Origin of the sequence: Arboricoccus pini, from assembly GCF_900187945.1 — a bacterium.
Classification (GTDB): domain Bacteria; phylum Pseudomonadota; class Alphaproteobacteria; order Geminicoccales; family Geminicoccaceae; genus Arboricoccus; species Arboricoccus pini.
Genome location: NZ_FYEH01000017.1, coordinates 1 through 57,671 on the forward strand (window position 1 = coordinate 1; position 57,671 = coordinate 57,671).

48 protein-coding genes (1 of these 48 running past the window's edge) are annotated in these 57,671 nt (G+C 62.8%); 14 read left to right on the forward strand and 34 right to left on the reverse strand.

What is annotated here, in order from left to right:
- Positions 1-294 (reverse strand): hypothetical protein (locus CFB17_RS16875; protein ID WP_133063945.1); only part of this gene is annotated, 294 nt, incomplete at its 3' end.
- Positions 295-866: 572 nt separating this feature from the next.
- Here CFB17_RS16875 and CFB17_RS16880 point away from each other — a divergent pair.
- Positions 867-2,522 carry a calcium-binding protein gene (locus tag CFB17_RS16880; protein WP_243389926.1) on the forward strand — a complete coding sequence of 552 codons (1,656 nt, stop codon included), beginning with the start codon at positions 867-869 and terminating at the stop codon, positions 2,520-2,522.
- A gap of 177 nt (positions 2,523-2,699) precedes the next feature.
- Positions 2,700-3,215 (forward strand): GNAT family N-acetyltransferase, encoded by a 516-nt coding sequence (locus CFB17_RS16885; protein ID WP_088562755.1) that lies wholly within the window; start codon positions 2,700-2,702, stop codon positions 3,213-3,215.
- A 3-nt stretch (positions 3,216-3,218) separates the two neighbouring features.
- Here the strand turns inward: CFB17_RS16885 and CFB17_RS16890 are convergent, their stop codons facing one another.
- Entirely contained in the window at positions 3,219-4,328 is a 1,110-nt protein-coding gene (locus CFB17_RS16890) for a DSD1 family PLP-dependent enzyme (protein WP_088562756.1), read from the reverse strand.
- Between the two features lie 123 nt (positions 4,329-4,451).
- Positions 4,452-5,363 (reverse strand): LysR family transcriptional regulator, encoded by a 912-nt coding sequence (locus CFB17_RS16895; RefSeq protein WP_088562757.1) that lies wholly within the window; start codon positions 5,361-5,363, stop codon positions 4,452-4,454.
- 173 nt (positions 5,364-5,536) lie between these two features.
- Here CFB17_RS16895 and CFB17_RS19325 point away from each other — a divergent pair, with 173 nt between their 5' ends.
- Both CFB17_RS19325 and CFB17_RS16900 read left to right on the forward strand, forming a co-directional pair.
- Positions 5,537-5,713, forward strand: coding sequence for a hypothetical protein (locus CFB17_RS19325; RefSeq protein ID WP_165769674.1), 177 nt, complete (start codon positions 5,537-5,539; stop codon positions 5,711-5,713).
- Between the two features lie 57 nt (positions 5,714-5,770).
- Positions 5,771-6,934, forward strand: coding sequence for a mandelate racemase/muconate lactonizing enzyme family protein (locus CFB17_RS16900; protein ID WP_088562758.1), 1,164 nt, complete (start codon positions 5,771-5,773; stop codon positions 6,932-6,934).
- Between the two features lie 84 nt (positions 6,935-7,018).
- Here CFB17_RS16900 and CFB17_RS16905 read toward each other — a convergent pair whose 3' ends face one another.
- A complete protein-coding gene (locus CFB17_RS16905; RefSeq protein WP_088562759.1) occupies positions 7,019-7,885 on the reverse strand; it encodes a LysR family transcriptional regulator in 867 nt (288 codons plus the stop codon).
- On the opposite strand from CFB17_RS16905, the gene CFB17_RS16910 reads away from it, so the two are divergent.
- Positions 7,859-9,361, forward strand: a complete 1,503-nt coding sequence (locus CFB17_RS16910) for an MFS transporter (RefSeq protein ID WP_207762155.1) — start codon at positions 7,859-7,861, stop codon at positions 9,359-9,361. The genes CFB17_RS16905 and CFB17_RS16910 overlap by 27 nt on opposite strands.
- 244 nt (positions 9,362-9,605) lie before the next feature.
- On the opposite strand, the gene CFB17_RS16915 is transcribed toward CFB17_RS16910, so the two are convergent.
- The 12 genes from CFB17_RS16915 to repA form a co-directional block, all read right to left on the reverse strand.
- A complete protein-coding gene (locus CFB17_RS16915; RefSeq protein ID WP_207762156.1) occupies positions 9,606-12,641 on the reverse strand; it encodes an autotransporter family protein in 3,036 nt (1,011 codons plus the stop codon).
- Between the two features lie 542 nt (positions 12,642-13,183).
- Positions 13,184-14,809 (reverse strand): GMC family oxidoreductase, encoded by a 1,626-nt coding sequence (locus CFB17_RS16920; RefSeq protein ID WP_207762157.1) that lies wholly within the window; start codon positions 14,807-14,809, stop codon positions 13,184-13,186.
- The gene (locus CFB17_RS16925; RefSeq protein ID WP_133063946.1) at positions 14,806-15,327 is read right to left on the reverse strand and encodes a gluconate 2-dehydrogenase subunit 3 family protein; all 522 of its coding nucleotides are present in this window, start codon (positions 15,325-15,327) and stop codon (positions 14,806-14,808) included. The genes CFB17_RS16920 and CFB17_RS16925 overlap by 4 nt, the downstream gene beginning before the upstream one ends.
- Before the next feature lie 17 nt (positions 15,328-15,344).
- On the reverse strand, positions 15,345-16,793 hold the full coding sequence (locus tag CFB17_RS16930; RefSeq protein ID WP_165769675.1) for an aldehyde dehydrogenase family protein: 1,449 nt from the start codon (positions 16,791-16,793) through the stop codon (positions 15,345-15,347).
- Between the two features lie 10 nt (positions 16,794-16,803).
- Entirely contained in the window at positions 16,804-17,940 is a 1,137-nt protein-coding gene (locus CFB17_RS16935; RefSeq protein ID WP_088562824.1) for an amidohydrolase/deacetylase family metallohydrolase, read from the reverse strand.
- A 34-nt stretch (positions 17,941-17,974) separates the two neighbouring features.
- Positions 17,975-18,988, reverse strand: a complete 1,014-nt coding sequence (locus tag CFB17_RS16940) for an ABC transporter ATP-binding protein (protein ID WP_088562762.1) — start codon at positions 18,986-18,988, stop codon at positions 17,975-17,977.
- A 19-nt stretch (positions 18,989-19,007) separates the two neighbouring features.
- Positions 19,008-20,906: an ABC transporter permease gene (locus CFB17_RS16945; protein ID WP_088562763.1), complete on the reverse strand. Its 1,899-nt coding sequence runs from the start codon at positions 20,904-20,906 to the stop codon at positions 19,008-19,010.
- A gap of 25 nt (positions 20,907-20,931) precedes the next feature.
- Positions 20,932-22,233, reverse strand: coding sequence for an ABC transporter substrate-binding protein (locus CFB17_RS16950; RefSeq protein WP_088562764.1), 1,302 nt, complete (start codon positions 22,231-22,233; stop codon positions 20,932-20,934).
- Between the two features lie 251 nt (positions 22,234-22,484).
- Entirely contained in the window at positions 22,485-23,405 is a 921-nt protein-coding gene (locus CFB17_RS16955; protein ID WP_088562765.1) for a MurR/RpiR family transcriptional regulator, read from the reverse strand.
- A 527-nt stretch (positions 23,406-23,932) separates the two neighbouring features.
- Positions 23,933-24,877 (reverse strand): replication protein RepA, encoded by a 945-nt coding sequence (locus CFB17_RS16960; RefSeq protein ID WP_088562766.1) that lies wholly within the window; start codon positions 24,875-24,877, stop codon positions 23,933-23,935.
- A gap of 2,176 nt (positions 24,878-27,053) precedes the next feature.
- Complete coding sequence (locus CFB17_RS16975; RefSeq protein ID WP_088562769.1) at positions 27,054-28,073, reverse strand: ParB/RepB/Spo0J family partition protein; 1,020 nt, start codon at positions 28,071-28,073, stop codon at positions 27,054-27,056.
- Positions 28,057-29,277: a plasmid partitioning protein RepA gene (gene repA, locus CFB17_RS16980; protein WP_165769676.1), complete on the reverse strand. Its 1,221-nt coding sequence runs from the start codon at positions 29,275-29,277 to the stop codon at positions 28,057-28,059. The genes CFB17_RS16975 and repA overlap by 17 nt, the downstream gene beginning before the upstream one ends.
- A gap of 207 nt (positions 29,278-29,484) precedes the next feature.
- Here repA and CFB17_RS16985 point away from each other — a divergent pair, with 207 nt between their 5' ends.
- The 3 genes from CFB17_RS16985 (at position 29,485) to CFB17_RS16995 (ending at position 30,972) form a co-directional block, all read left to right on the forward strand.
- Positions 29,485-29,724 carry a type II toxin-antitoxin system Phd/YefM family antitoxin gene (locus CFB17_RS16985; protein WP_088562825.1) on the forward strand — a complete coding sequence of 80 codons (240 nt, stop codon included), beginning with the start codon at positions 29,485-29,487 and terminating at the stop codon, positions 29,722-29,724.
- The gene (locus CFB17_RS16990; RefSeq protein WP_088562771.1) at positions 29,721-30,167 is read left to right on the forward strand and encodes a PIN domain-containing protein; all 447 of its coding nucleotides are present in this window, start codon (positions 29,721-29,723) and stop codon (positions 30,165-30,167) included. The genes CFB17_RS16985 and CFB17_RS16990 overlap by 4 nt, the downstream gene beginning before the upstream one ends.
- Positions 30,168-30,330: 163 nt before the next feature.
- The gene (locus CFB17_RS16995) at positions 30,331-30,972 is read left to right on the forward strand and encodes a methyl-accepting chemotaxis protein (RefSeq protein ID WP_279311755.1); all 642 of its coding nucleotides are present in this window, start codon (positions 30,331-30,333) and stop codon (positions 30,970-30,972) included.
- 258 nt (positions 30,973-31,230) lie between these two features.
- Here CFB17_RS16995 and CFB17_RS17000 read toward each other — a convergent pair whose 3' ends face one another.
- From CFB17_RS17000 to CFB17_RS17045, 10 genes are all read right to left on the reverse strand, one after another.
- A complete protein-coding gene (locus CFB17_RS17000; protein WP_088562772.1) occupies positions 31,231-32,613 on the reverse strand; it encodes a dihydroorotase in 1,383 nt (460 codons plus the stop codon).
- The gene (locus CFB17_RS17005) at positions 32,610-34,046 is read right to left on the reverse strand and encodes an amidohydrolase family protein (protein ID WP_088562773.1); all 1,437 of its coding nucleotides are present in this window, start codon (positions 34,044-34,046) and stop codon (positions 32,610-32,612) included. Before CFB17_RS17005 ends, CFB17_RS17000 begins: the two co-directional genes overlap by 4 nt.
- Positions 34,043-35,044: an ornithine cyclodeaminase family protein gene (locus CFB17_RS17010; RefSeq protein ID WP_088562774.1), complete on the reverse strand. Its 1,002-nt coding sequence runs from the start codon at positions 35,042-35,044 to the stop codon at positions 34,043-34,045. Before CFB17_RS17010 ends, CFB17_RS17005 begins: the two co-directional genes overlap by 4 nt.
- Complete coding sequence (locus tag CFB17_RS17015) at positions 35,041-35,829, reverse strand: ABC transporter permease (protein WP_088562775.1); 789 nt, start codon at positions 35,827-35,829, stop codon at positions 35,041-35,043. The genes CFB17_RS17010 and CFB17_RS17015 overlap by 4 nt, the downstream gene beginning before the upstream one ends.
- Positions 35,826-36,614 carry an ABC transporter permease gene (locus CFB17_RS17020; protein ID WP_088562776.1) on the reverse strand — a complete coding sequence of 263 codons (789 nt, stop codon included), beginning with the start codon at positions 36,612-36,614 and terminating at the stop codon, positions 35,826-35,828. The genes CFB17_RS17015 and CFB17_RS17020 overlap by 4 nt, the downstream gene beginning before the upstream one ends.
- Before the next feature lie 3 nt (positions 36,615-36,617).
- Positions 36,618-37,406 carry an ABC transporter ATP-binding protein gene (locus CFB17_RS17025; protein ID WP_243389928.1) on the reverse strand — a complete coding sequence of 263 codons (789 nt, stop codon included), beginning with the start codon at positions 37,404-37,406 and terminating at the stop codon, positions 36,618-36,620.
- A gap of 45 nt (positions 37,407-37,451) precedes the next feature.
- The gene (locus tag CFB17_RS17030) at positions 37,452-38,456 is read right to left on the reverse strand and encodes an ABC transporter substrate-binding protein (RefSeq protein ID WP_165769677.1); all 1,005 of its coding nucleotides are present in this window, start codon (positions 38,454-38,456) and stop codon (positions 37,452-37,454) included.
- A 102-nt stretch (positions 38,457-38,558) separates the two neighbouring features.
- Entirely contained in the window at positions 38,559-39,242 is a 684-nt protein-coding gene (locus tag CFB17_RS17035; protein ID WP_165769678.1) for a GntR family transcriptional regulator, read from the reverse strand.
- Between the two features lie 115 nt (positions 39,243-39,357).
- The gene (locus CFB17_RS17040; RefSeq protein WP_088562780.1) at positions 39,358-40,812 is read right to left on the reverse strand and encodes an amidohydrolase family protein; all 1,455 of its coding nucleotides are present in this window, start codon (positions 40,810-40,812) and stop codon (positions 39,358-39,360) included.
- A gap of 49 nt (positions 40,813-40,861) precedes the next feature.
- Positions 40,862-41,767 carry a LysR family transcriptional regulator gene (locus CFB17_RS17045; protein ID WP_165769679.1) on the reverse strand — a complete coding sequence of 302 codons (906 nt, stop codon included), beginning with the start codon at positions 41,765-41,767 and terminating at the stop codon, positions 40,862-40,864.
- Positions 41,768-41,874: 107 nt separating this feature from the next.
- Here CFB17_RS17045 and CFB17_RS17050 point away from each other — a divergent pair, with 107 nt between their 5' ends.
- Positions 41,875-42,666 (forward strand): SDR family NAD(P)-dependent oxidoreductase, encoded by a 792-nt coding sequence (locus CFB17_RS17050; protein WP_088562782.1) that lies wholly within the window; start codon positions 41,875-41,877, stop codon positions 42,664-42,666.
- 11 nt (positions 42,667-42,677) lie between these two features.
- Positions 42,678-44,126 carry an allantoinase AllB gene (allB, locus tag CFB17_RS17055; RefSeq protein ID WP_088562783.1) on the forward strand — a complete coding sequence of 483 codons (1,449 nt, stop codon included), beginning with the start codon at positions 42,678-42,680 and terminating at the stop codon, positions 44,124-44,126.
- A 94-nt stretch (positions 44,127-44,220) separates the two neighbouring features.
- On the opposite strand, the gene CFB17_RS17060 is transcribed toward allB, so the two are convergent.
- Complete coding sequence (locus CFB17_RS17060; protein WP_088562784.1) at positions 44,221-45,153, reverse strand: LysR substrate-binding domain-containing protein; 933 nt, start codon at positions 45,151-45,153, stop codon at positions 44,221-44,223.
- A gap of 121 nt (positions 45,154-45,274) precedes the next feature.
- Here CFB17_RS17060 and CFB17_RS17065 point away from each other — a divergent pair, with 121 nt between their 5' ends.
- On the forward strand, positions 45,275-46,303 hold the full coding sequence (locus CFB17_RS17065) for a zinc-dependent alcohol dehydrogenase family protein (RefSeq protein ID WP_088562785.1): 1,029 nt from the start codon (positions 45,275-45,277) through the stop codon (positions 46,301-46,303).
- Positions 46,304-46,315: 12 nt separating this feature from the next.
- On the opposite strand, the gene CFB17_RS17070 is transcribed toward CFB17_RS17065, so the two are convergent.
- On the reverse strand, positions 46,316-47,221 hold the full coding sequence (locus CFB17_RS17070) for a LysR family transcriptional regulator (RefSeq protein ID WP_088562786.1): 906 nt from the start codon (positions 47,219-47,221) through the stop codon (positions 46,316-46,318).
- A 173-nt stretch (positions 47,222-47,394) separates the two neighbouring features.
- On the opposite strand from CFB17_RS17070, the gene CFB17_RS17075 reads away from it, so the two are divergent.
- Both CFB17_RS17075 and kdgT read left to right on the forward strand, forming a co-directional pair.
- Positions 47,395-48,375, forward strand: coding sequence for a zinc-binding dehydrogenase (locus tag CFB17_RS17075; RefSeq protein WP_407642437.1), 981 nt, complete (start codon positions 47,395-47,397; stop codon positions 48,373-48,375).
- A 553-nt stretch (positions 48,376-48,928) separates the two neighbouring features.
- Positions 48,929-49,927 carry a 2-keto-3-deoxygluconate transporter gene (gene kdgT, locus CFB17_RS17080; protein WP_088562788.1) on the forward strand — a complete coding sequence of 333 codons (999 nt, stop codon included), beginning with the start codon at positions 48,929-48,931 and terminating at the stop codon, positions 49,925-49,927.
- 454 nt (positions 49,928-50,381) lie between these two features.
- Here the strand turns inward: kdgT and CFB17_RS17090 are convergent, their stop codons facing one another.
- Positions 50,382-51,440 (reverse strand): PAS domain-containing protein, encoded by a 1,059-nt coding sequence (locus CFB17_RS17090; protein ID WP_088562790.1) that lies wholly within the window; start codon positions 51,438-51,440, stop codon positions 50,382-50,384.
- A gap of 468 nt (positions 51,441-51,908) precedes the next feature.
- On the opposite strand from CFB17_RS17090, the gene CFB17_RS17095 reads away from it, so the two are divergent.
- Positions 51,909-52,364 (forward strand): hypothetical protein, encoded by a 456-nt coding sequence (locus CFB17_RS17095; RefSeq protein WP_088562791.1) that lies wholly within the window; start codon positions 51,909-51,911, stop codon positions 52,362-52,364.
- Between the two features lie 176 nt (positions 52,365-52,540).
- Here CFB17_RS17095 and CFB17_RS17100 read toward each other — a convergent pair whose 3' ends face one another.
- The 5 genes in view from CFB17_RS17100 to CFB17_RS17120 are tightly spaced (at most 24 nt apart) and all read right to left on the reverse strand, a layout consistent with a single transcriptional unit that may run on beyond the window.
- Positions 52,541-53,920 (reverse strand): aminotransferase, encoded by a 1,380-nt coding sequence (locus CFB17_RS17100; protein ID WP_088562792.1) that lies wholly within the window; start codon positions 53,918-53,920, stop codon positions 52,541-52,543.
- 24 nt (positions 53,921-53,944) lie between these two features.
- A complete protein-coding gene (locus CFB17_RS17105; protein WP_207762159.1) occupies positions 53,945-55,006 on the reverse strand; it encodes an ABC transporter ATP-binding protein in 1,062 nt (353 codons plus the stop codon).
- A gap of 8 nt (positions 55,007-55,014) precedes the next feature.
- Positions 55,015-55,863: a carbohydrate ABC transporter permease gene (locus CFB17_RS17110; RefSeq protein ID WP_088562793.1), complete on the reverse strand. Its 849-nt coding sequence runs from the start codon at positions 55,861-55,863 to the stop codon at positions 55,015-55,017.
- Positions 55,860-56,762, reverse strand: coding sequence for a carbohydrate ABC transporter permease (locus CFB17_RS17115; protein WP_088562794.1), 903 nt, complete (start codon positions 56,760-56,762; stop codon positions 55,860-55,862). The genes CFB17_RS17110 and CFB17_RS17115 overlap by 4 nt, the downstream gene beginning before the upstream one ends.
- A 17-nt stretch (positions 56,763-56,779) precedes the next feature.
- Positions 56,780-57,671: the 3' portion of an ABC transporter substrate-binding protein gene (locus CFB17_RS17120; protein ID WP_088562795.1), read on the reverse strand. 395 nt of this gene lie beyond the right edge of the window; only the last 892 of its 1,287 coding nucleotides appear in the window; its start codon lies off the right edge, out of view; the stop codon is at positions 56,780-56,782.

Below are 57,671 nucleotides of genomic sequence, written 5' to 3' on the forward strand. Positions count from 1 at the left end.
CGTCATCAGCCTGGCCAGCCGCTCCTCGCGCGGCAGACCCGCCAACTCCTTGTAATGGCGAACGAGGGCCTGAAAGCCCTCCTCCCGCATCAGCCTTTCGAGCTCAACCGGTGCGACGCGCTCGGCCGCCGCCACTCGCGCCACCTCGCGGCCGGCCCCCAGCGCCTGCGCCGCACGCCGCCGATCCCGCCTTGCCGCGAAGGCATAGCGAGGAAAACGATGGCGAGACGCGCTGGGCTCATGCATGATCATGAAATTATAGGAATATAAGCAGGGATGCAAGCTGGCATGCATGCCTGTTGGTCAGCTGACATCAATACGACGATCAGGCTTGTCACTGACCTGTTCGAAAGCTCGCTTCATAAAACAAATCTATGAATCGATGCCATGTTCTCAGCGTATAAATCGGTGGTTGAGCCCTATCGCAGGGAGCCCCGCACACCGCCGCAACTAAGACACCCCAAAGGAACGATGCGAAAACGGTCGGCGCGTCCGCCCAGGCATAGGTTCAACAGTCGACCTCACGAATTTGTGCACCGCACAAATTTCACTTGTTTTGTCTATCACCCTTGGGTTAGGAGGGCCAAATGCGGAAGCATCGCGGTCTTGCCCATAATTGCCATGCTCCGCCCAACATCTGAATCGAGTGAGGCAAACCCGCTCAAGTCATTACAAGAAAGATTGTCAACAAAGTTTCAACTTTGGGTTGAATGACGATCTAGGTTCTGAGTGTCCCCAACATGACGACTATGAGAACGTCAGACTTTATCGATAATATTGGCATTAATACGCATCTTTCTTTTTTATGGACCGATTACGCTAACTATAAGGACGTGATCAGCGATCTGAATTACCTCGGAATCGATATGGTCCGTGACTCCGTCCCGAACGGTGATAGTGGCGCGAACTACAAATATCTCGTCGAGGACGGCATCCAGTTCGACCTTGGCATCAAAAACGACGGTGCCGACTTTCAGAATGTGATGAACCGTCTGGTCGACTTCGTCGAAACCTATCCAGACGCCGTGATCGGCATCGAAGGCCCTAACGAGGTCGATCTCTCAGGCGTCGATTTCGGCGGCAAGACGGGAGTCGAGGGCGGCATCGCGATGCAAAAGGCCCTCTATAGCTACGTCAACAGCAGCGATGTACTGAAGGACATTCCAGTCTATGATCTGACCGGCGCCAACGGCAAAGTCTATGCCGCCGACATCGAGGCAGTTCATGTCTATCCCGGTTACGGCAAGCAACCCAACGACCGGCTGACGATCGTCGCCGACAGCTTGGACAGCTATGTGGGCTCAACGCCCATAGCCTTCACCGAACTTGGCTATTACACCGCTCCGACTCTTAGCACCGGTGGTGTCGACGAAAGTACCCAGGCGAAATATCTGATCAATTCGATCTTCGACAGCGTCCGCTTCGGCATCGACCAGATCTTCCTCTACGAATTACTCGACGAGGGCGGCAGCAGCGATACGAAATATAGTCATCATTACGGGCTGTTCGACGACGACAACAACGCCAAGGCTTCGGCCGTCGCCGTCCACAACCTGACGACAATCCTAGCCGACGACGGTAGCACCGCCGAAAGCTTCAAGACGGGCACGCTCGACTATACGATCAGCGACATGCCTACGAGCGGGCATTCGCTGCTCTTCGAGAAGTCCGACGGCAGCTACGATATCGCGCTCTGGAACGAAGTCACGATCTGGAACAATTCTACTCATACTAGTGTCCAGGCCACCGCTACAGCAATCACGCTGACCTTCGACGATTATTATGACGTCAGCTATTACAACATCATCAACAGTTCCAAGGCCACCGCGACCTACGAGCACGTGAACGAACTCACCATCAGTCTCGGTGACAGCGCGCTTATTCTCGAGCTTACCAAGAGTAGCGATGCCGCCCTGAAGCTCGTCGGCACCAGCGGCGACGATACAATCACCGGCGCAGGCGGGGACGATAACCTAGCCGGCCGCGCAGGTAACGACACTATAAAGGGCGGCGCCGGCAATGATCGCCTGAGCGGCGATGGCGGCAACGACACTCTCTACGGCGGCGATGGCAATGACACACTCATGGGCGGTGCCGGCAACGATACGCTCTATGGCGAGGCGGGCAATGACACGCTGACCGGCGGTGGCGGGCAATATGACAAGCTAAGCGGCGGTGCCGGCGCCGACACCTTCATCCTGCGCGGCGACGTCACCAGCACGACGGCTACACTGTCGGGCCATCAGATCGTCGATAGGACCATCATCAGCGATCTGAACTTCACGCAGGGTGACCGCGTGCAGTTGCAGTATTTCTACGATGATCAGGGTGTGAGCCTTATCAAGGCAGCTGGCATTGGCGCCTCGATCACCTCAACGGCCGGCCTGCAGAAGCTTGTCGATTTCATTGCCAGCGAGAACTCGAACGACGTCATCCAGGCCAATGGCAACACGACCATCTTCCTGCATGATTCAAGCGGCCACGAGCACGCGATCCAGTTCACTGGCTACGATCTCGCCTAGTGGCAACCCCCGGCAAAGGTCCTGGCTTCCGGACTGGGTCATCGGCCGGCCACCACCGGCGTTTACAACCAACAGGTTCCACGCCTAAGAGGGCCGGTTGATAACGGTCCTAGAGGCCATCCCGATGGCTTCCGGCCTGCCGAGGGGACCGGGCTCTCTGGATAATGGAGCCAATCCTTGGAGCTACGCCCTCTGGTCGCCGCCGATTTCGCCGCCATCAAGACCTGGTTCGCGAACGAGGCGGCCCTCGTGCAATGGGCCGGTCCCGGCATCCGCTATCCGCTTGATGCTGTCCAAATCGATGCCATGCTCGCGGAATCGACCGGGCAGCCTCCAACCCGCCTGCTCTGGGTCGGGCTGGAGGGCCAGGCGGTGTCCGCCCATGCCCAACTCGCGATCGACTGGCGCAATGGGGTAGCAAGGCTCGCACGGGTAGCACTGGACCCGGCCAAGCGCGGCCGCGGCCTGGCCGCACCTTTTCTGGCAAAAATAAGGGATGCGGCCTTCGCGTTGGACTGCATCGAGCGGCTGGAGCTCAATGTCTACACGTTCAACGAGGCGGCGATCCGGACGTATCGTCGCCTCGGATTCGTCGAGGAAGGCGTGCGCCGCTCGGCCGTCAAGGTCGGCGACGCGCGCTGGGACACGGCCATGTTCGGACTTCTGCGCGAGGAATGGCAGCAGCAGAGCTGAAGCTCAGGCCATCGCACCTCGCGCCGCGACCGGCCAGAGGCATTCCACCCGGCCGCGGCGTACGCCTACATACCAGTCATAGCGATCGACGGTCGGATCGCAGTGGCCAGGCACCAGACGCACGCGCTGATCGAGGCTAAAGCGCCGATCGCCGCTTTCCCAGAAAAGCTGGCCGTGCTCGTCGGACGGGCCGGCATAGCGGACATCGTCGTGACCCCAGACCGCTGGCGGACCGCTATCCACGGCCACGGCCTTGTGACCCGCATCGACGACGGCCATGCCGTCGCGAGTAACACTCATCACCGAAGCCAGAACGAAAAGGGAATGCCGAAAGGGCGGAGCTGGCTGGTTGCGACCGTAATCGGCGTCCATGAAGATGTAGGAACCGGCCTGCAGCTCATTATAGACACCACTTTTTGCCTCGAGCGCGAAGGTACCGGTCCCCGCACCACCCACCGTCCGGCAGGCAAGACCCGCCTGCCGCAGCGCCTCGACCGTTTCGGCCGTCAATGCCGAGGCTGAGGCGATGGCGGCGCGACGCTCCTCCGGAGTCCGCAGATGCTGGGCCTTGCCATGATAGGCCTGGAGTCCGCCGAAGGTCAGATGTCGACTGTCGGCCACGCGGCGCGCCAGTGCCACGGCCTCGGCGCCAGGCGACGTACCGCAGCGACCGGCACCGATCTCGATCTCAACCAGGACCTCGATGCTAACGTCGGCCGCCGCCGCAGCAGCCTCGATGGCGGCGATACCGGCTGCCGAATCCGCGCAGACGCCGATCTTGCAAAAGCGTGCGAGCGCCGCCAGGCGCGCGAGCTTCCTTGGGCTGACGACCTCGTTGCTGACCAGAATATCCTCGATGCCGCCCCAGGCCAGGATCTCGGCCTCGGCGACTTTCTGCACGCATTGGCCGACTGCCCCGGCCCGGCCTTGCAAGCGCGCGATCACCGGTGATTTATGCGTCTTGGCATGCGGTCTGAGCCGCACCCCGGCTGCCTTGGTGGCCTCGGCCATCGTCGCGAGATTGGCCTCGAACGCGTCCAGGTCCAAGACCAGAGCCGGCGTGTCGATCTCGTCTTCGGCCATGCCGGGCTCGGCGGGTGGACGCTGAATCATTGCCTAATCCTCATACGGCGAGCGACTTCGCACAACCCCCAAGGTCATGCGACCGGTCAGGGGATAGAGCCGAAGGGCTGCCATGCCAAGGCCGCGATGCGCACAACTGCCAACGGCCGTCGATCAGGCCTCACGCGCGCCCATGTCCTGGGTGACCGTTTGCCAAAAGCTCCTGGCCGTCGCCGATTTCAGTTCCGGCGCGCAGAACAGGCAGATATCGACCGGTACCGCGAACTCGCTGCCACCAGCCAAAACCAGACTGCCGACTGCTAGATCTTCGGCTGCCAGCGAGCGCGGCAACCAAGCAACGCCATTGCCCTGCCGCGCCATCGTCAGGAGGGCTGCCGCCAGCGGCGAGGTGAACACCTTGTCCAGAAAAAGCCACGGGCTCGACACCCGGCCCGCCGTCTCCAAGATGCGGCCCAGGCCCGAGGCGCTGCTGTAGGCCAGATAACGCACGGGCCGGTTGGCGGTACCGGGCAAGTCCGGACCGGCCGCATCGCTTGGCGCCATGACCGGCACCAGGACGTCATGGCCGACAACGACAGAGCGAAACCGCGTCTGTTCGACGAGCGGGGGCGTGGCCTGATGGTAATGACATAGAAGGAAGTCCACCTCGCCCGCCGCCAGAATCCGCTCGCAGGCCGCCATGGTATCCGAGACGAGGTTGACGCTGCCCAGCCTGTCCAGAGGCGCCCAGGCACGGATCCAGCTCGGAAAAAAGGTGAAGGACAGAGCATGCGTCGCGGCGATGGCAAGGGCGGTTCGCTCCCGCCCTGCCACCTTCAAGGTGGCGCGGCGGGCCTGGTAGAGGTCGCGGGTAATGTCGGCGGCCTGGGCGCGCAGATATTCGCCGGCCGCGTTGAGCGCGACGCCATGTCCGGAGCGTTCCACCAGCTGCGTGCCGACCCAGGCCTCGAGCGCGCGGATTCGTCGGCTAAACGCCGGCTGCGTGACATGGCGTGCCTCGGCCGCACGGGAGAAGTTCCGTGTTTGCGCCAGCGCCAGGAAGTCCTCGAGCCAGTTCAGTTCCATCGGTAATGCCGATCCTGCATAGGAAGGACTTAACTTAGCATTGGGCAGGCATGCCGCCCACTCCTATCAGGAAGGGCGAACGGTAAGAAATCCGGTGAAGGTCGGGGTGTGGGGAATATCTCTGGCGAGGCTCATGGCTGCGACCGCTCTATGCACTGGTCCCGATCGACATCATGCTCGGCGTCATCCTGAGATCTTCCGGCCGAGCATCGCAATGGCAGGGCTATCTCTCGCCGATCATCACGTGCAACAGCATACTGCCGGCACCGATGATCTCGGCCATCGCCATAGCCCGATCCGGCGATGCGCTCGATACCGACCTTATCCTTCAGGCGAACCGTGCGGCATAGTCCCGCCTGCAGAAATGACGTCGCCAGCCCTTGAATCGTTTCACAAGAGAAGAACCCATGCGTATCCTTGACGTCCGCGAGATCACGCAGCCGATCGCCTCCCCCATCCGCAACGCCTATATCGACTTCACCAAGATGACCACGAGCCTGGTGGCCGTGGTCACGGACGTCGTCAGGGATGGCAAACCGGTCGTCGGCTATGGCTTCAACTCCAATGGCCGCTATGGCCAGGGCGGACTCATCCGCGAACGCTTCCGGGCGCGCATCCTGGAAGCCGACCCGACGAGCCTCCTGGACGAGGCACGCGACAATATCGATCCCGCCAAGGTGTGGGCCACGATGATGCAAAACGAGAAGCCGGGCGGGCACGGCGAGCGCTCGGTCGCCGTCGGCACGCTCGACATGGCGATCTGGGACGCGGTGGCCAAGATCGAGGGCAAGCCCCTCTTTCGCCTGCTGGCCGAGCGCCATGGACGCGAGGCCAACCCCAGCGTCTTCGTCTATGCGGCCGGCGGCTATTATTATCCGGGCAAGGACAACTCGGCCCTCCAGGCCGAGATGCGCGGCTATCTGGATCGCGGCTACAGCGTGGTCAAGATGAAGATCGGCGGTGCATCGATCGACGAGGATCGCAGCCGCATCGAGGCCGTCCTCAAGGAAATCGGCGGCCAGGCGCAACTGGCGGTCGACGCCAATGGCCGCTTCGACCTCGAGACCGGCATCGCCTACGCCAAGATGCTGCGCGACTATCCGCTCTTCTGGTACGAGGAGATCGGCGATCCGCTCGACTTCGCCCTTCAGGCGGCGATGACGGAATTCTACCCCGGCCCCATGGCGACCGGCGAGAATCTCTTCTCGCACCAAGACGCGCGCAATCTGCTGCGCTATGGCGGCATGCGCCCCGATCGTGACTGGCTACAGTTCGACTGCGCTCTCTCCTACGGCCTGGTCGAGTATCTCCGCACCCTTGACGTTCTCAAGCAGTTCGGCTGGTCACCCTCCCGCTGCATTCCCCATGGCGGTCACCAGATGTCCTTGATGATCGCCGCCGGCCTGGGGCTGGGCGGCAATGAAAGCTATCCGGACCTGTTCCAGCCCTATGGCGGTTTTCCGGACGGCGTGCGCGTCGAGGACGGCCGCGTGACGATGCCCGAGATTCCGGGCATCGGCTTCGAGGGTAAGTCCGACCTGATCAAGGTCATGCGCGAGCTCGCCGCCTGACGCCTCGCCAAAGATCGCCGACCGTCCTCGCAACCTAAAGTGCGCCCCGGCGATGGCCGGGGTGAGAGCGCAACGCCGCTTATTTCAGGCGCTCAGACCCGGCTCTTCGGCCAGGGTACGCGCAACAAAATCCATCACGGCGCGCACTGCTGGCGTCTTACGAAGATCTTGATGAACGGCGAGCCAGATCTCGCGCGAGAATGGCGGCGCGTCCTCTCCCACGCGGACCAGATCGGGCTCTCGATCCGCGAGAAAACACGGCAGGCCGGATATGCCGACTCCGGCACGCGTGGCGATCAAAAGCCCACTGATGTCGTTCAGTTCACACGCTATCCCGCGGTCGGCGGCAATGCCGAGGAGCCACGCCTGTTGCGGCATGTCGGCGAAGCTTTGATCGTAGGCGATGAATTGCCACCGCTCCGGCGCCACCCGATTGGCGTAGGCACGGTGGGCGTAGAGTGCAAAGTCCATCGCGCCTACCTTGCGTACGACGCTGCTCGTCTCAATCGGCCGTACCAGCCTTAAAACAATATCCGCCTCCCGGCGGCGCAACGAGACCTGTTGCGCTTGAGCAGAAAGGGAAAGACGGATGTCTGGATAGTCGGCGCGGAAACGCGGCAGGCGGTGCGCCAGCAGGTGTGTCACGAGGACCGGCGGCGCGCTCAGCGTCACCCGACCGATAAGGGGAAACTGGGCAGCCCTTGCCAACCGGACGATGTCGATTGCCCCCGCATCCATCTCCGCCGCCCGCCCCGACACCTCCTTGCCGATTGCCGTCAGTCGGCAGGATCGTGGCAGACGATCGACGAGCCTAACATCAAGCGCGGTTTCAAGCGCCGTCAGCCGACGGCTGACGGTCGCATGATCGACTTTCAGGCTTCTGGCCGCCCCGGAGAGGGTGCCAATCCGCGCCACCGCTAGAAAATGACGGACATCTTCCCAGTCGAGCATCTGTGCAAAAACTCCAGTATCACTGGGGAATATACTGGATTTTCGCGCAGATCTGGCAAGCCTATTTTGCTGCCAAGAGCAACTTCCGGGATCGCCGCCGTGCCAGCTTCCATTTCCCGACCACAATTGACGCTGATGGGTTCCGCGCTCGGTTTTGCCGTCGTTCTTCTCGATGTCAGCGTGGTCAATGTTGCTCTCGATGCATTCCGCGACGGTTTCTCCGCCAGCGTCGTCGGCCTCGAATGGATCGTAAACGCCTACACGCTGACGTTTGCAGCCCTGCTCTTGATGGCTGGCGCGCTCGGTGACCGTTTTGGCGCCCGGAAAATCTTCCTCGCGGGATTCGTTCTGTTCACCTTGGCATCCCTGGCTTGCGGCCTGGCATCCACCTTAACGGCACTCATAGGCGCGCGGATCGTCCAAGGAGCAGGTGCAGCACTGCTCGTTCCCAATTCCTTATCGCTGATACGCCACGCGTTCCCCGACCACGAGCAGCGCAGTCGCGCCTTAGGCTTGTGGAGCGCGACCGGCGGAATCGCCCTCGCAGCCGGCCCGCTTGCCGGGGGCCTCCTCGTCGCCCACTTTGGCTGGCGCAGCATCTTTCTCATTAATTTGCCGATTGGTCTGATCGGCTTGACGATGACACTTCGGTTTGCCCCTCCCTGCCCCGCTCATGCACAAAGGAAGCTCGACGTGCCGGGGCAGACGGCGGCGTTTGTCGCATTGGCCGCACTGGCAATCGCGCTGATCGAGGCTGGCAATCTCGGCTGGACGCACCCGAGAATCGTCGGCGCGTTGCTGACCGCAGTCGTTGGCACCCTGGCCTTCGTCGCCATAGAGGCGAAGCAGGCCGACCCCATGCTGCCATTGGCCTTGTTCCGGTCACGAGATTTCAAGATAGCATCCGTGAGCGGTATATTTGTGAATTTTGCCTATTACGGCCTGATCTTCGTCTTCAGCCTGTTTTTCCAATGGCAACTGAAGTTAACCCCGGAACAGACGGGCCTCGCCTTTTTGCCGATGACAGTCGTTCTCATGCTGGCGAACATCATTGCCAGTCGGCTGATCACACGCCTGGGAGCGCGTCGGTTAATGGTGGCCGGACAAGCACTCGCGGCGCTCGGGTATCTGCTTTTGATCCCGGCTCTTGTTGCAGATTCCTACGCCATGCTGATCGTACCGATGCTCATGGCAGCCAGCGGCATCGCGCTCGTGGTGCCAACCATGACCAACATTACCCTTTCGTCGGTCGATCCGTCCCGCTCGGGCATTGCTTCGGCTGTTCTCAACACCGCTCGCCAAGTCGGTGGCATGCTGGGGGTGGCGGTTTGCGGGTATCTGATTCGGGACACGGCGCCGTCCGCTTTCGCGCATGGTATCCAGCTCTCACTCCTGGCTGCCGTGGCGCTCTTGGTGTTGGGCGGCCTGCTTTCCTTCTTTGGTCTGGAACGACGGCGAAAGCTCGTCGCAGCATAAGCAGGCCGCAACCCGTTGGCGGCGCCGATCCGGCTGCTTACCGTTGCCGAAGGACTCTGCCTCCATCGCGCGATACGACCATGACCGCTTGTCGGCGCCAACCTTCCGAGTGCCCTGCCGCCACACCGTGCCGCAAGCGGCTCTGATACCTGCGGCCGGTTGGCGCGACCGCATGATGACCATCTACGATGGCGACGGACATCATGCGCGGCTCAGCGAAGGAAACGCACGGGGCAGCGTCGCGCTACCATTTGTAGCGCAGGCCCAAGGTACCGTTCAGCCCGTAGCTGTCGCCAGGATTGGCAAGGCTCGTATCGACGCCGGCCTCGGCATAGAGCGCGTAGCGGCCATCGGCCCAGCTGACAGAACCGCCGAGGCCTACACCACCCCAGAGGCGCTCATTGTCGTTGGCAAGGTTGGTGCCCGACACGTCCACCTTAACCCCGTCCAGCATCTCATAATAGAGATTCGAGATCCCATAGAGATGGACCTTGCCGGTACGGCCGTCCGGCTGCTTCCACGCGCTCTCGTAATCAGCCGCAAGGCCAAGGCGGCTGTTCAGGCTGGATGCCTGGCGCCGCTCGACCTTGGCGCCGAAGGAATCGCTGAAGCTGTCGAAATCGACGCTCGAGAAGGGAAGCTGCACCTGGGGCGTCAGCGTCCAGCTGTCGTTCAGGCGAATCCGCTTACCCGTCTCGAGGCTGAGGCCGTAGCCAAAGCCGTCGTTGCCGCTGGCCATATTGCGGCCGAGCGTGTCGGAATGCAGGTCGCTGTCGTAGCGGGTGAGCTGGCCCTGACCATCAACATAGACGCCGTCTTGCCCGTACCAGGTCAAGGTACCGCCGAAACCATAGCCCTTGACGTCGATCTTACCGTCGCCGTTGAAGGACCGGATGTCGGCCGTCAGCGTGCCGTAATGGACGTTGACGCCGCCGATCAGCTGACCAGCCGTGCCTTCCCACAAGCGGGTATCCAGACCGCCCTGAAAACGCCAGAGATCCTGGGTATACTCGCTGTCGCTGGTCGAACTGCGGGGGTCGATCCGCGAATGGCCGGCCTCGACCCGCGCCCATGCGCCCTGGCCCTCGACGAGCGGCGTGGCGGCGGTGCCGTCGCTCTGCCCGTCGCCGTCGTCCTCTGCTGCGGGCGTGCTCGTCACCCAATAGCGATTGCCCACGCGCTGTTGCAGCGTCGGCATCTTGTTGAGCGTCAAAAGAGCCTGACCATAGACCTCATACAGGGGAACACCCGGCTGATAGAGCGGCTTGCCAGACGACGAATCGCCATTGCCGCCGCTCCCAGTCGAGGTGCCTGTTTCGGTTGTGTCCGCGTCGGCCGTCAGCGAGGTGGAGCGCAGATACCAGTCGCCGTCGCCTGGTGCCGCCGGCGATCCCTGCACCAGGGAGTAGGCATAGGCGCCGGCGACGATGGCCGGCCGGCCGGTCTTGGCGTTGTAGTCGCCAAGCAGGGTGAAGCTTCCGTTCGAGGCGCCGTCCACATCGATCAGGCGAATGCCCTGGTTTGTCTCGGCGCCCGTGCCACCGACATTGGTGACCCGCACGTAGGTGCTGCCCGCGGTATCGCCCGTGACATGCAAAAGATCGGTGGGCGAGTTGTCGCCGTCCAGCCGGCTCTTCATCGCAAGCAGGCCGCCCTGCCCTTCGTAGCTGCCGGCCACGAGCCGCGTGCCCAGGGCGCCATTGCCCCATTGCACCTCGCCCGCATTGACCACGCCGCCGACGTTCTGGTCATTATCCATGAGCGCGACCAGCGCACCTGGCGAAATTGCGTAGACCGAGGCAGGGCTGAATGTCCCGGGTGCTCCGGCCTGTAGCTCGCCCGCCTCGACCCTTGTGATGCCGCTATAGGTGTTGGCGGCCGTGGTGACGAGCCGGCCTGTGTCGGCCTTGGTCAAAGCGCCTGGACCCGTCATGACGCCCTCATAGACGAGCGTCGTCCCGGCTACCGGTGCCAGGGTTCCCCCACCAGCGGCGAGGGTGGCAGCCCGGCTCGTCGTCAGGTCGACCGTGGTGCGCAGGCCGCCACCATCGAAGGTGATGCCGCCGCTGCTGGCGCCCAGTGCATTGTCGGCGGCGATGGCGATCATGCCTTCCTTGATCGTGGTCCCGCCCGAATAGCTGTTGCCGAGACCTGCAGCCGGTGCCAGCGTCAACGTGCCGCCGCCGGTCTTCTCGACGGCGCCCGAGCCCACGATTTGACCGACATAGGTGCCATCATCGGGCTGTGCGAACCGAACGAGCCCGTTATTCTGGATATTGTTCGTATTGTCCGCAGCGTTGGTCTTGGCCGGCAGGTTTTGCGCGCGCCCCTCCAGCGTCCCATCCGGGTCGACGACGACGACGACGCTAAAGTCCTCATTGTTGCCGCTCAGCGCCAGCGTGCCCTGCCGCACATCGACCGTGGTAAAGCCCTCAAGGCTACCAGTGACAGTCCAGCGGCCATCGCCCTGCTTCGTCAGGTTCGGAAAATTGGTGACATAGCCCGCGAGCGTGCCGGCCGAGCCGGCCTCGCCCTGCAAATAGAGATTATTGACCCCGCCGCCGCCGTCGACCACGCCGGTGACAAGTGAGTTTGGCTCGAAATAAAGGTCGTCATCACCATCGCCAAAATTCAAATCGCCCAGGACTTTGGCACCGGCGCGATTATAGAAGACGATGCCGGCCGCGGCATTCGTGCCGATGATGTAGCCCTTCCCGCTCGACCGCTGCAGCGTGCCGTAATTGTCCAGGATATTCTTCGTTCCAGTCTGCTCGTCCTGGAACCAGACCGCCCCGCCCGGACCGCCTTCGATAACGCCATAGTTGATGATCTTATTGCCGTAGCCATGCACGTTCACCCCTTCGTCGAACGGGTTCGATCCATTAGCGACGACTTTACCGGTCGATGTAACGACGATCGTACTATTTGAATTGGCCTCTATCGTATTGATGCCGCTGCCATAATTCCCCATGCCTGTATCCGCGGTCGTGCGAACGGTGCCGCTGACTGTCACCGAAGCACCGTCGCCCAGGCTGATCGCCGTTACATCCTTCGTATCGACAGTGGCACCATCTTGAACGATAACGGTTTTTCCGTCGTCCCCTCGACCCGTACCAATGGTCGTGGTCCATGGATTCGTCCCAGCCGAGCTGCAGGTCGTCGTCGAGCCCGACTCGACGCAGTCCGCCCGGACCGGCTGTGCGGCCAGCACGCCGATCGATGAGATCGCAAGTCCGAGGCCGCGACGAATCGAGCGGCCGCCAGCAATCAAATAAACCATCTGACGAATTCCCGTAAAATTTTATGCGAATCTGGCGGTCCACATAATTCGGGAAGTCCGGGCAGGCCACTTTGTTTGCTTTCGTTAACCGTGAAACCTGCGCGATGGCGGCCAGGGGTATGACAGAATCGTCATGCGGGCGATCCGAGTGGTTGAGAATCTGGCAAGAAGCCGGATCTCGGGCCGAACGGAGAGAGCGCCATAGGGGCAATAGTGCCGCCGGTGTGCTGGCGATGGTGGTCATTCAGCGCGCATCGCCCCCCCCCACGGCCCGGCGATCGCCATTGCGTCCTCCGCCTGCAGAACGTTAAGGGTCGGGTAAATCGGCAATCACGACTGAGGAGGTTCGTTTGACAGCGCGCAGAATGGCGCCTGGCCGCCGGCTCGCCGATTACCGACTGCGCCTGCAGGCTCGCCGGACGTCTAAGGGCGCGCTGCCGCGAGCTCGGAGCGCAACACGATCCAGTTCGGCCGTGGGTCTATCCAGCGGGGTATAAGCCCGCGCCCCGCCGGCGAACCGGCGGGGCTGGTCGGCCAGGGCGTCAGGCCGCGACAGACTTGGTCGAGCCTTTCAGCTCCTGGAAATGGTCGCGGATATAGGCGGCGGCGCGCAAGGCCAGGGCCGAGATGGTGGGGGTGGGGTTGACCACCCCGCCCGTCGCCAGAACGCTGCCATCAACGATAAAGAGATTGGGAACGTCCCAGCTCTGCTGCCACTTGTTGACGACCGAGGTCTCCGGGTCGTCGCCCATGCGACAGGTGCCGATCATGTGCCAGGCAGGCGTACGGTAGACGCCATTTTCGTCCTTGTAGTCCTGGAGGCGGTAGTCGAAGGCGCCAGCGGCCTTGGCGATGTCCTCCAGGCGATCCAGCATGTAGTTCATCATGCGGCGGTCATTCTCGCCGGGCTCATAATGCATGCGGGCGACGGGCATGCCGTTCGTGTCGGTAACAACGGGGTCGAGAAAGACCCGGTTATTGGGATTGGGCAGGTCGTCACCGATGGCGTGGATGCCGATGCCGTGGCCGAAATGACGCTCGAACCAGCGATGATGCCCCTCTCCCCAGGGCGCTCTCCTGTCGCTGATCCAGCCGGCAGCCACCTCGCCAGCCGACGAAGTGCTCGTCAGGCAGTTAAAGTTGAAGCCGTTGACAAAACCCCTCGAGATATCGGTCTCGGCGAACTCGCGGCTGATCAGCGAGGCCACATAGCCCATATGGCCGTCGATCTGTTCATCGACCCACATCTCGGAGGAGACCAGCGTGTGGTGGAGGAGGTTGCGACCGACCTGGTCCGACTGATTCGCCAGGTTGTCGGAGGCCAGAAGAAGTCGCGGCGTACCGACGCCATTCGCGGCGACGATGACGATGGTGGCCGGCTGGAACTCGACGATGCCAGTATTTCGATCCTGGTAGAGAGCACCGGTAGCTCGGCCATCCCTGCCCTTCTCGATCTTGAGGACCCGCGCGTGGGTGCGCAATTTCGTGCCGGCCGAAAGTGCCTTTGGCCAGACCGAGAGCGAATATTTGCTCATCGAGCCGCGCGGGCAGCCGTTGCAAATGCCGCAGCCATTGCAGGCCGGGCGCCCGTCATAGTCCTCCGAGATGGTACCCGCCTCGGCTGGCCACCAGTGCCAGCCCAGTTTGTCGAAGGCGCCGGCCAGCGTGGCGGCCGCCTTCGTGAAGGGCAGCGGACCCGTCGGGCAAGGCTCGCGCGGCGGCATGGCGGGATCGCCCTCAAGGCCGCTTACACCCACCAGGCGGTCCGCCGCCTCGTAGAAGGGCGCCAGCTCCTCATAGCTGATCGGCCAGTTGGGCTGCAGGCCGTGCTCATCGCCCTTCCTGAAGTCGGAGGGCCGGTAGCGCGGCCAGATGGCGCCATAGACGTTGGTGGAGCCGCCGACACCGTTCCACATCAGGACTTGCGAACTGTCCGAGACGACCTTGTAGTCATCGGGATGATGACGCTTGTTGATGTCGGCATTCCAGTTGGTACGACGCTGCCAGGTCCAGTCATTGCTGTAATGCGGGTGGTCCTCCCGCTCGACCCAGCCACCCTGCTCCAGGCAGACGACGTCGAGGCCGGCCTTGGCCAGGACGGTAGCGGCCAGCGAGCCGGTGGCACCCGCACCGATGATGAGAATGTCGCACGCTTCGTTCTGCTTCATCGCTGACGCCCCCATGTCGTCGTGACCCGGCTCTCGAGTTCCAGGCTCGAGATGTCGACATGCCGCACCTGGTCGGTCGGCACGTAATGGCCGCGCTTTTGGGCCGGAACGTCCTTGGTCCGGTCGAATCGCGGCACGGCGTAACCCGTCAGATGTGGCCGCAGCTTATAGGGATGACCCTTGGCGTTGATGGCGGCGGCGACGAACGGGCTCTCGTAATAGGCGATGAAGACGGCATCGCGCACCCAGGCGAAGAGTTCGGGCTCGCTTCTCTCCAGGGCACTGACGATGGCGTCCCGCTGCTTGTCCGCCTGCCCGGCGAACGGGGCGCCCGCCGCCCGCAACGCCTTCAGAAGACCTGGCAGCGCCGCCTCGCCCTGCTCTGCGATCAACCGCGTTGCAAGCTGCCCCTGCACGCCGACGATGGCGGCCGATGGCCAGCCATCGCCGCTGGGGATCAAGACGTCGACGAGGTCCGCCAGCATGACGGCATCGCTCGCCGCATCTACTTGTTGCATGATGATACTCCCCTCCTTCAACGGTTGCGATGAAAGGAGATCATCTTGATCTCGGTCATGGCCTCGAGCGTCAGCTTGCCGCCGAGGCGGCCAATGCCGCTCTGGGTGCCCGAACCGCCGCCGAAGGGCAGGTGGATCTCCCAATAGGTGCTGCCCGAATTGATATTGACGATGCCGGCCCGGATCGTCTCGGCGAAGCGGAAGGCCCTGTCGATGCCAGCCGTGAACACGCCGACCGAGAGTCCGTAGGCACTGTCCGTGGCGAGGTCGAGTGCTTCCTCGTCGTCGTTGAAGGCGATGATTGGAATGACCGGCCCGAACGTTTCCTCGCGGTTGAGACGCATCTCGCGCGTCACTCCGGTCATGACCGTTGGCTCGAAAAAGAGGTCGCTGCCAAGGTCGGGCCTCGGCTTGCCGCCCGTCAGCACCGTGGCGCCCTTGGCGACCCCGTCGTCGACATGCTCCTTCACCTTCAAGGCCAGCTTCTTGTTGTTGAGCGGACCCATCGTCGTCCCCTGATTGAAGGGATCGCCCAGGATCTGCGCCTTGGCCCGCTCGACCAACCGGGCTGCCAGCGGCTCGACGATGCTCTTATGCGCCAGCACCCGGCCCGTGGCGGCACAGATCTGGCCGCTATTGGAAAAGGCCCCACCGGCCGCCGCGTCCGCCGCCAGGTCGAGATCGGCATCCTCGAAGACGATGACCGGCCCGTTGCCGCCCAGCTCGAGCAGAAGAGGCTTGCCAGCCCCGCGCTCGGCGATCCGGCGCCCGGTGGCGGCGCTGCCGGTAAAGCCGATGCCCTGCGTGTCGGGATGGATAACGATTTCGTCACCCGCCTCCGGCCCCTCGCCCATGACGAGGTTGACGACGCCAGCCGGCAGGCCCGCCTCGGCGATGACGCGCATGAGTTCGACCGCCACCATCGAGGTGCTGGGTGCCGGCACCCAGACAATGGCATTGCCGGTGGCGATGCCCGGCCCCAGATACTCGACCGGAATATTGACCGGATAGTTCCAAGGCGTGATCACCGCGTAGACGCCACGCGGCTGACGGATCGTCATCACAAGCTTGGCCGGATCCTCGGCCGGAATGGTCTCGCCGCGCATCTCGCGCACCAGCGCCGCCGCCAGCCGAAACCCGTCCGCTGCCTTGGCCACCTCCCCCATAGACTGAACGAGCGGCTTGCCTTGCTCCAGCGACAAGACGCGGGCGATCCGCTCGCGCGCTGCGTCGACGCCAGCTGCGATGGTTTCGCACATGGCGGCGCGCTCAAAGGCGGAAGTCGCGGCCCAGGCGGGCTGTGCCGCCTTGGCGGCAGCGATGGCTTCCCTCGCCTCAGCCCGGCTGCTCTTCGGCAGATGGCCGATCAGGGCACCCGTCGCCGGATTGTGGGCCGGCATGGTGGCGGCCGCTTCCTTCCAGCCACCATCGATGAAATTCGCGAAAGTCTTGATTTCGTCCTGCATGCCCATCTCCTCAGGCTGGATGCCACCAGCGCCCACCCACGACCACACCCTTGGCAAAGAGCCGCTCCTTCGCCTCAACGACCTCGCCCCTGACGTCGCTGAGCGGAAAGCTGCCCGCATCCAGCGAGAGGATGCTGGCGTCACCGACGCTGCCGGGCTTGAGCGTGCCGAGCTCCGGCTTTTGCAAAGCCTTGGCGGCGTTGACCGTCGAGGCGGCGATCACGTCGGACAAACTCATGCCCAGGACGAGGAATTTCGAGAGCGTGGTCACCTGGTCGAAGGCCGGGCCGTTAATGCAGAGTGCATGCACGTCGGAGGAGATCGTGTCCGGCGCAAAGCCTTCCTTCATCATTGCCCGCGCCGTCTTCCAGGCGAACGAGCCCTGGCCGTGGCCGATATCGAAGATGACGCCACGCTCGCGCGCCGCCAGCACGGCGGGCTTGACCCGCCCTCTCCCATCGACCGGCGCGTTGGGGAACGGGCGAAAGCAGTGCGTCAGCACGTCACCCGGGCGCAAGCGCTCGACCACGGCCTCATAGGAGGGCGGTGGCTCGTCGATATGGACCATCATCGGCAAGCCGGTCTCGTCAGCCACCTGCAGCGCGATGTCGAGCGGCTGGATCCCGGAATCACCGCTGGCATGCCGGCCGATCCGGACCTTGATGCCGATGATGTGCTCGGGGTTAGCAAGGGCCACCTCGACCGCGTCGCGCGCCGCCATCAGCCGCATATCATGGCTCTCGCCCACCATGATCCGACTGGAGAACGCGTAGATGCCGGCAAAGGAGATGTGAAGATAAGCCAGGATGCGGATCTGCGAGGGTTCGATGACGTGCTTCCTGAAGCCCGCGAAATTGCCCGGGCCGGCGCTGCCCGTATCGACGCAGGTCGTCACGGCACTCATGCGCGCGAATTCCTCGGCATCGATGCCGAGCGACGTGCCTCCCCAATAGACATGCGTGTGCAGGTCGATCAGGCCGGGCGTCACGATCTTGCCGCTGACGTCTTGGACGGTGGCCTGACCGCGATCCAGCCGGTCGCCCAATGCCGCGACCCTGCCGTCCTTGAAGGCAACCTCGGTCACCTCATCGATGCCCTGGGATGGATCGACGACCCTTCCGCCGGTGAGAATGAGATCAAAGCTCATGGCATTCATGCTTCTCTTTCAAGGGCCACCCGGGTCAGACCCGCGCCCCAGTGGCCTCGTCGAACAGACAGATCATTCGGGCGGGCGCCTCCAGCGTCAGGCGCTGGCCGGGGCGGAACGCGGAAGGATCGGTAGTGGTGGCTTTGACAATCGTGTCGCCGATCAGGACGTCCAGAAAGGTGACCGGGCCGGCCGGCTCGATAAGCGCCAACTCGCCCTCCAGCCTTACGCTCTCTCCCCCTGCCCCATCGGCCGGTGACAGATCATGCGGCCGAATGCCGACGAGCCGGCCGCCCCCATGACCGCCCACCATCGAACCGGGAAGGAAATTCATCTGCGGGCTGCCGATGAAGCTGGCGACGAAACGATTGGCCGGCTGGCGATACACTGTCATCGGTTCGTCGAACTGCTGCAGTACCCCGCCATGCATGACCGCGATCCGGTCGGAGAGCACCATCGCTTCCTCCTGATCGTGGGTGACGAAGATGACGGTGATCTTGAGCTCGCGCTGCAGTCGCTTGATCTCGGTGCGCATCCGCACGCGTAGGGCCGCGTCCAGATTGGAGAGCGGCTCGTCCATCAAGAGGGCCGCCGGATTGCGGACGATGGCGCGGCCGACCGCCACGCGCTGACGCTGGCCGCCCGAAAGCTCGGCCGGCATGCGCTCCAAGAACTGCTCCAGACCCAAGAGCTCGGACGCCCAGGCCACCTGCTGCTGGATGGTGGCCTCGGCCACCTTCTGCTGGCGGAGCGCGAAGGCCATATTGTCCTTGACCTTCATATGCGGATAGAGCGCGTAATCCTGGAAGACGAGCGCGATGTTGCGATCGCGTGGGTCTAGCTCGGAGATGTCCCTGCCATCCATGAGGATGCTGCCGGACGTGATGTCCTCAAGGCCGGCAATGCAAAAGAGCAAGGTGCTCTTGCCACAGCCCGATGGTCCAAGGAACGAGACGAACTCGCCATCGGCAATGTCGAGATCCAATCCCTTGAGGACCGGGAAATTGCCGTAGGTCTTGGCGACGGCGCGAATATTGATCGAGGTCATGGGGTGTCCAAGATTGCCATCAGCCCTTCACCGCGCCCGAGAGCGCGCCCTGCACGAGGTAGCGCTGGAACACGAAGGCGATCAGCACTGGCGGCAGGATGGAGAGAACCGAGGCCGCGAACATGGGGCCGTATTCATAAAACTGCGCCTGGCTGAGAAAGCCCGAAAGCACGACCGGAATGGTCTGCGAGTTCGGAGTCGAGGTCAAAATGAGTGCCATCAGGAACTCATTCCAGCTGGCAAGAAAACAGAAGATCAAGGCGGCGATGATGCCCGGCCGGACGACCGGGATGAGGATCGTCCACATCATCTTGAAACGTGAGCAGCCATCGATCAGCGCCGCCCTGTCCAGGCTCTTGGGCACGCCCTCGATGTAGCTCTTCATCATCCAGGCGCTGAGTGGCAGCAGGAACGAACAGTAGGAGATGATCAAGGCGGTCCGCGTGTCGATCAGGTTGACCGTCCTGAACATGATGAAGAAGGGCAGGACCAGGGTCAGTGCCGGCGTCATGCGCGTCAGGAGCAGTGCCCAGAGGCTGTACTTGAAAAAGCGCAGCTTCTCATAACGGGCGAAGGCATAGCCGGCGAAAGTGCCAAGGACGACGCAGATGAGAGAGACCGCAGCGCCCACCAAGAAGCTGTTCAGGAGCGAATAGGGAACGCGCTGTGCCTGCACACTGCTCCCGCCTGTTCCCACCTGCGGCATCAGGACGGCGCGGAAATTATCGAAGGTCAGCGTGCTCGGCACAATGCTGGGCGGCGTGCGAATGAGATCGCCTGCCGGCGATATGCTCATCAACACCAAGGAAAGCACCGGCAGCGCCGACCAGATGAAGATGACGACTGCCAATAGGAAGAAGAGTGTCTTGCCTAGCGGCCTTGCCACATGGCGTGGCAGGTGCCAGCGCCTTGGCAAAGGCGGGATGATGGCCATGGCCCGACGCTTGAGCGTGCCCTCGAGCGAGGAGGACGGCAGCGGCCGGTCCTCGGCCGCACGCACGCGCCGGGGCCCGAGGACGACGAAATAGAAGATCGCCAGAAGGAAGCTCAGTATCGTCAAGACGTAGAGCATGGCTGCGCCCTCGCCGAACTTGAAGAACTGAAACGAATAGACGTAGCCCAGCCAGGCGAAGACCGTGGTGGCACTGCCCGGTCCGCCGCGCGTCATGATCCAGAGAATGTCGAAGGCCATGAGCGCGTTGATCGTGGCAATGATCGAGATGAAGAGCAGGTTGGGCTTCAGCCAGGGCAAGGTGATCTTGAAGAAGCGCGCCACGGGCCCGGCACCATCGAGCATCGCCGCCTTGTGCAGGTTGCCCGGCATGGATTGCAGCCCGGCCAGCACCATGAGGGCCGTGAGGGGCGCCTGATTCCAGACATGGGTCAAGGCCACGAGGTTCAAGGCTCGAAAGCCGTTGCCCAGCCAGGGCGTCGCCCACGAGGCAAGACCGAGATCCGTCAAGAGCGCGTTCAGCGTGCCGTAATTGCCGGCAAAAACGAAAGACCAAAGAACGCCCACGGAGACCGGCGCCATCGCCCAGGGGACGAGAACGACGCTGCGCAGCAGGCCACGTCCGGGAAAGCGCTGATTCAAGACGAGCGCCAGGATGGTGCCGAGGATCGTCGTGCCGACCACGGCAAAGCCGGCGAAATAGGCCGTGCGCGCAATCGCCCACCAGAGATCCGGGCTCGTGAGCACGGTCACGTAATTGTTCAACCCCACAAAGATCCATTTCTTCGTGATGGGGTTGGTGCTGTTCAGGCTCAGATAGACGCTGTAGGCCAAGGGGATGCCGACCACCGCGCAGACGATCAGGAGCGTCGGGGCAACCGCGGCATAGGCGAAGGCCGGCGTGCGCCCGATGCGGCGACGTCGGCCAGGCTTTGCGGTGTCAGAGCTGGCGAGCGAGAGCGACAAGCAGCGGTCTCCTTTGAAAGTCGGCCTACTGGTATTGCTTCTTGAGCTCGGCCACCTTGGCCGTCAGCTTGTCGACGAGCTCGTCGGTGCTGCCGCTTCCGCGAATATATTCCTGTACATTCTGCATCATGTACAGGTCCCACTCGGAGAACCAGATCATCTTGGCGACGTCGCGCGAGGTGGCGAGTTCGATCTGCTTGCTGGTGACGTCGAGGTCGCGCCATTTGGAGAAGCTGGCAACCACATCAGGGTCCGCCATGACCTCCTTATAGCCTGAGCCCAGCCCGAACTCGAGCGCCCAGCGCTTGATGACATGATACTGGCCATCCTTGGCCTTGCCACCGAAGAAGCGCATCAGGTCCCAGACGCGCGCCTCGTCGACAGGTTTTGCTCCCATCAGGTAGGCGGAGGTCCATCCCAGCGTCGAATGCGTCTTGCCCGGCATCAAGGCGTTCCTCACCTTGCCCGCAGCCTTCGACATCGAGGGGTCGTTCGTCACCTTCTGGTCATAGTCGTGGAGGATCATGAAGGTGTGTTGACCAGTGGCGTAGCTGGGAACGCCCTCGTCCGGCAGCGTCATAATGTCGGCCGTGACCAGTCCTTCCTTGAAGAGCGAGCGATGTAGCTCCAGCACCTTGCGGAAGGCCTCGTCCGGCACGAGGTCGTTATTGGCATCGAAAACCTTGGCACCCTCGGAATACCAGCAGGCAAAGATGCTCCACGAAAGCTCGGGCCATTTTTGCCCCCAGGCGCTGTTATAGGGGGCGTCGGAAATGCCGTCCTTTTTCAGCTTGCGACAGGCATCGAGGAGAGCATCGAAAGAATCCGGCACCTCCAGCTTGGCCTTGGCCAAATGCTCCTCATTGTAGATGAAGGCATCGTGGCCCGCATAATAAGGTAGGCCCGCGAGCTTGCCGTTCGGCAGCGAGAGCGATTTAACGCAGACCGGATAAAGCCCGGCCTTGATCGCCTCGACACCTTCCAGCCCCTCAAGGTCGCGGGTCCAATCGGCGGCATTCCAGCGGGCGATGTGGTCCTCCTCGCTGTAGAGCATGTCGATATGTTGACCGCCCATCAGCTTGGTCTCGGCCACGGGATGATAGTCACCCGTCACCAACTCGTAATTGACGTTCTCGTCATAGAGTTTCTTGAAGGTGGCGACATTGGCCTCGACGATCTGCGGCGCGAATTGCCAGCCGATGAAGGTCATGGCTTCGGCCGGAGCGGCCAGGGCCGGCCGAGCCAGCATGGTCGTGGCCGCGAGGCCGGCAGCACCTTGCAGCACGGCTCGACGCGAGGCCAGGAAGCGTTCCATTCTTTGACGCATGGGCGTGTTCCTATGTCTTTGGTGCAGCCGAGCTGAAGACAGGCTCTAGAGCCGGCAGGTTGGCGCGGATAGCGCGTCCGGCCAGGGCCGGCATCTGCCGACGATCATGCTGCCGCGAGATACTGTTCGCCAAGAGGAATTTTTATAATTCGATCATTTTTCAACGGCAAATCGCGGGATTCTCAGCGTATCGCCTTATGATGATGCAAAAGTAAAAGAAATTGGCAGAAATTGCCCGCTCAGTGAGCACCTCAGTCGCAGACGGGCTGACTGTCATCCTCGTCACGATACGTGATGAATTGCTGCTTGATCCGGCGCAGCTGCTCTTGTGCGGCCGGCCGCCGGCGAACGGCGCAGCCATAAGCCAGCATGTCGATCGCCGCCAGGAAGCCGTAACGCATCGAGGTCGGCCCCAGCACGTCGCCATCGTCCGTGAGCTCAATGGTAAGCGGCATCTGGACGGCGGCAGCCAGCGGCGTGCGAGGTGCCGTGAAGGCAAGAGTACGCGCGCCGTAGCCAGCAGCGATGCGAGCCGCACGCACCAGCTCCTGGTTGTTGCCGGTGAGCGAGCAGCAAAGGAGGAGATCCTGCTCGTTCATGGTAGCCGCCAGCATCATCTGCATCTGGTGGTCGGCATTGGGAATGACGTGGATACCCAGGCGGAAAAGGCGGTTTTGTACTTCTTCGACCAGCCAGCTCGATACGCCGCCGCCGCCGAAGGCATAGAGAATGCGACAGCCGATGGCCACGTCGATGGCGCGCTCGAGCATGGCAAGATCGATACTGCGCTGGGCGGCGACTATGGCATTTTGGGCGCGCATCGCGACGCGAAGCGCGATGTCCTCAGGCTGTTCTGGATGCTGATCCAAGGGTTCGAAATAACGCAGGCCAACGCGCATGCTCCCCATGATCTTAAGTTTCAGGTCGCGCAGCCCGTCGCAGCCGAGAAGACGGGCAAAACGTGTGATCGTCGGGGCGGAGATACCGAGCCAGGGGACGAGTTCCTCGATCGGCCGGGCGGCGAATGCCTGGGGTTCGCGCAAGATGGCCTCGGCGATCTTGCGATGCGCCTTGGAGAGGGAGGTTTCCACCTTGAGGATACGGCCGATGATGTCGTCGCCGGCCCGCGTGGGCTCGCTAGCCTCCAGTCCGTCTATTTCATTATGCCGCATCTACCCTCCCATCTGCATGGCCGCGCCTTCCTCGTACTTAGCGTGGCCACTCGCACCAGGCACTGGCGATGGCCCCTGACGCCAAGCGAGCAGCCCACCCGGCAGCGAAGGCGCGCCCTTGATCGCCTGTCCACCCTCTTTCTTCCCGGCCCCATGGCAGGGGACGCGAGCCTGGCTAGATAGCCCCGCCAGCAAGGCCGACGCGCGCCTTGCTGTTCCAGCGCCGAAACGGCGATTGGCGAGTTGGCCTCCGCAACGCCTTCCTTGGCGAAGGGGACGATCGGTCACCTGCATATAGCTTTTCACTTCGCGGAGACGAGGATCGTTCGTCAAGGCGCAGACGGGATAGCTCGACGCCCTCGCCCGTGTCAGGCGACGAGATCCAGGTCACCCGGCCCCATTGGAACCTTGGCAAATCCTGTGCCCAGACTGGAGACCGCTGTCGACGCCCACCTTTCCACGGGGCATTCCCAGCCGGAGGGGTCCCTGTTCCGGTTGGCGTCCCCCAGCCAGCGCTGACCCGCGCTCTAGAGCGGCAGACGGACGACCCTGCCACGCGGCGCAACGGCGGGACGCGACGGCCTGAGCTCCACTCCGCGCTCATCCACGTCGATCTCAGCTTCGGGATAGACGGCAACAGCCTCGGCTAGCGCTTCCTTGAAACGCCGGCGAAAATCCCGCTCGCGGGTATATTCCGCCCCGAACTGCGCCTGGAGCGGTTTCCAGCCGACAATGGTCGGCTTCTTGATCGCGTGCAGCCGGTAGACCAGCCAGACATAGAGATCGATCACCAGCGGCTGGTTGCTGATGGCACGCAAAGCCGGCTCCCAAAGCGGCACGGGATGCGCCTTCAGGGCCTGGAAGAACGAATCCGTAAGCTCGATTTCGTCTTCCCAGAGACTTCCTTGATCGGGCTCGCGTGGCTGCGGGATGCTCATCATGCCGTCGATGATGTTCTCGCGCTTGAACCCTTCGGTGCCGTTGTCGCCGCGCCAAGCGATGGTCATGCGGCAGGCACTGATGCGATTGGCCTGCTCCCGGACGGCCGTGTAACTTTCGCCGCCGATGGCGATGCCAAGGCGGCCCAGCCACGCCCGCATGGAGCGGCCGATCTCGACGCGACGCGAATTGGTACGAATAGCCTCGGTGCAGAGATAGAGCAGGATCATGCGGGCCCGCGCTCCATAGGGGATGCCGTAGAAAACCGGCTGGCCCTGGCGGATGATCTTGCCGGGCTCGATCATCAGGCTGAACCGCCCGTTCTCGCGCAGCCATTCCCTCTGTTCGTCCTTGGGGCGCTTGTGTGGTAGCGAGGTCATGCAAAAGCCGGCATAGGTGATGCCCAGCTGATCGCTCTCCTCGCCCAGGACTCGCGCGGCCAGGTCGACGACGCGCCGCTCCTCGGGAGTCTGGGCTTTGGCCCGCGCTGACTCCAGGCCTTCGCGGATGACGAGCTCGTGGACCGCGCCCATGGCAGCTTACCTGACTATATTCTTCCTCCAACGTCCACGAAGCTTAACAGCCCTTCCCTCGTCGTCCAACATGGGTTCTTGTCGCGCACAGGCTCATCCCATGAGATCTTGTCGCGCTACTTTTCCCGTGGGTTCCTGTCGCGGCAAGGCTGGGGTGTTGTCGCGGATACCATGGGGCCTTGTCGCGGGCACATACCCTGCCCGCTGGGGTCTTGTCGCGCATAACCTATAACTAGATTCTCTTATAAACCCTTTAAGACCATGAACAGGCATGACTTTATTTTCTCTTGAAAATGCATTTTCGAGGCAGCGGCGCACTCGCATAAACCGTGGCCTTACAGCAAGACGAAAACCGGGCGGGCGTGCTCTTCGCCGAAGCTCGTGACCTGCGATGGCCGACGATGTGCGATGCGAAGGCTTTGGTCAAAGAGATTGCGCGCACGAGGTACTTTAGCCGTGGAGGCGGCAGACAGACGAAACCGCGCTCCGGTGATACCGACAGGCGGGCAATGCGGCCTCGATATCTCGCCCTTGATCCAAGGCACGGCGCGAAGCGGTTTTGTCTGCCGCAACACGGATGCGCGACAAGTCCCCATCCCTGCGCGCCGTTGATTTATTCGAGCCTTAAGAGGTGGAATCGCGTGCGTGCTCGTCGGTGCCGTTTCAGGCATCGTCAATCCAAGGCGCGCCGGTCCAGCTTTAACCCCGGCCAGGTATTGAGTGTACGCAGGGTTAGGTGACCTGGTGCCGACCGAGCGGTGCTGCTCACCCGCATGATTCATATATGTAGGGCCGTAAATCGCTAACTCACTCCGTGAGGAACTCGTTTCGGTCCCTGACTAAAGGTCATCCAGGCATTCCGGGGTCACTGCCCCTGCTCATACGTGACAACTATGCCTGCCGCCCCGCCGGGCGGAACGAATAGGCGGGGTTCGCAGGAGTGCCTGCTTGCCCGACCTGTGTACGAAGCAAAGCCCGGCAAGCACGAATGAGCCTCGCCCAATCGGTCAGAGACGGAGAAAATGCATTTTCTTCGCTGGGCGTGCGGGCAGCCGAGACCGCGTGGACGTGCCGGACTGGCGGACGGGTTAGGTGCAATCGGCGAGGGCGTTTTGAAAACGATCGGCTGAGATACATAGTTGAAAAAACCAAAGGGCAGGAGGCCGGCCTATCGCTGCCCCGAGACCTGAGACCTGGTCTTGACGGCGATCTCTCAATTCCGGTTGACCGTGTTTTGCTTCGAGGCGTCGCGCAGTTCGGCCATTCCAGGCCCGACGCCATACGGAAGGTCGTGATCCGCCATCCGGGCTGTAGCTCGAGGGCGGAGCACCTTCACGGCCGAAAAAAAGGTGGTCTCTCTGTCAAGGGTCGGCCTTACGCGCGTGGCCGTGGGCGCCGGGGCGAGGTCGAGCAGGGACCAATGCTGGTCGTACTAACATCGGTATCGTTCATGCGATTCATTTTCGGTCATGGTGCCGGTGCCTCGCGGTTCCATCGGACCGTCATACGGGCCTGACCGGGAAATGGCCGGTGGGCATTTGTCTTGAAGGCTAAAGCTAAGGCTGGAGGCGAGAGGTTATCGACGTTTATCGACCGGTATGGAGTCTTCGCGGCGTGCATGTCGTGGGCCACGGCCAAGCCGGGGGGCAGCCAAGCCGCTTGCCGCGTCGCTCGTTCTGTTGCCAAGGCCTCGGGGCTGCCATCCATCCAGGATCTGTCAGGGACCGAGATGACGCTCATCTCGTCTTCATTGGTCAGTGCCAGGCAATTGGCCGCGCAAGCGACAAAGCGATGGGCCTTGAGACGGGTCTAAGACGGACATTTTGTTCGGTCACCAACCGGTTCTCAGCACGTGGTCTCCCGACGCGGGGGATGTTCGCCCGCATGGGGATCTGCGTGGGGAGCTCTCAACCTGGTGATGTGAGCCGTGCCGGGGATGGAGCTCGGCGGCTCGTCGCAGCAGGGAACAATGGGCCGAAAATGCATTTTCGTCGCCTAGCCTACGCGGTCACGCCTCTTTCCAGTCAGGGGTCTTGCGGGCGAGGACATCTGGACCTGTAGGCAGAAGAGTGATCCACGCCAAGCATGCAGGCAATTGGATTCCCGGACGTTGTTTCACGAAGTGGCGTGGATCAACTTTCCGCAAAGTCCCCTTACATGTCGATTCGATCCCGACCTATTCCTCGTCCTCGGCGACCTCGGCATAGAGTGAGGGGATGCGCGCGGCGAGGCGGCGGATGACGCGTTCGTCGAGACCGGGCTGGAAGCGAAAGACCAACTGACTGCCCGAGCGGGAGAGGCGACCGTAGCGGCGACCCTGCCGATCGCGGATGAGGGTTCCATCCTTGTCTCCGGCAGTGGGTTGGGCGCCGTTGCCAAGCAGCCGGATCAGGTGCCGGGCCCTGGTCGTCGCATTGCCCTTGAGTGCACGCATGGCCTCGGCGTCAGCCTCGCTCAAGCTTCCTCCATGACGCTGGAGGACCGCTAGCAATTGCTTGCCGACACCGATGGAGAGATCGCGGGGATCGCCCAACATTTCCAGCACGTTCTCGGGGATATCGGCCAGGGCGGCCACATTGCTGACCTGTTGCGGCGTGACGCCCAAGAGCGCTGCCAATTCCGTGCGCTGGAAAAGGCCGGCTTTCAGCAGCCTTCGATAATGACGGGCTTTCTCAAGCGGCGACAGATCGATCCGCTGGGCGTTTTCGATCAGCATCTGGGCCACCAGGCCCTGCTCGTCGAGCGTAACAATGACGGCGCGCACCGGGCGCCCCAGCGCCCGGCAGGCATGCACCCGTCGATGGCCAAAGACGATCTCGTAGCGCCCATCCTTGCCCTGGCGCAGGGCCGCGGGCGTGATCTGTCCATTGGCGGCGATTGACTGGCGAAGTGCTAAGAACGCATCGTCGGCAAATCCGCGATCGTCGCGATCCCGCCAGCTGGTGTCGTCAATGAGCCTGGTGTCGATCTCGACCACCATGCGGCCGGTGCTGACCGCCTCCTCCATCTGTCGGCGAAGGGCCTCATAGGCCTCAGCGGTGCCGCGCGAGACTTCACGCACCTGATCGCTGATCGGCACGACACCGGAGCGCCGCCTGGCACCGCCCTGCTCAGCCCGTTCCTGGCGTAGGCCGCTGATGGCAAGGTCGATTTCGTCCGTGGCACGTGCAGTCGGCGCTTTAGTCCGGGGCGGCATCACGTCCTCCCTTGCCGCTGGCGCTGCCGGGCCACTGGGCCAGGATCAGCGCTTCGATCTCGCCGTTGACGCCGTCCAGATAGTCGCGCGCCCGCTCGTAGCTCTTTCGGTTCTTCGACACTTCCAACTCGTAGAGCGTGCGCTTGATATTTCCCGCCATGTCCAAGGCAGTCGTGATCGCCATTTTCTGGTCAAGGAGGCGATCGGCGAAGGTCGATACCATCCAGGCTGAGATGCGCTGATGATTCCGGTCGACGGTGTTGTACTTGGTAATGAGGATGCGCACGAAATCGAGCATCTTGCTCGACCCGCCCTCATATTCCGCAATGTCGCGTAGCGTGTCGGCCATCATGCGGAAAAAGCGCCCCGTCGAGGCGAAATCCAGCATCGAGGGCGGTGCCGGCACGATCAGTGCTGTCGATGCGAAGATGGCATTGATGCTCAGATAGCCGAGCGAGGGCGGACAGTCGCAGACCACCACGTCATAGCGATCTTCAATGGTCTTGATGCCGTCCTCGAGCAGTCGCCAGAAGCGAAAATTGGTCTGCCGCATCTGTCGCACCGGCAATTCGAACTCGATCCGGTAGAGGCCCAGATTGGCCGGGATGATGTCGAGATTGGTCCAATAGGTCGGACGGATCAGCGAGGCGAGGCTGTCGACGTCGCCGCGCAAAAAGGGATAGAGCGTTTCGGCCTCGCTGAAATCGTCGTCCGGCTGGAAACCGAACTGCGTCGTAGCCGAGGCTTGGCTATCGAGGTCGAGCAGCAGTACTTTATAGCCCTTAAAGGCCAGGAATTGCGCCAGATGGACGGCCGTCGTCGTTTTGGCTGCGCCCCCTTTGAAGTTCGAGAGCGTGACGACCTGGAGCTTGTCCCCTCGCTCGCGGCGTCGGCCCACGCGGTAGCGGTCATCCCCGGTCTTCAAGAGGAGATGAGCGCGGATTCGGTTGACTTCCTCAAGCGTGAAGCCGCGCTGGGTCTTGCCGATGGGCTGACCCTTTGGAACGTCCTCCTCCTCGAGCACCAGCCGACGCAGATAGGAATCCGAAATCCCCAAAAGCCTTGCGGCCTCGCGCGTAGGCAAGAGCCGCAGCCGCTTCTCGCGATGCGGCTTGTTGTCGATCTCGATGATCCGCCTTTGGACTGCCTCCGATAATTCGGCATAATCCTCAAAGGCGGCGATGAGGTCGACGGCGTCGCTCATCAGGCTGGCTTTCTTTCGTTTCTCCTCAACGAACACGCTTAAACGAGAAAACGCAATAAGTCGATAAAATCCGTGCATGGAGAGAGACGGCCGGGTGTCGGTGTGTCCCGCCCTCCATTGGGGTCTTGTCGCATCCACGACTCTTGCCGTGCAAGCGGCGTGAATGATATGTAGTCAATATCACTACTTGGCATGGGGAGGTGGCGCGTGGAGCGTCTTGTGACGGCGGTTGATGCCAACCGACATTTCTCCGAGATTCTGCGCGCGGTGCGCGAGGGTGGCAGCTATGTTGTCACGGCCCACGGCAAGCCTGTGGCCCGAATCCTGCCGATCGAAGAGGGGCCGGGCGGCCGCGACGAGGCGAGGCGCCGGCTTTTGCGGCGTCTTCGCGAGGAAACGCCCGTCGATGTCGGTCCCATCGGCCGCGACGAGCTGTATGAACGGTGAGGATCGCCCTCGACACCAACGTGCTGGCCTATGCCGAGGGGGTGAACGGCGTTTCGCGGCAGGCCGAGGCGCTGAATTTGCTCGAGCGCCTGCCGCCGCATGACCTGGTGCTGCCGGTTCAAGTCGTGGGCGAGCTTATGACTGTTCTTGTCCGCAAGGCCGGGCGGACCCGTCCGGCGGCCCGCAGCGCGATCTTGAGCTGGCAGGAACTTTGCCACCTCGTGCCGACCTCCGTCCAGGTCATCCGCCGGGCGACCGATCTCGTCGCCGACCATGGGTTCAGCACCTGGGATGCCGTGATCCTGGCTGCGGCAGGGGAGGGGGGCTGCCGCATTTTGCTGTCGGAAGATATGCAAGATGGCTTCACCGCCGGCGGCACAACCATCGTTAATCCGTTCGCCAAGCAGCCGCACCAGCTTCTGACCACGCTGTTGCGAGACTGATCGCTCGACCGGGCAGTCGCTGGAGCGAACTGCCGGTCCCATTCGTGACGGGCCCTTACCAGCCTCTGCCGACCGCTGTCGTGCGCCGCCAAATAGAGCTGTCCCGTTCATCAAATCTTAACTCGTCGAGTACTTTGTCAGATGGCAAGCCGCTAGCCATAAGGTGCTGAAAACGTTGTCAGAGCAGCCCCGCGAGATTTTTAGCGACGATCATGTCGACTTGGTTTGGTCGGCGATATGTCGTTCACAGGCCGTCGTTGAATTCGATCTTACGGGCAAGGTGCTTGCAGCCAATGATGTCTTCCTGCGTCTCATGGGCTATGCGCCTTCTGAAATCATAGGAAAGTATCATCGAATGCTGTGCGATGCCGAGTTTGCGATGTCGGACGCCTATATTAAATTCTGGCACATGTTGGGCCAAGGTGAGTTCAGTGCCGGCGAATTTTATCGCATCGCCAAGGACGGGCGGGGCGTCTGGCTCCAGGCCACCTACAACCCCATCCTGGACCCGGCGGGCCGGCCGTTCAAGGTCGTCAAGGTCGCCACAGACGTCACCGACCGCAAGCTCGAATTGACCGCCAGCCAGCAGAAGCTCAAGTCCACGCTGCAGCAAATGGGTGAAATCGTCGCTGCCATCGGTCAGATCGCCAACCAGACCAACCTTCTAGCACTGAACGCAACAATCGAGGCCGCGAGGGCGGGGGAGGCCGGTCGCGGTTTTGCCGTGGTGGCGAGCGAGGTCAAAAAGCTGGCCGGTGACACGCGAAGCGCGACTCAAAGAGCCATAGCGATGGTCGCGGCCTGACCTGCCGGGCCGGCGATCCTCCTGGAGGGCCGAGCCGTCCTGAACCCTGCTGTAGCGGCGTGGAGAAAATCAGGCCCCGGGCTCCTGGGCGGTCGCTTCAGTGGCAGGCGGTCAATCCAAGCCGCACATTGTCTCCAGGAAGTTCCCGGACGCCCCAAAGACAATGCTGATTTTCGGCCATGGCCAGTGTCAAAGGGCCTGGAGAGCCTGCACGGCCAAGCTCCGGCCCTATTTCGGCCAAGTGGGGGTATGCATTTTTCAGGCGGAGGCAGAAGGAGCACCGACCCGGCGGCCCCAGCCAGGCTGTCCTACCGGTCGCCCGTCCAGCGCTACCGTCCTGCCGCGCACCATCGTGCGAACGGGCATGCCGATGGTCGCGAAACCCTCGTAAGGCGTGGCGTTGCCGAGCGAGTGCAGGAGGGCGCCCTCGATCCGTCCCTCCGCCCGCAGATCCACCAGCACGATGTCGGCATCGACGCCCACCTCCAGCCGCCCTTTGTGCGCGAGGCCGAACGCATCGGCCGGAGCCCGGCAGGCCATGCGAACATATTGGCAAAGGGTCATGCGTCCGCGATTGACTTCGGTCAGCATCAACCGCATCGAGGTTTCGACGCCCGGAAAGCCCGGCGCGCAGTCCCAGATGACGGGGCGGCGCTTTTCATCCGGCAGATGCGGGGCGTGGTCGGTCGAGAGGATATCGATCGTACCGTCGATCAAGGCATCCCAGAGCGGTCCCGCATGACCGGGCTCGCGCACCGGTGGTTTCACCCGCAAGAAATTGGCACCCAGCCTGGAACTGTCATCCGTCGACAGAAACAGATAATGCGGGCAGGTCTCGACCGTGATGTCGACCCCGCGCGACTTGGCAAAGCGGATGTGCGGCAGCGAGTGGCGCGAGCTTTCGTGCGCGATGTGGATCTTGCAACCGGTCCATTCGGCGAAGATCGCGCTTCGGCTGACCGCCTCGACCGTGGCGATGTCCGCGTGCTGTTCCAGATGGGCTGCCGCGTCGACCCGGCCGCTCCGGCGCAGGCGTTCTCCCCGGCGCTTGAGAATGGGGGTGTTTTCCGCATGCACGGTGCAGCGAATACCGAGGCCCGCCAAGGTCTCGAACGCATCGACGATGGCGCCATCGCTCGGGCAGGGCGCCAGCGGATTCTCGCTGCCCATATAGAGCTTGAAAGCGCTGGCACCAGCATCGAGCATCGCTTTCAGCTCATCGCCATTGTCCTCACCGATGAGACCGTAGATGCCGTAATCGACGATCGCCTGCTTCGCCGCCAAGGCGTCTTTTTCCGCCACGGCGGCGGGGCTGGCCGTGGGGGGGCGCGTGTTCGGCATGTCGAAGACCGTCGTCACGCCTCCCACGGCTGCCGCCTGCGTAGCGGATGTCCAAGTCTCTTTGTGCGCGAATCCGGGTTCGCGGAAATGGACGTGGACGTCGATGGCGCCTGGCAGCACGTGCAGGCCCCGCGCGTCGATGCGCTCACGCGCCGGCGGCATCGTCTCGAGCGGCCCGATCGCCACGATCTTGCCCTCGTGGACAGCGACTGTATCCGGCCAGATGAGGCTGGGACTGACGAGCAGGCCGTTCTCGATCACGAGGTCGACCATCGGGATACCGACTGCTTCCGTGCTCATTGCGACGCCACCCTTGCTGCCGCCTCGAAGAGATCGGCATTTCGTCGACGCAGGCTTTGTATCATCGCCTCGATCTCAAGCCGAAGCTCGACTGGATCGAAGCGCCTGGGCCGCCCGCCGCTATAGATCACTTGGCCCGCCGCGATCACGGTGTCGACCGAGGCACCGGTCTCGGCAAAAACCATCTGTGCCACGGCGTCGTTAATCGGGAACCACCAGGGAGCATCCAGCCGGTACAGCACGACATCGGCCGGAGCCCCGGCCGCGACCTGGCCGAGGCCCGGGCAGCGCAAGGCCTTTGCGCCGCCGGACGTGGCGATCTCGAACGACTCCCGTGCCGACATCCATCTCTCATGGTTGGCCTCGTCTTGACGATGGGCGGTCGCGATGGCGCGCATGGCTTCGTGCATGACCATATTGTCGTTCGAGCCGGCCCCGTCGGTGCCGAGGGCCAAGCGTACACCTTGCCGCCGCAAGGACGGGATGGGGCAGAGCCCCGTGCCCAGCCTGGCGTTGCTTTCGGGATTGAGGACGGCGATGACGCCCCGCTTGGCCATCAAGGCGATCTCGTCATCGTCCAGCCAGATCGAGTGGGCGCAAGACCAGCGCTCCGAAAGGACTCCCAACTGCTCGAGATGCGCCAGAGTGCCGACACCATAGCGATCGATGGCTATGGATCTCTGCCGGGCGGTCTCCAGAAGGTGCGTGTGGATGCCCAGATCGTGGGTCGCCGCGATCTCGGCGCAAAACAGGAGTGCGGCATCCGAACAGCGATCGGGGTTGGAGGGGGCCGGGAAGACACCGATCCTCCCTTCATAGCCGTGCCAGCGGCCAACGGCGTCTCGGGTCAGCTCCGCCACGCTTTCAAGCGGCTGGCGCTTGAGAAGTTCCACCCGATCCAGCCGTCCGGCAAGGTCGTCGGGCAGATCGGTCGGGATGATGTCGGCGAAGGCCTGGTCGAAGAAGCGAACGCCCACGACGGCGCGCAATCCCGTTTCCGCCCAGGCACCCAGCACCGCGTCCAGATCGTCGCCCGAAAAGCGCTGGCCGGGAAAATGGTCCAGCACGGCGGTCGTCCCTGAGGCCATCAGCCCATAGGCGCAGAGAAAGACGGCCAGTCTGATCTCGTCGCGCGTGCGCCCGGACGTATGGGCCTGCGTCAGCCACATGAAGGCTGGATGGCTCAGCCGATCGCCGAACCCGGCCAGCGTGCTGGACTGCGAATGTGTGTGCGCATTGACAAGCCCAGGAGCCAGGAGCCTATCCGTGCCTTCGAGGATCGTATCGCCGTCGCGGGCGACCAGGGAAGGAGCGTCGGCGGGCCCCACGGCCAGGATGCGATCTCCCTGGAGGATCACGGTCTGTCCCGGGCGCAGACCCGTCTCCATCGTGGAGTCGAGGACGGAGACCCCTTGGATGACGAGACGGCTCACGAGCGGGTTTCCTGCAAGGCGTGTGCGGCACCCGTGGGATCGAACCAGAGGCCGTCGTCGGCGCCTGCCCGTTCGATCAGTCGACTGGCCAGGAGCAGGTCCTGCACAGCGATGCCGATCGACTTGAAGACGACGATATCGTGGGTTCTGCCCGGCCTGCCATCCAGCGCGCCGATTTCACCCACGATCTGATCGCGATGTAAAATACCGGTCCCGAGCGGCAGGCAGAGATCACCGGCCCGCGCGAGGCAGCCCTCCAGATGATCGACATAGATTTCGGCCCGCCGGATCAGGCAATCGTCGGCCTCGCGGGCGGTGGGCCGGTTGGCCCCGGCCAGGACGACGGTCGTGCCGGAGCGCAGGGCAGCCCCGGGAAAGACGGGCTCGTCCGCGCTGGTGATGGTGACCACGATGTCGGCCGCCGCCACGGCGGCGGCGGGATCATTCTCGTAGCTGATGGTCGCGTTGGCGAGGTCGGGCCAGCTTCGCGCTGCATCGACGAGTGCGGCAGCGCGAGGCTGGCTCCGGCCGACAATGAGCACCGTGCGGATCGGGCGGATGGCCGCCATGTAGCGGATGGTCTCCGGCGCCATCGCGCCCGTCCCGAAGATCGTGAGCGTTGTCGCTTCGGGTGGAGCCAGGAGATCGCAGCCAGCCGCCAGGCCCGCGGCGGTGCGGTGCTGGTTGAAACGCGTGCCGGAGAACATCGCCAAAGGCTCCGCTTGGCGCGCATTCCACAAGGTCAGGAGGCTCGCCCCCCGGCGCGTACCATTCGGCCCGACGTGGCTGTGAACGTTCGTTTTCACGCTCAGCAGGCCATCGCTGTCCAGAGTCATCAGGCCCAGGACGCCATGCCTGGGGGTGTGTCCGCGCAGGTCGACCCGGGCGGAGGGCTGCGGCTCGTTTGCCGCCTGCAGTCGATAAGCGTCGATTGCGGCTTTAAGGGCCAGGTCGCGGGTGATCAGCCGATCCACGTCGGCGTCGGAGAACAGCCTCATGAGGAAAGGCCGGCGGCACCGACGCGGCGCCAGCGCGACAGGCGTTGCTCAAGGCTGGAGGTTATCCAGAACATCGAAAGTGCCAGTAGAATGGAGAGGAGGACCGCAGCCCAAAGGAGGGCGATGTCGCGCATCTCGCCGCTGTCCAGAATGAGAAGCCCCAGACCGCGTGAGCCGGTGATCCATTCCGACAGCATGGCACCGAGGAGGGCGGTCGTGCCGGCGATGCGCAGGCCGGTGAACAGATAGGGCATGGCGGAGGGCAGTCGGACATAACGAAGCTGCTGCCAGATCGAAGCGTTGTAGACGTGCAGCAGTTCCAAGGTGGTGGGCTCGGCCGCGCGCATGCCGCGCATGAGGTTGATGAGCAGCGGGAAGATCGAGACGATGACGACCACCAGGATGCTGGCGCTGATGCCGCGACCCAGCATCATCATGATGATCGGGGCGACGGCGGCAACGGGGGCGGAGCGAAAGGCAAGGACGATAGGCATGGAGGCCTGCTCCGCGCGCGGAAAAGCCACGTAGAGGCCGGCAACTGCGGCAGCCAGCACCGTGCTCAAGGCAAGCCCCAAAAGCCCGGAAGTGAGCGTGAAAGCTGTCCGGCTCGCAAGCACGCCGCTATTTGCCAGAGCGCCTTCCAGCACCGTGGGTGGTTCCGGCACGAGATAAGGGGGAATCGCGAAGACCTTGATCAGCAGGTGCCAGACGACGCCGATCACAAGACAGGTCGCCAGGAAGAAAAGCGGCGTTTTGAACGCCGCCAGATTAAAGCCGCTCCTCATGCGAGTTGCTCGCCGCTGGCCCAGAAAACGAGGCGTCGCTCGATCATGGCACAGATGGCATAGGCGCCGCTCGCCAGAAGGCAGGTGAGGAGAACCGAAAGCCAGACGGTGACGATGTCATAGGAAAACAGCGCATAGAGCATCATGGCACCGATGCCGCGATCCGCGCCGGCCCATTCGGCCGTGACAGTTCCGAGGACGGCTGAAGGTGCCGCAATCTTCAGTCCCGCGAAAACGAAGGGCAGGGCACCCGGCACGAGCAGGTAGCGAAAGGACTGGAGCGGGCTGGCCGAGAGGATGTGGAACAACTCCCGTTGACGTTCGTCCGCGGCGGCCATGCCCTGCATCATCCCGACCAGCATGGGAAACTGGCTGGACAAGGCCGCGATGACGATCTGCAGCGATGGGCCGGTGCCCAGCCAGAGGGCCAAGAGCGGTGCCAAAGCGATAATGGGGATGGCGCTCAGGATGACGCCCAGATTGTAGACGACGCCGGATAAGCGACTGACCAAGGCTGCAAGGGCGGCCGCGCAGAATGTGGCCATGATCGCGGCCAGATAACCTTCTGCCGCCTTGACGGCGGTCGGGACGACATTCTGGATGACAAGGCCGGGCCGAGCGATGATTGCAACCACCAGCTGCGAGGGTGCCGGTATGAAGACCGGCAGCGCATGGAGCCGCTGCAGGACCTCGGCAGCCAGCAGCAGGAGTGCTGCCGTAGCGCTGGGGAAGATGAGGGCCAATGTATCGCGGGAGCGGCCAGTGCGCGGTGGCGTTCCTCGCATGCGTCAATACCCGTCCGTGGCGGCTGGGGCTGGCATCGCCTCATCGCTCGAAGCGGCTTGGCCCCCAAACAGGCCGTCGCGCACGCGGTTGACGCAATCGTAGAAGGCAGGCGTGCGCATCAGGCCCAGATGACGGGGGCGTTCGAGCGGCACCTCGATCGTCTGGGAGATGCGGCCTGGCCGAGGCTGCATGACGAAGACTTCGTCTGACATGAATACCGCCTCGGTGATCGAGTGGGTCACCAAGAGCGCCGTCGTGCCGCTTTCCGACCAGACGCGGAGCAGCTCGAGATTCATTCGCTGGCGGGTGATCTCGTCGAGTGCCCCGAAGGGCTCGTCCAACAGCAGCACGTCCGGCCGTAGCATCAGCGAACGGGCGATGGCCGCGCGCTGCTGCATGCCGCCGGACAATTCATTGGGCAATGCGTCCTCGAAGCCTTTGAGCCCGACAAGCTCGATCAGATCGGCGGCACCTTGGCTCCGTACCCGCGTGTTGTTACGGCCCAGAATTTCGAGCGGCAGCTCGATATTCTGCCGCACCGTCCGCCAGGGCAGCAAAGTAGGCGACTGAAAGACGAAGCCCAGCGCGTTGGCGAGCCTGGCCTGCCTCGGCGATTCGTGGCCCAGGGTCAGGCTGCCCGAGGTTGGTTGGGCGATATCGGCGATCAGCCGCAACAAAGTGGATTTGCCGCAGCCGCTAGGTCCGATGATCGAGCCGAAACGCCCTGCATTCAGCCTGAGATCGACCTTGTCGAGAGCGACGACCGGCTCCTTGCGCCCTGCGAAATGCATGGACACGTTCCTGACCTCGAGATCGCGCGACATGTCTAGAGGCCGTCAGCTCAGTGCCGCGTCGACGAAGCTTGGATCGCAGAGATCCGCGGCTTTCATGTCGGACTTGATGAGGCCCACCTTGCGGTAGAGGTCGATGATCTGCTGATAGAGGAGAGGGTCGATAGCCAGAAGACCTTTCGTCTGGCCGGCGCCGGCGACGATATAGGGCTTGCTCGCCTTGAGTTCGGTCAGCTGCGCCGTGTAGTCCAGTCCGGGGCTGCCATATTTGTCCACCATCAGGCGGGCGGTCTCTTCGGGGTGATTAAGCGCCCAGCCCCAGCCGGCGATGGCGCCTTTGAGGAAATTCACGACGAGCTGGCGGTTGTCGTTGAGAAAATCCTCGCGCGCGTAGATCGTCCCGGCCGTCTCCGGCATGCCCAGATCCTGCGCGTTCAAGGCATAGATCTCGACCCCCCTCGTCTGCAGCATGACACCCTGGTTTGTCACATAGCCCGAATAGGCATCGAGCTGACCGCCGATCAAGGCCGATGGATCGGGCGAGGAGGGCACCATGTTGACCGATTCGGGATCGACGCCGGCATCGGTCAGAAGGTTCAGCATCAAGGGCTTGTTGGACGTCGCCACGGCGATGGTCTTGCCCGACAGTTCCTTCAAGCTCTTGATCGGCTTGGAGGCGAGACTCATGATGCTGAACGGACTTTTTTGAAAGACCGTGCCGATGATCTTGATCGGAATACCTTTTTCCCGGGCGATGATCAGGGGACCAGAGGGGCGGTCGCCGATCATCATCTGACCGCTCGCGACGTTGGCCACGGGGTCGATGTTCGGACCGCCGGGATTGAAACTTGCCTCGATGCCGAATTTTCCGAACGTGCCCTGGTCGATCCCGGCGAAATAACCGCCATATTGGATGCTCTTGATCCAGGAGAGCTGAAAATTCACGGGCGATGCGGCGGCGGCGCGCACCGTTCCGCTCAACGCCGCGGTCCCGGCGAGCGCGGCCGTGCCGGCTAAGAGAAAGTGACGTCGAGGAAGCGAGGCAGGCACGTTCATCTCCAAATGCGACCGCGCTGGCGCATGAGCGGGCTCTCAATGGGCGCCGGGACCTTCAGACCCGCAAGGAGTATGCCAGCGGGATATCTTAGCGGATCAGGCGCATCTGGGCATCCGCTCGCCGAACATCTCGACGACACCTTGGCCGCTCTCCGCTATATGATCCCGCAAACGCAGGGCCGCCGTGACTTTGTCACGCTCCAGAGCTGCGTCGACGATCTTGCCATCCATGGGGGTGAGGATCGCGTGCTGCGCGCGTGCCAGCACGGCGATACGGCGATAGCGGTCGAACTGTGAGAGCAGCCCCGCGCAATAGGTGAAGAGGCGAGGCGAGCCGCAGGCGCCGATCAGACTGAGATGAAAGGAGCGGTGCAGATCTTCCCAAGTCTCGTCGATCAGGTGCTCCTGCGTCCGTTTGTGGCGGCTAAGTTTATGAAACGAAGCGATAATTCGCGCTTCCCATTCGACGTCGCCGCAATCGATCGAGGCCTCGAGCGCCATCACTTCGAGGCGTGTGCGCATCGCGATGACGTCCATGAGGTCGGCAAGCGACACATCGGCCACCCGGAAGCCTCGCTGTCCTTCCTGCATCACCAAGCCTTGGCCTGCGAGACCGGCCAGGGCTTCGCGCAAGGGGCTCATGCCGATCGCATAGAGGGGGCCGATCTCGGCCAGTTTCAGCTTCGCACCCGGTCGCAGCCGGCCGAAGAGAATGTCGGCTGCCAGCTTACGCTGCACGTCCTGCGCGCCGGTCCGAATTTCTATGTCTGGCAGCTTCATCGCGCACTTGCTCTCAATATCCCGTGCACAAGGCATAACCACAGGGAGGTCATAAAGTATACCAAATGCACAAATTAAGATGTTTGTAGAAAATATCGATTTTTTGCCGTTGCCGTCAGCCGCAGCGGTGGAAGCCGGCTTGATAGAAGTTGCGCAGTCGCGCTCCGAGCTTGTCGGAGACCTGCCGCCAGGCCTGATACGCGCCCAGGCCGTGGCGCACCTGAGCGTCCATCTCGGCGCGGGCGCCCGAAAGGTCGATGCCGGTTAGACGCCCGTCTTCGACGACGGTCCGTCCGGCCACGACCATGCGCGTCAGGATACGGGAGGTGGCTCGGTGCACCAGCACGTTGACCGGATCGGCTGGCATCAGGATGTCGCTGGAGATCGCGCCGTAATCCAACGCCATGAGGTCGCCTGGCGCCCCGGCAGCCACGCCGCTGCCGGGGGCTAGGCCGGCCACGCTATGGCGGCCGCCATAGCAGGCCGCCCGCAGGAGCGTGCCGAGTGGCAATCCGCCCTCAAGGCCGGTGCCCTTGTGGAGGAGGTAATTCAGCCGGATTTCCCGAAAGCCATCGTCGTCGTCGTCGAAGGAAAACCCGTCCATGCCGATGGCTAGCTTCATCTGTCGGCGAACCATCTCCGCCACGGGTGGTCTGCCGGAGCGAAGGGACAGATTGGAGGAGGCATTGGTGGAGAGTGTTACCCCGCGCGCGGCCAGGAGTTCCATCTCGTCCTCCCGCAGCCAGACACCGTGTGCCACGGAGAGCCGTTCGGAGAGCAGCCCCAGGTCGTCCAGGTGGCGGATCGGCTGGCCTTCGTGGAGATGATCGAGATATTCCCGCTGCAGGCCTGATTCCAGGAGATGCATGTGCACCCGGCGCCCCGTCTCGGCTGATCGCCGGGCTATCTGCTCCAAGAGTCCGTCGGAGCACCATTCCATGCCGTAGGGGCCGTACTGCACGCTCACCAGCGGCGATTCGAGTTGTTCCGCCAACGCTTCCACCAGCCTCATCTGTTCTGCAGGTGAGCGCATGGAGGGTATTAGCTTCTCGCTTATTTTGGCCTGATCCGACGGGTCCAGTCCCTCCAGAATCTGTTCGTCGGGGCCGTACCCCAGCGGGTTACGGTCGCGCATCGACACGGCGATGGCAACGCGCACGCCGATGTCCTGCGCCGCTCGTGCCACGGACTGGAGCTCTACGGGCAGGGCGTTGGCGTCGTTGGGGCGCGTATAGTGGATCATTATGGTGCCGATCCCGCCTAGCGCCTGCCTCCCGAGGGCCGTGGCAGCCACCAGATAGGGATCGGGCTTGGGGATGTTGCTCATCGCCGTCAGCCACAATTCTAGGGGCAGGTCGAAGGCGCCTAACGAAATCGGCTTGATGCCCCGCAGATGATCGTGGGCATTGGCCAGTACAGGCATCAAGAGCGTGGTATTCGGCGCCGTGTCGTCGTCGATCACGGAGCTGATCTCGGTGCCGGCGAAATGAACCGAGGCGGGTTTACAGCAAGGGCATCCTAAGGGTCCGAAATCGATGAGCTGGCCGCGCATGACGGACTGAGAGTTCATTGTGTCCACGCTTTGAACTGAAATCGTCGTTCGGCCGATGAAGCATGTTCTATGCCGAGGCCTTTGGTGCGGCCAACTCCGCTGCCAGTGCGAGGGCGAAGGCGCGCGCCGCCAGGGGCAGTTCGCGAGCGCGCAGCTGGCAAAGAACAAGCTCGGCCAGCGGCACCTCGCCGCTGGCCAGCGGACGTGCGACCAGCGACTGCTCTTCTTTCGCGGGTTGGCCGATCTCGATCTGGAAGGAGACGAGATTTTCGTGCCGCACCGTGGCCCGCAGCATTTCGAACGAGTTCGATACCTGGGCCACGCAGAGATCGAGTTCCATGCGCGTGGCCGCGTCATCGATCAGGCGCCGCGTGCCCATGCCGGCCGAGGGAAGCGCCAGGGGATAGTCCGCGCAGGCTTTGAGCGACACCTCGGACTGGCTGGCCAGCGGGTGATCGGCCCTCAGGATCGCCACCAGGCGCTGCGGCAGCACCGCGAGGATGCGAAAGGCCGGCACCATTCCTTCCTTGACCACCAAGGCGAGATCGGCCTCGTAGTCGCTAAGGGCAGCGAGGGCCCGATCGTGCGCGCTGACCTCCACCTCGAATGACAGTCCCGGATGCTGGGCGCGAAACCTTGCCGTGCTCATCGGCAGGAATTCATGGGCCACGGCCTGGCTGCAGGCGATCCGCACCGGCCCGCGTCGCAAGCCGGCCAAGGCGTCGATCGTCGCGCGCAGCCGCTCGGCCTCGGCCAGTTGGCCACGTGCGTAGCGCAGAAACGTCAGGCCGGCTTCGGTTGGCCGCACGCCACGGGAATGCCGCTCGAACAAGTCAGCGCCGATCTCGGCCTCAAGGTCCTGCACCCGGCGGTTCATGGCCGAAGGGGTGAGGTTGAGATTAAGGGCTGCCTGCCGGATCGATTGGGTTCGGGCGATCTCGCAAAGATAATGCAGCACGCGCAGATGACGCATGGTCGCTTTCCCGTGTTGCTTTTCCGGCATCGCCCCGAGGCAAATATAGCAGTGGATTGCTTCGCGCCATCGGGGCTCCATGCGACGGCGTGCAAGAGGAGACAAGGATGGATTTGGGGCTTCGCGATCGGGTGGCCGTCATCACCGGGCCGGCCAAGGGCATGGGCAGCGCAATAACGCGCGCCTTTGCTAAGGAAAACTGCCGACTGGCCTTATGGGCGCGCGACACCGGGGCCGTGGTACCCTTGCAGGCCGAGTTGGCGGCATCCGGCACCCAATCCCTCATCGTGGCCTGCGACCTTTTGGATTCGGCGGCCTGTGAGGCGGCGGCCCTGCAAACGCTCGAGGCGTTCGGACGCATCGACATCCTCGTCAATGTGGCTGGTGGCTCCGGACCGATCGGCAAGACGGGGGCGGAGACCAGCGCCGCGGAATTCGACGAGATCGTCACTTTGAACATGAATGGCTGTTTTCATGCCATTCGCGCTGTCTTGCCAGCGATGATGGCGCAGCACGATGGCAAGATCGTCAATGTCGGGGGCACATTCGGCATGCGAGGCCGGGCAGGGCGCATGGCCTACTCGGCCTCGAAATGGGGGCTTCGCGGCATCACCAAGAGCTTCGCCCTCGAGGCCGGACCACACAATATAAACGTTAATTGCGTCGCTCCAGGCATGGTGGATGGCCCCCGGTTTCGCGACAAGGTCTGCCGCAACATGGCGCGACAGCTGAACATCACCGAGGCCGAGGCAGCCCGTCGCCATGCCGCCGACTATGCGCTCCAGCGCATCACCACCGACGTCGATGTGGCCAATGCCTGCCTGTTCCTCGCGAGCGACGCCGCAAGGCAGATTACCGGCGTCGATTTGCCGGTGGATGGCGGCTGGGCAGCCCTTTGAGGAGTAATTGGATGACCCCTTCCATGACCGCCGATCTCGTCATCAACGGTGGCACGCTCGTCTCCGAGAATGTCTCACTGCCAGCCAGCCTAGCGATCAAGGATGGTCGAATTCTGGCCATCGCCGACGAGACTGCCATGCCGCCCGCACGGGAAACCCTCGATGCGACCGGCCTGCACATTCTCCCGGGTGCAATCGACGCGCATGTTCATTTCCGCGATCCCGGCTATCCCGACAAGGAAGATTTCGCCAGCGGCACGGCTGCGGCTGCCTTCGGCGGTGTCACCACCGTCTTTGACATGCCCAACACCCTGCCGACGGTCGCCACTGCCCATGCGCTGGCGGACAAGCACGCGATCGCCGCGAGCAAGGCCCATGTGGATTACGGCCTCTATGCGGTTCTGGGTGAAGAGAGCCTTGCCAACGTGCAGGCCCTGATCGAAGGCGGCATCATCGGCTTCAAACTCTATATGGGCAACACGTTCGGGCGCATCCCTTCGCCCGACACCGGAGCGATGCTGGAGGCTTTCGAACTCGTCGCCCCGACTGGCAAGCGCATAGCCCTGCACGCCGAGACGAACTCGATCATGGAGCGGCGGGAGGCGAGGCTGCGCGCGGCCGGCCGCACCGATCCCCTGGCCCATCTCGCCGCCCGTCCGGCCGTCGTGGCGATCGAGGCCGTCTCGCGGGCGGCCGTGCTGGCCGAATGGACGGGTGCTCGCATCCATGTCCTGCACATCTCCTCGGCCGCCGAGCTTCGTCCCTTGCGCGAGGCCAAGGCGCGCGGCGTCGAGATCACCGGCGAGACCTGCCCGCAATATCTCTTTCTCTCGGATGCGGATTACGCCCGTCTTGCCGGTGTCATCCGCGTCAATCCACCGGTCCGCGAGGCCCAGAATCAGGAGCCGCTCTGGACGGCCCTGCAGGACGGCACGATTGACATGATCGCCACCGACCATGCGCCACATACCCGCGAGGAGAAGACCCGCGCGGACATCTGGACGGTCGATTGCGGCTTTCCCGGGGTCGAGACGCAGATGCCGATAATGCTGACCGAGGCAGGCAATGGGCGCATGGCAATCGAGGATTATGTGCGCTGGAGCTCGGCCAATCCCGCCAGGGTCTGGGGGCTCTATCCGCAAAAGGGCGCCTTGATGGTAGGCTCGGATGCCGACATCGCCATCGTTGACTTGAACCGCCCATGGACGGTGGACGATGCCCGCCTGCAGACCCGTGGCCGGATATCGCCCTGGCACGGGCGTCAATTGACGGCTTTGCCTGTCCACACCCTGGTCCGTGGCCGCTTCGTGATGAAGGATCGCGTCCTTCAGGACGACACGCAGGGCTGGGGCCGCTCGGTGCATACCCTCCAGAACCTGCCGGCCCCGACCGTGCGCCACGCCCAATCCAGCATGGCCGAGATCACCCGGATGCCCGGCACGCCTGCCGCCGCGTTTTGACCTTGATCGTCATCACCCTTCGAACCGTCCCTGGGCATCGTCGGACGGCCAGGTTTTATGCTGCAATGACAGGGCACCGTTCAAACGCGACTGGTCAATCTTCCGATCGATCCCAAGGCGGAACCGGCAGGAAGCCCCTGACCAACGCATCGACGACGACGCGCACCTTTGGCGTCATGTCGCGTGCCTTGGGCCAGAGGACATGTATCGGCATGTCGTCGACACCAGCGGCGGTAAGTACCGCTTCGAGGCGGCCGGCGCGGAGGTCAGGGGCGGCCAGCCAGGTTGAGAGATAGGCGAGCCCGGCGCCGGCTAGGGCCGCCTGGCGCAACGCCTCGCCGTGACTGACGGTATGCCGGGGTCTGACCCGTACGCTGACATGCTTGCCGGCCTCATCCAGCAACACCCAGGGCAAGGCGCGCCCGTCGCGGGCGTAAACGATGCAATCATGACCCGTGACATCGGCTGGCGTTCGCGGCCGTCCCCGGGTGTCGAGATAGGTGGGCGAGGCACAGAGCAGCGAACGCTGGGTGCCGATCTTGCGCCCGATCAGGCTCGCCATATCCCCGGGCCGGCCGAGCCTTACGACGAGATCGACGCCGTCCTCAACGAGGTCAACGTGCCGATCGGTGAACGAGATATCTAGGTCCAGGCCGGAATGCCGGCGGACCACATCGAGCAGGACCGGCATGACCCATCGCGGCCCGAAAGAGACCGGAAGGCTGACGCGCAGCAGCCCCGAGACCTCCTGCCGACGTGAGGCCAGCAAGGCCTCGGCGTTGCTCAGCTCCGCCAGAACCTTAAGGCAGCTCTCGTAATAGGTCCGCCCTTCAGCGGTGAGTCCCAGTCGGCGCGTCGTGCGGTCGAGCAGGCGCGCGCCGATCCTGTCCTCCAGTCGCGCCACGTTCTTGGCGACGGCGGATTTGGAGAGGCCCATCCCGGCGGCCGCGGCGGTGAAACTGCCGAAATCCACCGAATGCACGAACGCGGCTATGCCGGAGAGATGCGAATGCGGGTCGGTGCTCATCTCATTGACGACAAATGGGAGGAAGTCTTTGCCGAAATCAGCGCCACAACGGCCATTAGGTTGTCAATAGATTGCTTGTGGTGCGGCGGCCATTACGGAGCCGCCTGTTTGAGGATTTGCAATGAACGATACCATGCGCGTATGGCAGCTTTCAGCCTTCGGCCTCGGCAACCTGAAGCTCGTCGAACATCCGATTCCGTCGGTCGGTCCACGCGACGTGCTGGTCAAGGTCGGCGCCGTATCGCTCAATTATCGCGACAAGCTGATCGTCGAAGGCCAGTTATTGCCGGATCGGCCTGCCATGCCTTTCGTTCCGGTTTCCGACATGGCGGGGACGATCGTCGCCATTGGCGATGGTGTGACCCGTTTCGGCGTGGGCGATCGGGTGATGGGTAATTTCTGGACGCAATGGATCAATGGCGCTCCGCCACCTGAAATGCGCCGCCACGGGCTGTCGCTTGGCGGGCCGCTGCCGGGTGTCCTGGCCGAATATGTGGTGATCTCGGAAGATGTGGCGGTGGCGGTCCCATCCTCGCTTTCCGACGAGGAGGCCTCGACCTTGCCGATCGCGGCGCTGACGGCTTGGTTCGCCCTGGTGGAGACGGGGCGGCTGACCGCGGGCGAGATCGTCCTTGTTCAGGGCACGGGTGGCGTCTCGCTCTTCGGTCTGCAGATCGCGGTGGCGCTAGGTGCTCGGGTGATCATTACTTCGCGCGACGCCGGCAAGCTCGAACGTGCGAAGGCCTTGGGCGCCTTTCACGGCATCGACACATCTGCCACGCCGGCCTGGGCTGCGGAGGCCATCGAGGTCACGAGCGGCGATGGCGTCGATCATGTTCTGGAACTAATCGGAGGGGACAATCTGCGCCAGTCGCTGGACGCGTTGAGCAGCGGCGGCCGAATCGCCCAGATCGGTTTCCTCGGTGGGGCGGACATCTCGCTGACCGCCTTGCAACTGATGTTGCGGCGAGCGGTGATCCAGGGAGTCTCCGTCGGCCATCGACGCGGCTTCGAGCAGATGAACGACGCGATCGAACGCCACGGAATCAAGCCGGTGATCGACCGGGTTTACCCCTTCGACGAAGCCCTCGCCGCCTACGCCCATCTGGATCGTGGCCCGTTCGGGAAGGTGGTCATCTCTATCGTCTGATCGCTGCGGGGTTTATGGCAGAGTCACGTGCTCGACGAGATGATCGAGTACCGCCCGAATGCGCGCGGGAAGCGGTCCGGCATGTCCCAGGTAGACAGCATGCACGGTTTCTGTATCGCGCGGATTCAGGTCTTCCAGCACGGGTACCAAGGTTCCGGCGCGGATGTCGGGGCCGATGTGGAACAGGTTCAGGCGGGTCAGACCCACACCGTCGAGCGCCAGACGGCGCAGGCTTTCGCCATTGCTGGCCAGCACGCCCGCGCTTGGCGGGAGTGTCACGATCTGTCCTTCATGCAGAACCTGCCAATCAGGCACGCTGCGGGTAAAGTCGAAAGAAAGGCGGGCGTGGCGTTCAAGCTCCGCCAGAGACCGTGGCGTGCCATGGCGTTCAAGATAGGCGGGCGAGCCGACGATCGCATAGCCACTCTCGCCAAGCTTGCGCGCCCGCAGCCGTGACGGCCGCAAGATGCCGGAGCGAATGGCCACATCGGCCCCTTCCATCGCGAGATCGACGATCCGATCGGTCAACACGATGTCGAGGTCCACTGCCGGGTACCGGGCCCGCAATCCCGGCACGAGCGGCAGTAGCTTGTGCAAGCCGAAGGGCACATTGGCGTTGATACGCACTGGCCCGCGCGGTACCGCGCCAGCCGAAGCCTCCCGCTCCGCCTCTGCAATGTCGGCAAGCACCCGAACGCAGCGGCCGTAAAAGGTGCGGCCTTCCGGAGTGAGTTGGAGCTGGCGTGTCGAGCGAAGCAAAAGCCGGACGCCCAGCCGCGCCTCCATCCGCGTCACGAGTTTGCTTACCCCCGAGGGGGTAAGCCCAAGAGCTTTGGCGGCCGCCGAAAAGCCGCCGCGATCGACGGCCTGGACGAAGATCTCCATTTCGCCGGACCGATTGACCGTGGATAGACCCATATGACTTCAATTCACAAACAATTTTCCAATGACCAGTCTAATCAAGACTAGCAAAGCGGCTCAAGGTCAACTTCTTCGTGTCAGTCCGGGCGCGCGGAGGAGACGCTTGTGCCGATTACTGTTCCTGCGCTCATCGTCGGTGCCTGGCGTTTCGAGGACCAGCCATGAGTGATATGCCACTTCAAAAAGCATGGACGTGGGAGCGATTCGGCGAACCAGCCGCGCTTGTGCTTCGGGAAAAGCCTGTGCCGATACCAGGCACCGGGGAGATTCTCGTCAACAACATGATTGCCGCGCTCAACCCTGTCGATTGGAAGATCATCGCTGCGGGTCATACGGCGTGGAAGCCCGGCCATGTGCCGGGTGTCGATGGTGTTGGCCAGGTGGTTGCGATAGGCGATGGCGTGCACCTGCCGCTTGGCACCCGTGTTGCCTACCACCAGAGTCTGGCGCGAGACGGCAGCTTTGCCGAATACACCTGCATTTCAGCAGACTCGGCTCTGCTTGTTCCGCCCGGGCTTTCGGACGAGCTGGCCGCAACAGTTCCATGTCCCGGCCTTACGGCCTGGCAGGCGTTGCAAAAGGTACCCCCGCTTCCTGGCCGTGACGTTCTCATCACTGGCGCAGGAGGTGCCGTCGGCCATTTCCTGATGCAGATGGCGCTGGCACGCTCCTGGCGCGTATGGGTGACGGCATCGCCGAAACGCCATCCTCAGCTTCTGTCGTTGGGCGTTTCAGGGTGCTTCGATTACCACGACGATGCATGGCAAAGACAACTGGAAGACCGGCTCGAGCCACGACGCCTCTTTGCTATCTTTGATACGACGGGCGGCGCCTACGCCGCATCGCTGGCACCGATGATTGGCTATAATGGACATCTGGTCTGCATTCAGGATCGGATCGAAACGCAGCCGCTTCCGCCTTTCACGACCTCAGTGTCGCTGCACGAGGTGGCGTTGAACGCGGTTTATGAGCACGGCACGGCGCAGGATTGGCAGGACTGGCGTGAAGCCGGTCATGAGGTTCTCCAAATGGTGGCGATCGGCAGGCTGCGATCCCCACGCATTCTCGTCATGCCTTTCAGCGGACTTTCGTGCGCACTCGAACTTTCAAAGAGCCGCAAGATCGAGGGCAAGGCGCTCGTCCGGTTCTGATCAGAAGGTTTCACGCGGCGTGCCTGTCGAAGGGACTGCCACTTGGTCGTGCGAGCCAATGCGGAATTGATGATGGCGAGGGGGGATCTAGGCCTGGATCCCTGGCGAGAGGGTCTCATCCGTGCTGTCCGGAATTTCTTGCCGTAGCTTCGGTACTTGATTGAGCCCGCGGCCAGGTTCGGCGTGGCGTTGATGCGGTAGCGCGGCCCACGATCACGCATGGGACTATCCCACCCGTGACCCTAACGGCACAGCTGCCGAAGTTGAGCGTTTGTCCGGTCTATCGTCACCGCGAGAGCCGGCTTCTTCCTGACCTGTCCCAGTTACGCGTTGATGGCGAGGCACGGTGATTTGGGGAAGATCGAGCGACACCCAGTCGGCCGGGAGCAACATCGTCGGTACAGGTAACGCCGGCTTGTGTATTGAGCATTCGGTCGCCGCTGGACGGCGGCTGTTCGGCGCGGCAAATTTGTCTGCCAGTCGGTTGGCGTGGCCATGAGCCTAGAATAGCGGTGTGAAACCGCGCGGCTGTTAAGAAAAGGGAGGTAGTTTGATGAAGATATTGCGGGCCGTTGAAAAGATACCGGGCGGGCTCATGCTCGTTCCTCTGGTCCTGGGCGCCTTATGCAAGACATTCGCGCCCGGCGCTGGCGGTTATTTCGGTTCGTTCACCAATGGCCTCATTACCGGCACGGTCCCCATTTTGGCCGTCTGGTTCTTCTGCATGGGGGCGACGATCGATCTCAGGGCCACAGGTCTCGTCCTGAAAAAGTCCGGAACGCTTGTCGTCACCAAGATCCTGGTCGCCTGGACCGCGACCTTGATCGCCTCACACTTCATTCCGGACGGTGGCATCACGACCGGGCTCCTGGCCGGCCTCTCGGTTCTGGCCATCACGGCATCGATGGACATGTCGAATGGTGGCCTATACGCGGCCGTGATGCAGCAATACGGGACCAAGGAAGAGGCCGGTGCCTTTGTCTTGATGTCGATCGAATCGGGACCGCTCGTCAGCATGCTGATCCTGGGTGCCGCCGGCGTCGCCTATTTCGAGCCCCGCCTCTTCGTCGGCGCCGTCCTGCCTTTCCTGATCGGCTTTGGCCTGGGCAATCTCGATGCCGATCTTCGCGAGCTCTTCGGCCGCTGCGTCCTCCCGCTCATTCCGTTCTTCGGATTCGCGCTCGGCAACGGTATCGACCTTAACGTGATCGTGCAAAGTGGCTTCGCCGGCCTTGTCCTGGGGCTGGGTGTCATCGTCGTCACCGGAATCCCGTTGATGCTGGTCGACCGCTTCATCGCCGACGGGAACGGCACAGCTGGCATCGCCGCCTCCAGCACCGCTGGCGCCGCCATTGCCAATCCGACTCTGATTGCCGAGATGCTGCCCCAATTCAAGCCGCTGGTGCCAGCGGCGACGGCGCTTGTGGCGACGGCGTGCCTAGTTACGGCAATCCTGGTTCCTATCCTGACAGCGACCTGGGCCAGGCGAATGGCTGGCATGGCCGAGGAACCATCGGACCTCGCCTCGCCGCAGACCGTCGAACCCATGTGACCCTCGCGGCGCGGTCACGCCCGATTTCAATGGCCCGCAAACATCACCCGCATGAGATTTTGTCTTGGCCAATCGGCCTGATCAGGCGAACGGCATAAAGCAGATCGCCAACCAGGAGGGCTTGGCTGCCTGACCCGACTGCGCCAGCGACTTTCAGCGCCTTCTCATGACGAGCCGATATTGCCTGCATGATAAGGTGGTGCCAGAGTACCGCTGTATGGGCCTGGGTTCGATCTGCCGCTACCGGCCGGCTGGAATTTTCGGGTGCCATCGCGATCCAGATTTCGCTGATCGCCGCCTTATCCGAGAGTGAGCATGCGGAGCGACTCAACCAGCTGGCGCGTGCAGCCAAGGCCACGCCGTCGACCAGGATCTGCAAACGAACAAGGTGGATCAACGCCGCGTCAGGCTCTCGACGTGCAGCCGCGGGCGACTTTTGCTCCGTCCCGGAGAGCTAAGACGGAGAACTGGTATAGATGTTTGGAACGTGCAGATTGACCATCAATCCTTCGGGGCACCAAGTGCGGTTGATGGTGCCTTGTGCAGATCGCACCATACGATCGACCATCTCGGTTCCAAAACCCCGATGCTTGGGTGTAGCCCAGACTGGGGGGCCACCTGTTTCGATCCACGTCAGATCGATCGTGCTGTCGCTGGCAACCCAGCGAATCAATACGTTGCCTTCGTCCCTGCTGAGAGCTCCGTATTTGACGGAATTGGTCGCCAATTCGTGCAGGAATAGCGCAAATGTCGTCATGGAATCACGGCGGGTCAGTACCGAGTTGCCGATTACCGTACAACGATCACCATAGGGTTGCAGCACCGAGGGCACGACAAGCGCCACATCGACCGGATCAGCATCGCGCCAGCCGCCGGTCTGCCGGGCGAAGATCGCATCTGAGGCCCGCGACAATGCATCGAGCTTTCCGCGAAGAATGTCGGTAGCGGTATCTGTCGTATCAGCGGATGCCGCCTGTTTTTCTGCAATGGAGATCAATCCGGATACGACCGAGAAGATGTTCTTGATGCGGTGGCGCATCTCGCCGGCAAGCAGCTTCTCGCGCTGGACCGCTTCCTCGAGTTGCCGTTCGAGCAAGGTTTTTTCTGTCACATCGCGCGACACGCAAAGGATCGATAAAACCTGGTTGCCAGCGCCGATGAGGGGCGTGAGCAGATTGTCCCAATATACCGTGCCGATCGGCGATATGCTCTTGCCACCAAAACGCGCGTTTTGTCCCGCCGCTGCCAGGCGGAGCGCTTCCATGCCGGCCGGCCGCACGTCTTCTGGCAGCAATGACAGCCATGGCATGCCAAATCCGGACGTCTCTGGAACATTGAGAGCAACGCAGCCCGCCCTGTTCATCGTCAGCAACTTACCGTCAACCGACACAACCTTAATGCAGTCGGGTGTCGCATCCAGCATTGCCTTTTGCAAATCGGACAGCTGCGGATCAACTAACGAGACAGCGTCAGAAAACATTATTCGCGCGTAAATTCCGGCAGCGGTTTCCATGCGCGTTACCTCCTCCCTCCCAATAACTAATCGCCGACACCTAGCAGTTATGCATGCCCAATACACTGTTTCCAACAGCGGGCTGTCGGCGGCTCGCGAAAGAGGGACACCTGAGCGCTCACAAGCGCCGGATGAGCCGTTGCTTTCATTCGTCGTCTTGCGCTGGCCGGCGGCATGCGGCCGTCGCCCGATGGCTCCGGGCCAGGGTCGCCGGTTCGGACGATTGCGGTCGGTAATGCCGTCATTTTGAAAATCTCATGCGCCCGTTCGGGCTCGCAACCGCGTCAGTCAGGAAATCTTCGTCTAGCGGCCGCGAATTAGGTGTCGACGTTAAAGGCAAATTCGACTGGGACTATGATCCTGTCATGGGTGCCGGCCAAACCCCGGTTTTGAGGCCTGCGCTGCTCACCCTTTGATCGGGCCGATGCGTCCGGGGGCTAAAGGCCCCATGCTTGGAAGGATCATCTCATGCCGACACTCTCTGTCAGCGGCAGCGATCAGACATCGCTTTTCCAAAAGCAAATCACCGCCTTGTCGGCCGACGCGCTTGCCAGACGATCGAGCATGACGCTCGACATCGTCGACGATCTCAAGATCAGTGCCACGATCGAGTATGATCCGGCCCTCGTCCATATCCGTTCGGACGGAAGGCGCATCGACGCCTCGGGCCTGCCCCAGGGCGCGCCGTGTCTGCGAGCGCACCGCACGTCGAAGATCCCGGAACTCTCCAACCATGGTCGAACGGGCGGCTTCGTCGTCTTCGGTCCGCACATCCTCTCAAACCGCGATAACGGCAAGGGCGGGGGAGGGGTCGTCCTGATGCGCGGCGGCTGGATCGAGAGCCGTGTTGGAGACCAGGGGCCCCACACCCGCCAGGATGCCAGGCCCCCGACGGCCACTTCGTCGCCTTCGAAGCCGACGTGAACGTCCCGCCATTTCGTCTTTGCCATGCGCCCACGAATGTGGCCGGGAAGGCGGCATAGTACGGGTCCCGCCTTTCGCAATCGCGTCGCTCAGGCGCTATTGCCGGCTTGGTTATCCGTCTTCAGACGCGCCATCCCCGCACTCTTCCCCGACCATGGCCGAGGAAGGACTCAAGGTCAGGCGCTAAGGTGGACCTGCAACTGTTTCAGGCTCTTCTCGCAAAGATCGGCCACCTGGTCGATCTCGTCGGCCTCGATGATCAAGGGCGGCGAGAAGCCCAGCGTGTCGCCCATGCAGCGGCCGATCAGGCCATTGTCGTAGGCAATCCGGTCGAAGTTCTGACCGGCCAGCAGTTCCGGCGCGAAGGGCTGGCGCGTCTCCCGGTCGGCCACCAGCTCTATGCCCAGCATTAGGCCCTCGCCCCGGACGTCGCCGATCATTGGGAAACGGGTGGCCATGTCGGCGAAATGGCTGCGCAGACGCTGGCCCATGGCGCGGACATGATCGACGACGTTCATCTCCTCATAGATCTTGAGCGCTTCCAAGGCTACGGCGACGCCCACGGGATGACCGGAATTGGTGAAGCCGTGCCCGAAGGCGCCGCCCTGCTTGTTGAATTCCTTGACCGCCTCATAGACCTCGCCCGATAGGACGACGGCGGAGATCGGGAAATAGGACGACGAGAGTCCCTTGGCCAAGGCAATCATGTCGGGCTTGAGGCCAACGGTCTCCTTGCCGAACCAGTTGCCGGTACGGGCAAAGCCGCAGACGATCTCATCGTCGAGGCAAAGAATATCGTACTTCTTCAGGACCGCCTGGATGCGGGCGAAATAGGCGGCCGGCGGGACGATGATGCCGCCACCGGCATTGATCGGCTCGGCGATGAAGGCGGCAATCGTGTCCGGGCCTTCGCGCAGGATGAGCCGCTCGAGCTCCAAGACCAGGCGATCGACGAACTGCGCCTCCGTTTCGCCCGGCAACATGTTGCGGTAGCGATCCGGGCAGAGCGTGTGGATGAATCCTGAAATCGGCAAGCCGAACTCGCGATGCATGAAGGTGAGGCCGCACATCGACGCCGCCGCGATGGTCGAGCCGTGGAAGGCGCGATCGCGGGCGATCACCTTGCGCTTGGTGGGCTTGCCCCGGACCGTATGGTAGATCCAGGCGAGCTTGACCATCGTCTCGTTGGCTTCGGAGCCCGAGGTCGCGAAATAGGCCTTACCACCTTCCATGCCGGTCAGGGCGACCAGCTTCTCAGCTAGGTCGGTAGCCGGCGCATGGGTACGGTTGAAGAAGGTATGGTAGAAGCCGAGCTCGCCATATTGCTTGGTGGCAGCAGCAGCTAGGCGCGCATTGTTAAAGCCCAGCGAGGCGCACCAGAGGCCGGCCATGGCATCGATATAGCTCTTGCCGGCATCGTCGAATACCCGGATGCCTTCGCCGCGCGTAACCACCAGGGGACCGTCGGCTTCGAACCGGCTGGGGTTGGTCTGCGAATGCAGCTGCGAGGCGACATCACGGCTCGCAACGGAATTCGACTTGAGATGGGTTGTCATCTTTTTAGGCCGTTGTTTCGTTAATTAGTTGAAAAGGGTACCGAGGGCGCGGTCGAAGACGAGGGTTTTTGCCGCGTCGATCTCGAAACGGGTTCGGGTCCCGGGTGCCAGCCGGACGAAGCCCGGAATGCTGCAAAAAAGCGTGCCGACTTCCCATTCGAGGGTCACATGCGTGGTCGGGCCAACGGGCTGGACGAGGCGGACGATGGCGGGTGTCCCCTGCTCGTCGCTCAGGCGCACATATTCAGGCCGGATGCCCACCTCAACTTCCCGGCCAGCCTCGACTTTGGCGGCGAACGGGATGCGGGTCGAGCCGGCCTCGCAATAGGAGCGCCCACCTTCCTCGACCACGATGCCGGGCGTAAGCTCGATGCGGGGATTGCCGATGAAGGTTGCCACATAGCGCGTGGCCGGACGGCTATAGATCTCCTCGGGCGTGCCCAGTTGCTCGATCCGACCCTTATGCATCACGGCGATCCGATCCGAGATCGACATCGCCTCCTCCTGGTCGTGGGTGACGAAGATGGAGGTCACGCCCAGCCGCTGGTGCAGTTCCTTGATCTCGGCACGCATCTTCATGCGCAGGCTGGCATCGAGGTTCGAGAACGGCTCGTCGAAGAGAAAGACCTTGGGCTCGCGCACCAGGGCCCGGCCGATGGCTACCCGCTGCTGCTGGCCGCCAGAGAGCTGGGAGGGCAAGCGGTCCAGCATGTGTGAGAGCTCGAGCGAGGCCGCCACGGCTTCGACCCGCGCGCGGATACCGGCTGCCTCCATGCCCCGCATCTTCAAGGTGAAGCCGATGTTTCGCGCCACCGTCATATGCGGATAGAGGGCGTAGTTCTGGAAGACCATGGCAACGTCGCGCTGGACGGGCGAGAGATCGTTCACCCGCTTGCCGTGCATCATAATGTCGCCGGTCGTAGGATCCTCGAGCCCGGCCAGCATATTGAGCGTGGTCGTCTTGCCGCAGCCGGATGCACCGAGGAGCGTTACGAACTCGCCCGACTGGATGGCGAGGCTGACGTCCCGGCAGGCCGTATATTCGCCGAAGGTCTTGGAGATGTTTTTCAGCTCGATGGCATTCATGGGGCAACTCAGCCTTTCATCATGCCGTCCGCGAAGCCGCGGATGATCTGGTTGCGGAACAGGACGGCCACGGCGATGACCGGGGCCACGCTTATGGCGGCGGCCGCCATCAGCTGGCCGAACACGGTCTGGTACTGGCCGGCGAACTGGGCGATGACCAAGGGCACGGTCTGGGCGTGCTGACGCGTCAGGATGAGGGCGAAGAAGAACTCGTTCCAGGCTTCGATGAAGGCGAAGACGGCCGAGGCGCAAAGCGGGGGCCATGAGATCGGCAGGATGATGTACCAGAAGGTCTTGAAGATGCCGGCCCCGTCCACGGCTGCGGCCTTCTCGATCCCGAAGGGAATGCCAAGGAAGAAGCCCCGCAGGATCCAGATCACGATCGGCAGGTTGAAGGACAGATAGACGACGCCCAAGGAGAGCACGTTGTCGATCAGGCCCAATCGGCTGATGACGATGAAGAGCGGGATTGCAATGGCTATGCCGGGTAGCATCTGGGTCGCCAGGATCAAGAACGCGATGCCGTTCGCGCGGGGCACCGGCAGGCGGGCCAGCGCATAGGCGGCCGGTGCACCGACGCCCAGTGCAACTGACGTCGAGAAGCTGGCCACGATCAGGGAGTTGACCATGCCATGGCCGAGCAATGCCGCGGACGCTAGGACGGTCGTGAAATTCGCAAGCGTGAAGCTGTGGAGGGCCAGATCGGGCGGCTGCTGAATCAGCGCCCGTTGCTGCAGGACGCTGGTCAAAACCAGCCAGACGATCGGGGCCGCCGACCAGATCACGAAGATGACGAGACCGATCAGGACGATCAGCCGGCGCAAGGGGCCACCATGTTGCAGCCTCGCGTAGCTCATCGTCGACCTCCTGGCTCACGTGGCCAGAGCAGCCAGACGTAAAGGGCGGCTATGAGTAAGGTCAGAGCAAAGATGACGTTGGCAATGGCCGAGCCGTAGCCGAGATCGAGGAAATTGAAGGTCACGCGATAGGCCAGGAAATTCATCAGGACGGTGGCATCGGCGGGACCGCCGCGGGTCAGGACGAAGACGAGGTCAAAGACGCGCAGCGACCAGATCGTCTGCAGGATGATAGCAATGGCCAGGATGCCCCGCATGCTGGGCAAGGTCACATGCATGAAGCTCTGGAAGGGCCCCGCACCGTCCATGTAGGCCGCGCGATAGAGCGACTGCGGCACGCGCTGGAGGCCCGCCAGCATCAGGAGGGCGACGAACGGAACGGATTTCCAGACATCGACGATCAGGAGGAAATTCAAGGCCGAAAAGGGTGAGCCCAGCCAGACATGATTGAAATCGATGACGCCTAACGAGACCAAAATACCGTTCAAGATGCCGTAATTGGCATTGAGGATCCATTTCCAGAGCACTGCATTGGCAACCGGGGCAATGGCCCAAGGCACAATCAGCATGATCCGAAATAGGCTGGAATTGCCCATCGGGTGACGCAGCAGCAACGCGATCCCGAGACTGATCAGGCTGACCAGCAGCACCTCCATCACCGCGAAATAGGCGGTGTTGAACGCGGCCTTCCAGAAGACCGCATCGGTAGCCAGGCGCTCGAAATTGGCCAGGCCCACCCAGGAATGGGAGACTTGGTCGCCGGTCAGTTGCACGCGTTGCAACGACAGGAGCAGCGAATCGACGATCGGAAAGCCCAGTATTGCCGCAAGCAACAGCAGGCCGGGGGCAACGAAGAGCAAACCTGCCCTGCGCCGCCGCTGCTCGAATGTCCAGATCATGTCGGTCAGATGCGAGCTCAGCCGCGCCGCTTGACGATCGCCACGACGGCGTCATGCGCATCGGCCATAGCCTGGGCGGCCGTCTTTTGGCCCTGGAGGGCCTGCTGCACCTGAGTGCCGACGGCCACCGTCACCTCGTTGTAGTCAGGGGTCACAAAGCTGTCATAGGGATGCTTGGCCTGCTCCAGGACGACTGCAGCGTTGGGCGCCTTAGCCTGGACCTCGGGATCGGCCAGGACGGACAGTCGGATCGGCAGCCAGCCGGTATCCAGAACCTGACGCTTTTGCACCTCGGGGCTGAGATAAAACTCGATCAGCTCACGCGCCTTGTCCTGGTTCTTGCTGGCCTTGGCCACCGTCCAGGCATCCGTGCCATCGATCGAGGCGGTCCCAGCTGGCCCGGCTGGCAGGACGGCACTTGAGACCTTGCCCACGATCTGAGACTGGTTCGGATCGTTGGCGGTATTCCACATGAAAGGCCAGTTCATCATCATCGATGCGCGCCCAGACAAAAGGACGTTGGTCGCATCGTTGATGTTGGCATAGGAAATCGAGCCCGGATCGGTCCAGGCCATCAAATCGACCATCATCTGCAGCGCATCGACGCCGGCTGCATTGTTGAAGACGGGCATGCGGTCCTCGCCATACATCTTGCCGCCAGCCTGCTGCAGGAAGACCATCCAGTAGCTGGCCGTCCCACCGATGCCGGCGGGATCGCCATAATTGAAGACCAGGCCATAACGTCCGCCGCCGGTCAGCTCTTTGGCGTAGGCCTTGAATTCGGCCCAGTCCTTGGGCGCCTCCTTGAGGCCGACCTTTTCGAGATGTTCGCGATTGTAGAAGAGGGTCAACAGCGACAGGGTGAAGACCGCGCCATAGCGCTTGGCGTCGATGGTCACCGTCTTGAAG

Bases quoted from the DNA above. Each gene is read 5' to 3' on its own strand.
- CFB17_RS16880 (WP_243389926.1), top strand. From the start codon at position 867: ATGGTCCGTGACTCCGTCCCGAACGGTGATAGTGGCGCGAACTACAAA.
- CFB17_RS16890 (WP_088562756.1), bottom strand. From the start codon at position 4,328: ATGATTCAGCGTCCACCCGCCGAGCCCGGCATGGCCGAAGACGAGATC.
- CFB17_RS16895 (WP_088562757.1), bottom strand. From the start codon at position 5,363: ATGGAACTGAACTGGCTCGAGGACTTCCTGGCGCTGGCGCAAACACGG.
- CFB17_RS19325 (WP_165769674.1), top strand. From the start codon at position 5,537: ATGCTCGGCGTCATCCTGAGATCTTCCGGCCGAGCATCGCAATGGCAG.
- CFB17_RS16900 (WP_088562758.1), top strand. From the start codon at position 5,771: ATGCGTATCCTTGACGTCCGCGAGATCACGCAGCCGATCGCCTCCCCC.
- CFB17_RS16910 (WP_207762155.1), top strand. From the start codon at position 7,859: ATGACGGACATCTTCCCAGTCGAGCATCTGTGCAAAAACTCCAGTATC.
- CFB17_RS16905 (WP_088562759.1), bottom strand. From the start codon at position 7,885: ATGCTCGACTGGGAAGATGTCCGTCATTTTCTAGCGGTGGCGCGGATT.
- CFB17_RS16915 (WP_207762156.1), bottom strand. From the start codon at position 12,641: ATGGTTTATTTGATTGCTGGCGGCCGCTCGATTCGTCGCGGCCTCGGA.
- CFB17_RS16920 (WP_207762157.1), bottom strand. From the start codon at position 14,809: ATGAAGCAGAACGAAGCGTGCGACATTCTCATCATCGGTGCGGGTGCC.
- CFB17_RS16925 (WP_133063946.1), bottom strand. From the start codon at position 15,327: ATGCAACAAGTAGATGCGGCGAGCGATGCCGTCATGCTGGCGGACCTC.
- CFB17_RS16930 (WP_165769675.1), bottom strand. From the start codon at position 16,793: ATGCAGGACGAAATCAAGACTTTCGCGAATTTCATCGATGGTGGCTGG.
- CFB17_RS16935 (WP_088562824.1), bottom strand. From the start codon at position 17,940: ATGAGCTTTGATCTCATTCTCACCGGCGGAAGGGTCGTCGATCCATCC.
- CFB17_RS16940 (WP_088562762.1), bottom strand. From the start codon at position 18,988: ATGACCTCGATCAATATTCGCGCCGTCGCCAAGACCTACGGCAATTTC.
- CFB17_RS16950 (WP_088562764.1), bottom strand. From the start codon at position 22,233: ATGCGTCAAAGAATGGAACGCTTCCTGGCCTCGCGTCGAGCCGTGCTG.
- CFB17_RS16955 (WP_088562765.1), bottom strand. From the start codon at position 23,405: ATGCGGCATAATGAAATAGACGGACTGGAGGCTAGCGAGCCCACGCGG.
- CFB17_RS16960 (WP_088562766.1), bottom strand. From the start codon at position 24,877: ATGGGCGCGGTCCACGAGCTCGTCATCCGCGAAGGCCTGGAGTCAGCG.
- CFB17_RS16975 (WP_088562769.1), bottom strand. From the start codon at position 28,073: ATGCCGCCCCGGACTAAAGCGCCGACTGCACGTGCCACGGACGAAATC.
- repA (WP_165769676.1), bottom strand. From the start codon at position 29,277: ATGAGCGACGCCGTCGACCTCATCGCCGCCTTTGAGGATTATGCCGAA.
- CFB17_RS17000 (WP_088562772.1), bottom strand. From the start codon at position 32,613: ATGAGCACGGAAGCAGTCGGTATCCCGATGGTCGACCTCGTGATCGAG.
- CFB17_RS17010 (WP_088562774.1), bottom strand. From the start codon at position 35,044: ATGAGGCTGTTCTCCGACGCCGACGTGGATCGGCTGATCACCCGCGAC.
- CFB17_RS17015 (WP_088562775.1), bottom strand. From the start codon at position 35,829: ATGAGGAGCGGCTTTAATCTGGCGGCGTTCAAAACGCCGCTTTTCTTC.
- CFB17_RS17020 (WP_088562776.1), bottom strand. From the start codon at position 36,614: ATGCGAGGAACGCCACCGCGCACTGGCCGCTCCCGCGATACATTGGCC.
- CFB17_RS17025 (WP_243389928.1), bottom strand. From the start codon at position 37,406: ATGCATTTCGCAGGGCGCAAGGAGCCGGTCGTCGCTCTCGACAAGGTC.
- CFB17_RS17035 (WP_165769678.1), bottom strand. From the start codon at position 39,242: ATGAAGCTGCCAGACATAGAAATTCGGACCGGCGCGCAGGACGTGCAG.
- CFB17_RS17040 (WP_088562780.1), bottom strand. From the start codon at position 40,812: ATGAACTCTCAGTCCGTCATGCGCGGCCAGCTCATCGATTTCGGACCC.
- CFB17_RS17045 (WP_165769679.1), bottom strand. From the start codon at position 41,767: ATGCGTCATCTGCGCGTGCTGCATTATCTTTGCGAGATCGCCCGAACC.
- CFB17_RS17050 (WP_088562782.1), top strand. From the start codon at position 41,875: ATGGATTTGGGGCTTCGCGATCGGGTGGCCGTCATCACCGGGCCGGCC.
- allB (WP_088562783.1), top strand. From the start codon at position 42,678: ATGACCCCTTCCATGACCGCCGATCTCGTCATCAACGGTGGCACGCTC.
- CFB17_RS17060 (WP_088562784.1), bottom strand. From the start codon at position 45,153: ATGAGCACCGACCCGCATTCGCATCTCTCCGGCATAGCCGCGTTCGTG.
- CFB17_RS17065 (WP_088562785.1), top strand. From the start codon at position 45,275: ATGAACGATACCATGCGCGTATGGCAGCTTTCAGCCTTCGGCCTCGGC.
- CFB17_RS17070 (WP_088562786.1), bottom strand. From the start codon at position 47,221: ATGGGTCTATCCACGGTCAATCGGTCCGGCGAAATGGAGATCTTCGTC.
- CFB17_RS17075 (WP_407642437.1), top strand. From the start codon at position 47,395: ATGCCACTTCAAAAAGCATGGACGTGGGAGCGATTCGGCGAACCAGCC.
- kdgT (WP_088562788.1), top strand. From the start codon at position 48,929: ATGAAGATATTGCGGGCCGTTGAAAAGATACCGGGCGGGCTCATGCTC.
- CFB17_RS17090 (WP_088562790.1), bottom strand. From the start codon at position 51,440: ATGGAAACCGCTGCCGGAATTTACGCGCGAATAATGTTTTCTGACGCT.
- CFB17_RS17095 (WP_088562791.1), top strand. From the start codon at position 51,909: ATGCCGACACTCTCTGTCAGCGGCAGCGATCAGACATCGCTTTTCCAA.
- CFB17_RS17100 (WP_088562792.1), bottom strand. From the start codon at position 53,920: ATGACAACCCATCTCAAGTCGAATTCCGTTGCGAGCCGTGATGTCGCC.
- CFB17_RS17105 (WP_207762159.1), bottom strand. From the start codon at position 55,006: ATGAATGCCATCGAGCTGAAAAACATCTCCAAGACCTTCGGCGAATAT.
- CFB17_RS17110 (WP_088562793.1), bottom strand. From the start codon at position 55,863: ATGAGCTACGCGAGGCTGCAACATGGTGGCCCCTTGCGCCGGCTGATC.
- CFB17_RS17115 (WP_088562794.1), bottom strand. From the start codon at position 56,762: ATGATCTGGACATTCGAGCAGCGGCGGCGCAGGGCAGGTTTGCTCTTC.